The organism is Vibrio sp. 10N.261.46.A3 (assembly GCF_041472995.1).
GTDB classification, from domain to species: domain Bacteria; phylum Pseudomonadota; class Gammaproteobacteria; order Enterobacterales; family Vibrionaceae; genus Vibrio; species Vibrio coralliirubri.
On the sequence record NZ_JBFRRH010000130.1, the window covers coordinates 1 to 46,179 of the forward strand.

Sequence of the window (46,179 nt, forward strand, 5' to 3'; positions counted from 1 at the left end):
TTTTAACTTTTAACTTTTAAAGAGTATCTCTGTCTTCTTGATGAGCACGCCCTCAGGCGTGCTTCTCATAAATCTCTAACTCAACTTCATTCGGCGCATATGCCGTTTTGAGTTCAATACGGTCGGGGAACTCAATGAAAACTACCTTTAGCTTTCGCCCATAATCTGTTTCTGCAATGAACCATTGTGTCGCAGGGTTCGTTTTGTGCTGCTCGCGAGTATCTTCTAAAAAACCTTTTTCTCGGTTCGAAAAACACTCTTCAACCTCAGAGATACTAACACTGTGCTTTACTTTAAGCTTAGCCTTAATACTCTGAGGGACTGTATCTTCTAAAGACAAAGCTACCTCCTTTTTAGTTCTAGTTAAAAGCTTTGAATATATACATTGTATATACAACAAAACGAAGTATATACCTTGTATATACAGAAAATCAAGACTAACTTTTCAGATACGGTATCAGATACATAACGCCGCGTTAAGTAGTGAGCAACGCCACCACGAAACCTAACCATACCACCGTAAACACAAAACCCAACGATAGCACTAAAAATGCCATGCGTTGGGAATGATCTTCACCCGATAAAATGGACACCCTATTATCTTTAACCCGTCGCTCCTTCATATTCATGCGGGGTTCGATATCCAAGACTTGAGTGCAGTCTATAACGGTTATAAAAATGCTGGATATAACCGGCAAGTTTATCTCTAAGCTGCTTCTCACTTTTAAAACTATTTTTCCTAATTATGTCGCCTTTGAGCGTATGGAAGAACGACTCCACCTCCGCATTATCAGTGCAATGACCTGGACGATTCATACTTGGGACAATTCCATTTTTTGATAATAAAGCTTGAACTTCATGGGCTCGATATTCAGAGCCTCTGTCGGTATGAAACAATAAGCGCTCTTGTGGCTTTCGATTTCTAATTGCCATTCTCAACGAACTCATCGTTAGCTGTGTACTCTTCTTACTACCAAGCGACCAACCGACGATTTTACGCGAGTAAAGATCGATAACGACCGCTAGGTACATCCAACGTTTACCTTGCTTTATATACGTTAGATCTCCAGACCATTGTTGATTAACTGCCGTTGGTTTTGGTGTGTCTTTTTTAATATTCTTAATCGATTGATAGAACCGATGTAGCTTGGCCATTTTCATGTAAATGCGATAACTTCGCGCTCTTAGCCCTTGCTCTCTCATGATCCGAGCCACACGCTTGCGGCTAACCAAAACTCCTTGCCGCCTCAGCTCTGCATGAACTCGTGGGCTGCCGTAAGTCTCTCGACTCTGGGTAAACACTTTAGTTATCCGCTTCTTCAAAGCCTGCTCTTCTTGATCGTAGCGGCTTGGCTCTCTATCAAGCCATGCGTAATAACCCGACTTAGAAACAGATAAAAAACGACACATCAATACAATGGAATAACGCGTTTTGTGATGGACTATGAATCGGAATTTTGTCGATTTTCTTGGGCAACGAATCGTTGCCACTTTTTTAGCAAGTCATTCTCGAGCTTAAGTTGTTCGTTCTGACGTTCAAGCTCTGCAATCCGACTAGACTCAGTTTTCTGACTCGGGATCTTAGTCCTTTTCTTACGTTTATCTTCCAAAATAACCCCTTCTCTATAGTCCTTTCGCCATTTAGAAAGCATATAAGGATGGATATCCAATGATAGCGCCACGCTTTTAACTGTAGCTCCTTCTCGAAGCGAAAGTCGGACGGCAGTTACCTTAAATTCCGTGAGATATTGTTGAGTTTTTTTACCTGATTTATAAGCTGGCATAAACACCTCCAATTACAATTGAAGGTGTCCACTAGATCGGGTCAACTACAGAATCTGTCTTAAACGCTTTGTTAGCATTTGACTGCCTACTTGGCGTGCATACCTTTAAGCTGAGGAAACTCAAATACTGGTAGTTCTTCATAATGTACATATGCGTTATACAAACTAATAGCTAGATTTGGAATGAAATTCGAAAAGTCAAAATATGCCTGTTTTTTTGATGTCTCATCATGCCAATATCGAATTTCAATAAAAGAGTTTGACCAACGCTGAATTTCTTTTTCAAAGGTATCTGTAGAAATATCACCAACGAGGTAAATATACATACGCCGCACCCAATTTTTCCTATCTTCAGGAAGAAGTTGGTACAACCCCCATAAACCATGATTTCTGCCAGGGTTTATACCCTGCTCTACCAATATCCCTTTAAAGAACAGTTCTGACGCAAAAGCGAAATTGACCATTGTTGGTGCTACCAAACGATTATTCTCTGTGCCTTTTGACACGGCAACACCTGCTAGCACAAATTCTTCCGCAGTATGCGTAGCGCCACCATGCATTTTTTCTATCGACATCTGACTGTATATTATCCTTTAGAATGCTAACAGCTATATTAGACAGAATAATTCTGCATTTTGCCCTTGAAAAAATTCTGTCTAGTCTCCAAGACTCGCTGCACTTAGCCCAATAACTCATTTAATAACATCATCTTACCTACTTATCTTCGTATCAAACATGACGAAAAGCAGAAATTTTTCATATAGTTTCGGCAAAATGCAGAAAACTCCCCAATATGTGAGTGAACAGCCAATTCAGACTATGAGTTGCCATAACTTAAGAGTCTTATTCTCAAACAAAAGCTCCGACATGATTGTCGGCGTTTACGCTATAGGTATGGATAAGTGAGAGGTAGTAACTACTTCGCCATGGTACTCAAAAACTCGGCTTCGAACTCTTCATCGGCTTCTCGGGTTAGGCACTCCACCAGCCAGTCGATGCTTTGATGGTCTAGCTTGCTGTTCACCACGAAGGCTTGCTTTACACCAGATTGACCCAGCTTGGCAGACCCGTAGTTCTTAAATGATTTGTTACCGTGGTAATGGAGTGATTTGATCGCCTCCGTGTTAGGTTCTGGTAAGGCATCGAGGGTGTTAGCCAGCTGAATCACCAACTCCATTGGGTTCTTAGATGATGAGATGCGATAAAGAAAACCTGGCACTTACCTCCCCCAGAAACATCCCCAAAAAAATATAAAAAACAGCCCTTTTTTTCTCATTTATCATCCAAAAGGTTCATTAAGAATCATTTTCAGTCCTAACTGGTACTTTTGTTCCCGCACTCACATGTTCAAGGAGAATTACCATGTTAGACAGTATTGAAGTATCGATAGATCAACTTACAGATCACCACTATTAAGAAAAGATGGTGAAGTTCATCGAGAAGAGTAAGACCGAAGCGAACAGTCACATAATGTTCAAGGTGTTCGGTAAAGCTAACGGTATAGACAAGGAGCTGCCATGTTTTCTTCAGCCACAAGATCCAAACTTTGAGTTGCCATCAAAAGAAGTATTAAACGAAGTGGTGAATCTCATTCTCAAGCGTGGCTACACAAAAGCAGACATCGGTGCATTCCTTGGCATGAGTTCGGAACGAAACAGAACACTAAACTATTGGCTAAAAGAAACATCAGAAAAGCAGATCAGCAAGAGCCATTGGCTCTGCCTCTCCCAACTCGCGGGTCTGACCTTCATCACGATGCTTCATGCAGAGAACCGAAATGAAACACTACATCTACCACATAGTAATCAAATCAGAAGTAGACAACGTTGACGTTGGTTACATTGGCGTGACGAAGGACTTCAACCGCAGGAAGGTGCAGCACTTCACTTCACTTCACTAGCAATGAAGGGACACATCAACTACAAACTGCAGGACTACTTTGAAGAACACAAAGACAACATCACCATGTACGTGTTCAAGGAGTTCGACACTGAAGAGAAAGCTTACAGATTTGAAGCGACACTACGCCCACATGCCAACATTGGTCTTAACATCGCATCAGGTGGTAAGAAGGAGTATCAGGAACGTTTCGAGCCTAAGAACTTCAGAGACGAACACAAGAGCAAAGGTTTCTTTGGTCGGGTCAGGACCATGCTAAAAGCGGCGAACCACAGCCTAGAGTCTTGGGCTGCTGAGTCAGTGCGACAAATGGAATACAAGAAAGCTCAAGCAGAAGAGGAAGAACGCGAAGCTAAGCCAACGATGACCTTCAAGAAGACAAACAAGTCTGTTCTAAAGGAAGTAGATCAACCTGCTGAAATGTTCGGCATACCCTTACCAAGAAGAACAGCTGAACCGCAGAATCGCAAGCCACTATCTGAAGCAGACCAGAAGGTGGTGAACGAGTGGCTAGGCAAACCATTCCCCTCACCGAACGGAAACAACGTAGCCAAAGCCCTAACAGACGAAGAAGCAAAAGCACTAACCAATATTTGGGCAGAGACACCCAAAAGGAAAGGTCATGCAAAGTAATCCAGCAAGAGACGTATTAGACCTCATCGAGAACGAAAGAGATCGGGAAGCCATCAACTACATCAATAACCCAATGAACTACATCAACCGTGGATTTGTTGTTGAGCTAGTCAAAGCGTTGATAGCCGAGCGAGAAGAGACTAACAAAGCTTACAGCGACAAAGCAAAGTCCATAGCAACAGCAACCAACCGAGTTCGTTCAGAGTTGGAACAAGAGCTAACGTCCTTAAAAGGCGAGAACGACACTCTAAGAAGCTCGCTGATTAGGCACGGTGCTGACCATGGGCTTTTGTCTAAATCGAATGAGGCACCAGTTACCACTGCTGGCAAACTAAATGCTGCTTACGGTCACTACGAGGATTGATTTTGAGAAAGGTAAACAAGCGAGATGAGATACCAACTCAGTTCTTAGAGCCCAAGCAAGCGCAAAGAAGGATTGAGAACTTCAACAAAAGAACGATTAAGCGCAACGTTCAAAAAGACATGAAAAAACTCAACGACTGGGTTCACTCGCTAAATGGAAAGAATGTGGACACCGAGAAATTTCTTAGCCGAATCTATGCCGTTGCCGACCTCTACATGCAAGAAGAAGTTTACCCAAGATCAGTATGCGCAAAAGGGTGTGCTCATTGCTGTACTGGCATTCTTGTCGAGGCGACCGCTATCGAAATATCGTACATCGAGGCAAAAGCCGATATAGACCTTGATATTAATTGGAGCGCGAAAAGCAGCGTGGGCTCGAATAGACCAACAGAGACCGAACATTGCTCTTTGCTTGATGCTCGCACAGCTACGTGTAAGGCGTACAAGCCAAGACCGTTACAGTGCCGCTTGTTCTCATCGTTTGACCATTATGAGTTGTGTGAAGACCCGCTTGGCGAACACTACACTCATAGAGCATCGTCCAGTCCATTCTGGAATTTAATGCTTGGTAATGTAGCACTCGCATCACACCAAGCCGCAGCCGAACGAGATATTACTGCTGTCGCTGATATGCGTGATTGGATCGCGCAAAAATAACATCCGAACGAAGAAGATATTTATGAGCAAGTTATTATTAGGTGCATCGTTGGGTGTATTGTTTTCTAGTCAGGTCTTGGCTAAAAATCCGGTAGACCTGCCGGTGACAGAAGCCGTTAGCGGCTCAATCAGTTGGGAAGTCGGGGATGCTAGCGCTTCGCTGTGGAGCACTTGTCGAATTGACGACAAAGGCGTGATGCATAAGGTTCTAGGATGCACATCAACCTTGGCAATGCACTACACGGGCGAGCCTGCCGAGGGAGTGAGAAGAGGACTTATCCAGAATAGCGCCTCACTCTACTTTGGCGATTATTCGGTTAGCTCCAATTCCGAAACATATCCCTACGAAATGCGAAAAATTGTGGCGTCCATGGCGGCTTCAGGCGCTCACGCCCCAGTGAAAATCACAACCTCACACATAAAGGGCATCGATGTGCCAACTGATTTTAAATCACACGATGTTAGGCTTTTAGACTTTAATAAGTCCCTGAAGCTTTCAGAGAAGTTAGCCAGAGAAGCGAGTCAATCCAAGGTGAACCAATACAACATGATGATAGGCACATTTACCATTCTTGCAGTGTTCGCCTTCTTTCTCTCTATCTGGTTCGTAAAGAACCGTGCTGCCCCAGAGGCTGCTAGGGTTATCTCTGACCAAAAACAGGCTATAAAAGAAAAGTCTGAAGAGCGATTGGTGGCGAAAATTGCCAAAGAAGAAAGCATTAGGCAGACAGTTCGCGAGAGCGTGTCGGAAGCAAACGAAGAGCAAGTAGCCGTCCTTAAGAAGCAAATCAAAGAAGCTCTAGATAAGGATGACACCAAAACTGCGACTGTACTAATGGGACTGTTAGAGCAAGCCAAGGGGACAAAAAATGAAAAGTAATATCAGCGAAGAGCTAGGTCTAGACCTGCTATCACTAACCCTAGAGCAACAACAAGAAGTCGCGAAGCTTTGCGATGTCGGCATGTGCTTTAAGGAAGCGCTTAATAAGGTGAAGAGAATTTAAGGCGGGGTTATGTCAGATTTTGAAGACGTATTTGGTGCAGGTGCTGACGCTTCGATGGTTATTGATGGCTTGAGTAGGCAGTCCATGAAGGATGCTGGCAGAGGATACCAACCGCCAAAACCAGCTCCAAAGAAGCCAACGGTCATTATGGGGTATAAGGTGACACTGGCGTTCTGTTCGTATCGATGCGCCATGGAGTTCTTGAAGGTTACGCTAGTGAAAGGCTCGGTGAAGACGCATAACTTCTATGGTGAGAAGCTGACGCTTTTGAACATCGTTATTCCGAGCGATGAGGCAGGAGCAAGGATGACCGAGGCTCTTAAGCTGTTCGATTGGGTTATCCATCGTGACACGGATAATGAAGGTTATCCCGTTAGAATGGGGGCATTAAGGCGCTGTGCGTGAGTGATAGCCGGATAAGGACTCTAAGTGAACAGAATTAAAAAAATGAAGACATACAACATCGATGTTTCGAAGCTATGCGTTCGGAACATTGAACAAGACGGCACTTGCAGCAAGCCGGTGAAAAGTACCAAACGCAAACCAGTTACAGTGGGCGAAATGCTTAAGGAAGAGTTCCTAGAGCCTATGGGGATCTCTAACACCTCTTTCGCTGAGAGGATTGGTGCTCACAGAAATGTTATTAGCGACCTTGTTGTTGAGAAAGCGGAGCTCACTACCCCACTAGTAATCAAGCTAGCAGTAGCCTTTGGTAATGGTGCTGACTTTTGGCTCAACATCCAACATGCGGTTGATTTGTGGGAGACTCGGAACAACGCCAAGCAAACTGCTAAAGGAATTAAGCCTTTTGAAGAGGTGGTTGAACTATCGCTAGCTTAAGCCTCAGATTAGCGGAAAACTTAAAGACCGCCATCGGGTGGTCTTTATTTTGCTCATTTCTGACTTCTCTTCGCGCTTGGCTACCCAAAATCAAAAGAGGTAGTCTCCCCGCTATCTAATTCGGCTTTAACGATGCTTACCTGCAGCACGAAATCATGGCTCGAGTCAGGATTATCTACTAGGCTCTCATCAAGCCTAACGCCTGTAGTCGCCTTCGCTCTGACTTCTCAATGATCTCTTTCATCAATGGTGTAGCCTCTCCTGATGATTGCAGAGCGCCCAATAGTTCGTCCCACTGGGGTTCTTTGATCTTAATATAGTCTCTGCAAAATGTAGAAAGTGACTCAATGTGTGAGTTAGTTGTCATCTTCTTCGTTGATTTCTTCGCCGCAGCCTAGGCATTTGGGTTCAATATCTGTAGGTAGCATGATGATTAAGCCGCAGTGTGGGTACAGGTCGCCTTGGTTATACATGGTCACTCCTAAGCAGTGCTGAATTCGCCAGTGTATGAGATAAGGAAGGTTTTCTTGCGTTGGCTAACTTAGACATCAACTTACCTCTACCTGAAAATTACAGAACGACATACCTGCGTGTAAGCATAATATGTGGAACTTGTCGTTTAATCAGTCAGTATTCCATACTCAAAAACAAAAACGCCGACAATCATGTCGGCGTTTACACTATAGGTATGGATAAGTGAGAGGTAGTAACTACTTCGCCATAGTGCTCAAAAACTCGGCTTCGAACTCTTCATCGGCTTCTCTTGTTAGGCACTCCACCAGCCAGTCGATACTTTGATGATCGAGCTTACTGTTCACCACAAAGGCTTGCTTTACACCAGACTGACCCAGCTTGGCAGAGCCGTAATTCTTGAACGATTTATTGCCGTGGTAATGGAGTGATTTGATCGCTTCTGCGTTAGGTTCTGGCAAGGCATCGAGGGTATTAGCAAGCTGAATCACCAACTCCATTGGGTTCTTGGATGATGAGATGCGATACAGAAAACCGCCCTCCACTCTTTGGCGCACCCAGTAATCAAAGCCGCTGCAATCCATCACCTTGTCACTGACCAGTGCGGCTTCGCTGCGATAGCCACACGGTTCAACCACCACTGGGGTATGTTTGAACTCTGGTTGGCCTGATGCGGCATCGGTATGAGGCAAGATCAAGTCACACGGTTTGCTGTCTTTGGCGGTTGGTGCGTTCCAGTGGATAGGCATGAAGACTTGTTCGCGGCGCATCTCTTTGGTCACCACTAAGCGCGCTTGGCATTCCCCTTGTGCGCTTCGCACTTTCACCACTGGATTAATAGTGGCGTGGTTGAAAACATCTAGCCCGAACTCATCCAAGTTCAGTTCTGAAACCGTATCTGGGTGCATCGCAACAAAAGGCTCTGGGGTGTGTTCACCTAAGCCTGCGGCCAAGCCTGTGCGGCTCATGGTGTGCCATTGGTCTCGGATTCGCCCTGTGTTCATGATTAGCGGAAATTCGACACTAGTATCGGCAATCGGCTTGTCGTGCTCGACTGCAATAAACTGCGCTTTGCCAGATTCTGTGAAGAACTCGCCATTGGTGAACATGCGTTGCTCAATGATCTCTGGTTGATACTCTAATACTGGCCATTGCTGTGGAGTGAGTTCGCCATAACCTTGCTCATCCAGTTGCGTGAGTCCAATTAAGCACAAGTCACGCGCTTTACCTGTTTCATTGCCGAGCGCTGTCATCTCGCAATATTCTTTGAAGATCTCACCTTCGTGGCGGAACTCGAACTGCTCGTTGAATCCCATTTTTTGTGCCACTTCTTTTAATATCCACCAATCGGGTTTGGCTTCCCCTGGGCTTGGTAACACACGGCGCTGGCGTGAGATTCGGCGCTCAGAGTTGGTTACGGTGCCCGATTTCTCGCTCCACCCTTGTGCTGGCAGCACCACATCGGCCAAGCGAGTGGTTTCAGTATCGGCAATACAATCAGACACCACCACAAATGGGCACTTCTCTAATGCCGCTTTGATCTTTTCGCTATCAGGCAGGCTCACAACAGGGTTGGTTGCCATAATCCACACCGCTTTGATTTTACCGTCGTTCATGGAATCAAACAGGTCAATCGCTTTTAAACCCGCATGTGTGGCTAAGCTGTCGGTTTGCCAGAACTCGCTCACCGTTTTGTGTGATTGCGGATCACCAAATTCAAAGTGCGCCGCTAAGGTATTGGCTAAACCGCCCACCTCACGCCCGCCCATCGCGTTTGGCTGGCCCGTTACAGAGAATGGCCCCATGCCCGGTTTGCCAATTTTCCCGGTCGCTAGATGGCAGTTAATAATGGCATTCACCTTGTCACACCCTTGTGTGGATTGGTTCACGCCTTGAGAATAAATGGTCAGCACCTTCTCATTCGATGCAAACAAACTGTAGAACTGTTTTAGCTGCTGCTCTGTTAACCCTGTGAGCTCAGGGACGCTTTTGTCGCCCCAGCCTGATTCGGTATAGCGATATTGAGTTGCAGAACGAATCGATTCAGTAAAGCCTTGAGTGTGGTGTTCTATGTAGTCTGAATCTAGCTTGTCGTTATCATCGAGGTAACCTAATAGACCATTGAACAACGCGACGTCTGAGCCTGATTCCAATGCCAAGTGAATGTCTGCGATTTCACAGGTGTCGGTATAACGCGGGTCGATGACGATAACTTTCAATTCAGGGTTGGCTTGTTTCGCGGCTCTTAATCTTTGGAAAAGTACCGGGTGACACCATGCTAGGTTCGAGCCTGTAATCACGACCAGATCAGCTTGCTCCAGATCTTCATAGCAAACCGGTACTGTGTCTGCGCCAAATGCACGCTTATGCCCAACCACAGTTGAAGCCATACATAGCCTAGAATTACTGTCGATGTTGCCACTGCCGATGAAGCCTTTCATCAGTTTATTGGCAACATAGTAGTCTTCGGTGAGCAGCTGACCAGACACATAGAACGCAACCGAATCGGCCCCATATTCTTCGATGGTTTGATTAAATTTGTCTGCGACCAACTGAGTGGCACTGTTCCAATCTAGCTCTTGTTTTTGCTCATTCTGAATATGAGCAGGCTGTGTAAGACGACCTAAAGGCGTGACGGTGTCGCCAAGCGCGATCCCTTTAGTACAAAGCTTTCCATAGTTTGATGGATGATCTTTATCACCACGTACTTCTAGTTTCCCTAGCGATGTCGGTCTCGCTTCTATTCCACACCCTACACCACAATAAGCACAGGTCGATTTTATCCAGCCGCTGTTTGAATCGGTCATCCGTTTCTCGCTCAATTATCCATAATTGTAATAACTGAAACCAAGCAAATAACACGCCACTTAATAGCAGCTGATGAATGGCAAATAATTTCATTTAAAAACAAAAGCTTAATAAAAACACAAATATCAACAACGAACCAATTAGAACTTAACCAAGGTAGAAACTTAATTTTTGCACCATCTTGCGGAAAGTTGCACCACAAATGCTCATTTATATAAATCTAACAAAAATTTTACATACCACTTTAGGGGTAATTGCGTGCTACCCCTACTTTTTAAATTACTGAAAATTATAAGTTAATTTTTATTTAAATGAACGAACCGTAATCTGGCACCCTCCTTGCTCCACTAAAAACCAAGACTTAGAAAAAACATTTTTGTTTTTCTTGATGATTATGAATTGAGTGGAATCTCAACCCGGTATTCATCTGCTAACGACTAGAAATTAGATGCTAGTGATGGTGACGCCGAGAATAAGGAATGGATTATGAGCAAGAAGAAAATCGTCGTTGTTGGTAACGGCATGGTTGGACACAAATTTATCGACAACATCCTGCAATCAGACAGTGATGAATTTGATGTGATTACTTTCAGTGAAGAACCAAGGCTGGCCTACGACCGTGTTCAGCTAACGGCTTACTTTAATGGTAAAAGCGCTGATGACCTGTCATTGACCAGTGAAGAGTATTACCAAAGCAACGGTGTGAACTACTTGTTGAACCAGAAGGTTGCCAAGCTAGACACCGCCAATCAACAAGTCATCACAGAAAGTGGTCATGTTGAAAGTTACGACAAGCTAATCTTGGCGACAGGCTCTTTCCCTTTTGTTCCCCCTATTCCCGGTAACGACCAAGAACACTGTCACGTTTATCGCACCATCGAAGACTTAGACGCCATCGAGCTTTCAAGCAAAGGCAGCAAATCTGGCGTGGTGATTGGTGGTGGTCTGCTTGGCTTAGAAGCCGCAAACGCAGTCAAAAACCTTGGCTTAGAAACCCATGTGGTTGAATTCGCGCCTCGCCTAATGGCCGTTCAATTAGATGACGGTGGCGGTGCCCTACTGCGCAGAAAAATTGAAGACCTTGGTGTGCAGGTTCATACCGAGAAAGCGACCTCTGAAATAGTCGACGGTGAAAACGCTCGTTACCGTATGAACTTCGCCGATGGCACCCATTTAGAAACCGATATGATCGTATTCTCTGCCGGTATTCGCCCTCAAGATGAGCTAGCAAGAAGCTCTGATGTCGAGATTGGCGAGCGTGGCGGTATTGTGATCAACAATCACTGTCAAACCAATATCGACAACGTCTACGCGATTGGTGAATGTGCCCTTTGGGACAACAAGATCTTCGGTTTAGTGGCGCCCGGTTATTCGATGGCAAAAATCGCGGCTTCGCATATTGTCTCCGGCGGTACGGACGACGCAGCATTTACAGGCGCTGACATGAGCACCAAACTCAAATTGCTTGGCGTCGATGTGGCCAGTATTGGTGAAGTACACGGCAAGACAGAAGGTGCTCAATCGTATACCTACAACGATGAAATCGAACAAGTTTATAAGCGCCTGATCATTTCGGCTGACGGCACAAAGATTGTTGGTGCTGTGTTAGTGGGGGATGCAGAAGCGTATGGTTCGCTACTGCAAATCAAGCAAAACGATATGCCCCTTCCTGAAAACCCATCGGTGTTGATTTTACCTAACGTGGCCGATGATTCTGGTTCGGCAATGGGTGTTGAAGCTCTGCCTGATAGCGCTGTGATCTGTTCATGTTTTGATGTGACCAAAGGCGATATTAAAGAGGCCGTTTCAGCTGGGTGCACCACGATGGCTGCACTGAAAGAAATCACTAACGCCTCGACTGGTTGTGGAGGTTGTTCTGCCCTTGCGAAACAGGTTCTCGATAGTGAGCTGAGTAACTTGGGTGTGGAAGTCTCTAACGATATCTGTGAGCACTTTGCTTATTCTCGTCAAGAGCTTACCGACATCATCCGCGTCAACAAAATCAAGACCTTCGATGAGCTGTTAGATTCTCACGGCAACGGATTGGGTTGTACTGTGTGTAAACCGGCAGTCGGTTCGATTCTGGCTTCGTACTGGAACGATTACATCCTTGAAGATCAACACATCGAACTGCAAGACACCAACGACATCTACCTTGGCAACATGCAAAAAGACGGCACTTACTCGGTGGTTCCGCGTATTGCTGGCGGTGAAATTACTCCAGATAAATTGATCGTGCTCGGTGAAGTCGCTAAAGAGTTCGACCTCTACACCAAAATCACGGGTGGTCAGCGTGTCGACTTGTTTGGCGCACAGCTTAACGAACTGCCTATCATCTGGAAAAAGCTGATTGATGCAGGTTTTGAAACGGGCCACGCCTACGGTAAATCGGTTCGTACCGTGAAATCGTGTGTCGGTAGCACTTGGTGTCGATACGGTGTCGACGACAGTGTTGGCTTAGCGATTCGACTTGAGAACCGCTACAAAGGCCTACGTTCACCACACAAGATCAAGTTTGCGGTTTCAGGCTGTACTCGTGAATGTGCAGAAGCCCAATCGAAAGACATTGGTGTTATCGCCACCGACAAAGGTTGGAACCTTTACATCTGTGGTAACGGCGGTATGCGCCCTCGCCATGCAGACCTATTCGCCACTGATTTGGACGAAACCACACTCCTTAAATACATCGACCGCGTTTTGATGTTCTACACACGTACCGCAGACCGCCTACAGCGTACATCGGTATGGATGGAGAACCTCGAAGGCGGCATTGAATACCTCAAACAAGTCGTGATTGAAGACAAGCTCAACGTAGCTGAAGAACTCGAAGCGGACATCGCACTCAACATCGAGAAGTACCAGTGTGAATGGAAAACCACCATTGAAAACCCTGAGAAGATGAAGCGCTTCCAGCACTACATCAACAGTGAAGAAATGGACACTAGCCTCTCTTTCATCAAAGAGCGAGAGCAACGTTTTCCTAAACCAAGCTTGAGTGATGCTTCGAATTCAAAACGCGATGAAAAGCTCGCTAAAGCAGACCAAATCGAAGTGACTGAGGTTTCATAAATTTCATCAGGTTCATCAGGTTCATCAACAAAAAAATAAAAACTCAATTTTAGACTAGGAGAAAGTCATGGAAAATTGGACAACCGTATGCAGCACCAGCGATCTAACCCCAAACGGGGGAATTTGCGCCAAAGTAGACGATAACCAAGTGGCTATTTTTTACTGCAAGCGCAGCGACACGCTTTATGGGCTCTCTAATTACGACCCTATCGGCAAGGCGAATGTGATGTCACGTGGTATAATTGGTTCATTAAGCGGAGAACCTTATGTGGCCTCACCCTTATACAAGCAGCATTACCACTTAGAAACTGGCGAATGTCTTGAACAGCCTGAGCTCAAGCTCGTGAAATTTGAAGTTCGCAAGCAAGGAGAACAAGTTCAAGTTCTCGCACCACTTGCTATCGCCAGTTAACTAAAACGCCGACACCATGATGCAAACGCTTATTGGCGTGCGCAATTTCGGCACAGGGTTTATGCACATTAAAGCGTTCGAAGTTCGGAAGTAACGCAGATGCACAAACCGGGTAATTTTCCAGATTTAAAGGATTTAAACCATGGATAACACTAAATTTTCGCTGCTTTCATTTACGGGTAAGATGAAGGTCTTACACCTAAGCTGGATGGCCTTTTTCATTACCTTTGTTGTGTGGTTCAACTTTGCCCCACTACTGCAAATGGTAAAAACCACGCTTGGTCTTTCTACTGAAGAGATCAAAACCCTCCTGATCCTCAACGTTGCATTGACCATTCCGGCACGTGTCGCAATAGGCATGCTAACCGATAGATACGGCCCAAGGTTGGTCTACTCTTCGCTACTCGCGGTCTGTTCTATCCCTTGTTTCATGTTTGCTCTGGCAGACTCTTTCATTCAAGCAGCAATCGCTCGTTTCCTACTGGGCTTCATTGGTGCAGGTTTCGTTGTCGGTATTCGTCTTGTGTCTGAATGGTTCCCACACAATGAACTGGGTACTGCAGAAGGTATTTACGGCGGCTGGGGTAACTTCGGTTCAGCAGCAGCGGCGTTCACACTTCCAACTCTCGCTCTAGCGTTTGGTGGTGAAGACGGCTGGCGTTATGCGGTTGGTATTACTGGCGTAATGAGCTTAGCGTTCTCGTTTATCTTCTACAAAAACGTATCAGATACACCAAAAGGTTCAACTTACTTCAAGCCTGCTCAAGTAACAGCAATGGAAGTGACATCAAAGGGTGACTTTTTCTTCCTACTTATTATGAAGATCCCTATGTATGCCGCTTTAGCGCTACTGACTTGGAAGCTATCACCAAGCAACATCAACATGTTGTCTGACATGGCGGTTTACTCTGTGTATGCAGGTTTAGCAGCACTTTACGTGTACGAAGTGTCGCAAGTTTGGAAAGTAAACAAGAACGTATTTAAAGAAGAAGTACCAGAGATTCACCAGTACAAGTTCAAGCAAGTTGCGGTACTTAACGTATTGTACTTCGCAACATTTGGTTCTGAACTAGCTGTGGTTTCAATGCTGCCACTGTTCTTCTCTGAAACCTTTGAATTAACACCGGTTCTTGCAGGTATGGTTGCATCGGCTTATGCCTTTATGAACCTAATGTCTCGCCCAGGTGGTGGTTGGATTTCAGATAAATTCGGTCGTAAACCAACACTGCTTATTCTAACGATTGGTCTTGCTGTGGGTTACTTTGCAATGGGTCAAGTAGACAGCACATGGCCGGTATGGCTAGCGGTTGTCGCGGCGATGGCGTGTTCTTTCTTCGTGCAAGCGGGTGAAGGTGCGGTATTCGCAACGGTTCCTCTAATCAAGCGTCGTATGACAGGTCAGATTGCAGGTATGACGGGGGCTTACGGTAACGTGGGTGCGGTAGTTTACCTAACTGTGTTGTCATTCGTGAGCTACCAAACGTTCTTCTTAGTGATTGCTGCAACAGCGGTGCTTGGCTTTGTGACTCTACTGTTCATGGAAGAGCCTAACGGTCAAATCGCCGAAGTAAACGACGATGGCAGTGTCACGCTGATTAATGTTTCAAGCTAGTCTCAGTACTAGGAAGCATTGATATTATTGAATCGGGAGAAGCACCTTAGCGGATACATCAATGCTAGGTGCTTCGTTCAAAGGCTCTAAGTTCACTAGGGCTTTTGTTCTTCCTAGGATGTTCTGTCAAGGAAGCGGGAAGAAGAGCAGTTAAGAAGAAGACCAGTTATGACAATTTCATTCAGCCAAGGGCAAGTCATCACGCCAGAATCCAACAACCAGTTAACGCTTAAGTTTGGTGGTTATTCGAATCAAGGCGTACGAGATGAAAACCAAGATGCCATCATTGTAAAACACCCCAAAACTCGTGCAGAACAAGAGTTAAAAGGCAGTGTTGCCTGCGTAGCAGACGGCGCGAGTTGCAGTGAACACGGCCAGAAAGCCAGTCACACCAGCGTGATGCAGTTTATCGACGACTATTACGCCACGCCACAAAGCTGGAGTATTCAACGTTCGGCGCAAAAGGTCTTAACGTCCCTCAATTCTTGGCTCTTCAACACGTCTGTTTCTAATATTCATCCCGCACAACAAGTGAACCACAATGCCCTCGTTTCGACGTTCAGCAGCGTGATATTAAAATCAAACACCGCACATATCTTCCACGTTGGCGACAGTCGCATTTACTTACTAAGAGATGGTGAATTACGCCAACTGACCCGCGACCACACGCGTAAAATTATGGGACAAAAGCATTATTTAACACGCGCCTTAGGCATGGACAACCAACTCAACGTTGACTATCAAACCTTGCCTATCAAGAAAAACGACTGCTTTATCCTGACATCTGATGGCGTGCATGAGTTTGTCTCTCCCAACACCTTCAAAGAACACATCGATAAACCCGGAGCGGATTTCGAATACGCAGCGCAAACCATCTGTAACACCGCTTTAAGCCACAATAGCTCAGACAACGTGAGCTGCTTGATTGTGCAAGTCAGCCATCTGCCTAAACCTTCGCTGATTGAATTCCATGAGAAGCTGGCTAAACGGGCAATCCCACCCGCTTTAAAGCTCGGGCAAAGTATCGACAACTTCATGGTGCTTGAGGTGTTGTATGCAGGATCTAGAAGCCATGTGTATCGTGTGATGCAAAAAGAGACACAGACCGAGTTCGTGCTGAAAGTGCCTTCGGTTCAATACCACGATAGTCCTGCCCAACTAAGAACTTTCTTCAACGAACAATGGGCTGGCATCTTGCTCAACAATAAGAAGGTAATGAAGGTCTACCCTACGCCAGAGAACTCGCAATTCTTATATCAAATCTGTGAGTGGGTAGAAGGCATCACGCTAAGACAATGGATGTACGACAATCCAAAACCGCCACTCAATGAAGTACGCGACATACTAGAAAAAATCACACAAGGCATTCGGGTATTACAACGTGCAGACATGGTGCACCGAGACTTAAAGCCCGAGAACATCATGATTCAACGTGATGGTGAGGTAAAAATCATCGACCTTGGTGCGGTATTAGTGAGAGGCCTTGAAGAGGGAGAGCTCACCGACAAAGACGACACTCCATTAGGCGCGGTCAATTACATTGCACCCGAGACCATCAAGCACAACAGCGCGACCACCAGCTCGGATCTGTTCTCTATCGCCGTGATCGGCTATGAGATGCTAACCGGTGGATTGCCCTACTCTGAAATGACAGCACAATCGCTTAAACAATCTCGTCACCATCAATGGGAATACCAACCCATCACACAGAAACGAGCGGACTTACCCAGTTGGGTGGATTTGGTGTTACAAAAAGCCTGCGCGGAATCACCAAGCGAACGTCATCAAGTGTTGGGGGATTTTGTAGCAGATCTTTACACACCAAACCAAAGCTTGGTGAAAAGCAAAGCCAAGCAACCTTTAATAAACCGAAACCCGATCCAGTTTTGGAAAGTGTTGGCCTTGTTGCTCGGCATTGTTGCCATTGTAGAAATGGGCTTATTGCTGAGTTCTAGTTAATTACAGGTTCGAATTAAAACCAAGTGCGGGTTAAATCTAAGCTCGAGTTAAACCCAAGTTCGAGCTAAACGCGAGGGTTCTAGATAATTGTAACGCTCGAGCTAGCCTCGTTTTACTAAACTTCTTGGCACTAGCTCAATACCAGCTTGGTAACGTTTAGCTGACGCGTTCAAAGCAAGTGCAAAGGCGCTGTCTGCAATCACTTCGAATTGCTGTGGCAGTGAATGGACTTTAAAAGGTAAGAAATCCAATAAACGATTATCACCAAAGGTTGCCAGCTTTACTTGGCTGATCAGTTCTGGCTTTTCGACCATCACATCCAGTACACCTTCTAATAAGGTGTAAGACATAGTGACAATCGCATCGGGCACTGTGCCTTTGGCAATCCAACCCTCAAAAATCTCACGCCCTGATTCTCGGTCAAAGTGCTCACCATAACCCACAACCATCGGCTTGTTGTCTGTTAGTCTTGTTTGTTGAGTATGTGCTTTATTCGCCGCTTCAAAACCCAACTGGCGTTCACGTGAAATGTTCAGATCAGGCAGTGCACCAATCAAACCAACACTATGAATACTGTCATCAAGAATCGAATGCGTCAGTTCAAATGCAGCTTCGAAATCTTCACTGATCACACAGGCAAAATGTTCATCGTCTAACGGACGGTCAATCGCGATGACTGGCGTGCCTGAGTTTTGCAACTTCAAGTAGAACTCATTGGCGTCTGGCATTGAGCTCGCCACCAGCAAGGCATCAATACGACGGCTTACCAAGGCTTCAGCGACCTTTCGCTCGGTTTCAGCGTCATCATCTGAGCAACCAATCAAAATTTGATAGCCCACTTTACGTGAGTTCTGCTCTATCAATTTTGCTAAACGCGCGTAACTGCTGTTTTCCAGATCAGGAATAATCAAACCAAATGAACGGCTATTACCAGCGCGCAACGACGAAGCAGCATGGTCTGGTCGGTAGTTATACTCTTCCACCACTGCCATTACTTTCTGCTGTGTCTTTTCACTGATTCTGTATTTCTGCGCCTTGCCGTTGATGACATAACTGGCCGTGGTTTTCGATACTCCAGCCAATTTAGCAATTTCATCAAGTGTCATATGGGTGACCTGTATTTTGTGCGTAGGATCATATAACCAATCTTCTGATCCTTGGATTAGTTGAATTATATGCTGAATCGATTCAGTATAAAAGCTGAAAGGATTCAGCAAAATCTGAAAAGTGACTTCAATCATCCTTTTGAATGGATTGAGCGTCATTTGTCGTGATTCAGCTTCTTGTTGTTAACGAAACTGGAGTTACGACACGCAGCAAAACTATTTTGAAAACCAAAATCGGCTTTGCTGAATTTTTTTACACTGAATGCTGAACCGATTCAGCAAGCATAAAGCAAAGGGCAAATATTGCTCTAGACTGAATCGTAGCGATACACAAATTCTCAAGCGATACGCTAAAGAGGCACCATGCTTAAATTATCAAAATCTGACATCACTCTAGGCCAAGCTGCCGAAGACAAATTCAAAGCAATCCAAAACATTGCTGGCGACCTAACCGCGAAAGGTTTAGTTGACTCTGGTTACGTTGAAGGAATGCTGAACCGTGAAAACCAGAACTCTACGTTCCTAGGTAACGGCATCGCGATTCCTCACGGAACGACGGATACTCGTGGCCTAGTGAAAGAGACAGGCGTTGCAGTACACCACTTCCCTGAAGGTATTGATTGGGCAGACGGCAACCGTGTTTACGTTGCGATTGGTATTGCAGCTAAATCTGACGAGCACTTAGGCATTCTTAAGCAACTGACCAAAGTTCTAGCGGCTGACGGTGTTGAAGAGAAATTAAAGCAAGCGAAATCAGAAGACGAAATCATCGCCCTACTTAACGGCGAAGTTCAGCTAGAAGCCGACCTAGACGCTTCTTTAGTTCAGCTACTGTTCCCTGCAAGCGACATGATTCAAATGTCTGCAGTTGCGGGCGGCCTACTTAAAAACACAGGTTGCACAGACAACGCATTCGTTGCCGATCTAGTAACGAAAACACCGACTCACCTAGGCCAAGGCCTGTGGTTGTTGGGCAGCGATAAAGGCGTAACTCGCACTGGCGTATCTTTCGTTTCAACAGCGAATCATTGTGAATTCGAAGGCACACCAGTGAAAGCATTGGTGGCATTTGCAGCTTGCAACAGCGCACACCAATCGATTCTAGCAAACCTAAGCAAGATGGTTTTCGAAGGTAAACAGCAACAACTGTTAACCGCTGACGCAGAGCAAGTAATCGGCCTTCTAAAAGGTGAAGCGGTTTCTACAGCTTCTCAAGACGATGACAACTGCGCAGTATTCAAAATCAAAAACGCACACGGCCTACACGCTCGTCCGGGTGCAATGCTAGTCGCTGAAGCGAAGAAGTTTGAATCAACAATCCGCGTGTCAAACCTAGATGGCGACGGAAAAGAAGTGAACGCGAAGAGCTTGATGAAAGTGATCGCGCTTGGCGTTAAACACGGCCACCAACTTCAGTTTGTTGCTGAAGGTGATGACGCAACACAAGCACTTGAATCGATTGGCAAAGCTATCGCTTCAGGCCTTGGCGAAGGTTAAGGAGTCGATATGTCTGATAAACAAATCAAAGCCGTTACCGTAACGCTTAACCCTGCTCTAGACCTGACAGGCGCTATCGACGCACTTAACGTGGGTTCAGTGAGCCTAGTAAACAAAGGCTCTTTGCACGCAGCAGGCAAAGGCGTAAACGTAGCAAAAGTACTTTCAGAGCTTGGCGCGAAAATGACCGTAACAGGTTTCCTTGGTCGCAATAACGAAGAAGCGTTCTGCCAACTGTTTGAACAGATGGGCGCAACGGACCGCTTCATCCGTGTTGATGGCGCAACTCGCATTAACGTGAAATTGGTAGAGAATTCAGGCCAAGTAAGCGACATCAACTTCCCAGGTGTTCCTGTTGACGCTGAAGCGATTAAAGCGTTCGAAGAAACCCTATTAGAACTTGCTGAAACGCACGATTACTTCGTCATTGCAGGCAGCTTGCCACAAGGCGTATCGCCAGAGCTTTGCGCTTCTTGGGTGCAACGCTTACACGATTTAGGTAAGAAGGTGCTATTTGATAGCAGCCGTGACGCACTTAAAGCGGGTATCAATGCACAACCATGGTTGATCAAACCAAACGATGAAGAGCTTTCTCAGCTGTTCAACGCAGAACTCACCACACGTGACCAATGCCAACACGCAGGCCAAGCCCTAAGTGAAAAAGGCATCGATAACATCGTGGTATCACTTGGCGCAGAAGGCGTGATGTGGCTAAACCAAGGTGAATGGCTACATGCTCAACCGCCGCGTATGCAAGTGGTGAGCACAGTAGGTGCAGGTGACACATTAGTCGCAGGCCTATGTTGGGGTCACATGCAACAGATGCCAAAACCAGAACTTATTAAATTCGCAACCGCCCTATCTGCTCTAGCAGTTTCACAGGTAGGCGTGGGCATCACCAGCCAACAAGAGCTGTATTCAGTACTACAAAATATCCAATTACAGTCGCTTAGTGCTCCAACTAGCCAGTTAGACACAAGAAAATAGGACAAAAGGTTTATTATGAATATTACCATTATCACAGCTTGCCCTAGTGGCGTAGCAAACAGCATCATCGCAGCAGGCTTGTTAGAGCAAGCGACAAAAGCACTGGGTTGGAACGCCGCTATTGAATGTCAATCAAGCGTGCTACCTGACTCAACCGTATCGCAAGACGCTATCGACAGCAGCGACGTTGTGGTTATCGCAGCCAACACCAACGTTGATAAAGCGCGCTTTGTCGGTAAAAAAGTGTACCAAGCGGCTATCTCTGAATGCACTGCTGATGCAAAAGCATTCCTAGAGAAAGCGGTAGCAGAAGCAACGGTATTAGACGCTTCTCAAGTTGAGACTACAGTGGAAGTTACTGGTACTTCTCCAGCGACAGGCAGCAAGAAGATCGTCGCGATTACTGCTTGCCCAACTGGTGTTGCACACACCTTTATGGCAGCTGAAGCGCTTGAAGCAGAAGGCAAACGCCTAGGTCACCAAATCAAAGTGGAAACTCGCGGCTCTGTAGGTGCGAAAAACCAACTGACAGACCAAGAAATCGCAGACGCTGATCTAGTTATCATCGCAGCCGACATCGACGTTCCACTGGATCGTTTTAACGGCAAAGCGCTTTACAAAACAACGACAAGCCCTGCCTTGAAGAAAACAAAGCAAGAGATGGAAAAAGCATTCGCAGAAGCTAAACCATACCAACACACAGCTTCTGCAAATTCAGCACCTGCTGACGAGAAGAAAGGCGTGTACAAGCACCTAATGACAGGTGTATCGCACATGCTTCCAGTAGTTGTTGCGGGTGGTTTGATCATTGCACTCTCTTTCGTATTCGGTATCGAAGCGTTTAAAGAAGAAGGCACACTGGCTGCAGCACTGATGACTATCGGTGGTGGTTCTGCATTCGCACTGATGATTCCTGTTCTTGCTGGTTTCATTGCATTCTCAATTGCTGACCGTCCGGGTCTAGCTCCTGGTCTAATCGGCGGTATGCTGGCTAGCTCAACAGGTGCAGGTTTCCTAGGTGGTATCGCAGCGGGCTTCATTGCAGGTTACGCAGCAAAATTCATTGCCGACAAGGTTCAACTTCCACAATCCATGGAAGCCCTCAAGCCGATTCTGATCATTCCGTTTATTGCGAGTTTGTTCACTGGTCTTGTGATGGTTTACATCGTGGGTGGCCCTGTATCTGGCGTGATGAGCGCAATGACGACTTTCCTAAACAACATGGGAACGTCTAATGCGATTCTTCTGGGTGTGATTCTAGGCGCAATGATGTGTTTCGACCTTGGTGGTCCAGTAAACAAAGCAGCTTACACATTCGGTGTTGGTCTATTGGCTTCGCAAACTTACGCACCAATGGCAGCAATCATGGCAGCAGGTATGGTTCCAGCTCTAGGTATGGGCCTTGCGACTTTCCTAGTGAAAGACAAGTTTGAAGCAGGCGAGCGTGAAGCGGGTAAAGCATCATTCGTTCTTGGCCTATGTTTCATCTCTGAAGGCGCGATTCCATTCGCAGCGAAAGACCCAATGCGTGTTATCCCAGCTTGTATGGCAGGTGGCGCACTAACTGGCGCTCTATCAATGATGTTTGGTGCACAGCTAATGGCTCCACACGGCGGTCTATTCGTACTACTGATTCCTGGCGCTATCTCTCCAGTACTTATGTACCTAGTGGCGATTGCAGCAGGTACAGCAGTAACAGGCTTTGGTTACGCAGCTCTTAAAAAGATGAGCGATTCTAAGGCAACAGCAGAGGCTTAATCCCCCTACTCTGGTTAACGGCTCAGCCCGATAACCAGAGGCTCTTGATAACCGGTTTCTTGGTAAAACGGCTTCTTAAAACAAAGACTCCTCATTTGAGGAGCCTTTTTATTGTTCATATATTTTCCGGTCGGAATGAGTTAAGTGCAATATTGGTATATTTGATTAGCTACTTAGCGTTTCTACAAAAACACCCAGTTCACGACCAAGCCATGTCGCACGTACTGTGTGATCTAAAGTTTCTTCACCACCAGTTACCGGGTGAATAAGCACCGACATATCACCGCGCTCTTGCTCAAGCCATTCAACAATACCCGACTCTTTGTTAGCAAAGTGAATCTCAAACATTGGCATCTTATGTGGGCCAACCAAGCGCTGTATTAATGGGAAAGTCTCTAATACATCTTTACGTTCCGATAGAATTTTCTGACGAAGTGTTTCTGCTTGCTCTGCAAAGCGCAGAGGGAAATAGATATGACCGTGGTACATGGCACCATCCTTTAGAATTATGATGCGAACAGTTTAACCTGCTTTCTCTAGCAAGGACAGCCAACCAATGGCAGCCGAAGTATTAAACATCATGTAGAAGACTGATCTAGCTGAAATTTCTAGAGCATTGCAACAAAAACGCCACACGTAGTTTAAGTGTGGCGTTTGTTTTTAAGCTATAAAATGCTTTAGCAATAATTAGCGTTAGTAAATTGAATCAACATTCAAAGGACTGTTCTTTGGTTTCTCTAGTTTTAATTGCTCAACCGCACTAAGACCTTTAGAGCTAATTCCTCCACTATAAGACTTCGTGCCATCAGCATTAGTCATTGAGGTTTCGCCCACGTTCCAAGCAACAAAGAAATCACTTAAGTCATAGTTGGAAACGTAAGAGCTACATACCATCATTAAGTCGCCACCAGTTAACCCAGTCTCTTTGGCACTACAATAGTTTTCAACCTCATCACCCTCTGTATCACCTCGAGCTTTACGGTGCATAAGTTTGAACATATTCCAGCCTTCATCTTCACCATACACATCAGATTGGCTTACGCCGCGTGTATACCAATCATCAATTGCAAAGTTCGATTTTGCCCAGATTTTTAGCTGACCAAACATAACTAATCGTAAGCCTGCATCACCATGTGACCACGCATGTTGATTATTAAGCTCCAGCCATTTAGGCGCTTTCTTAATATCCGATTTAATACGATCCATTTCAGGGTTTGCATTGCGCCCCTCTAACTCTTGCATATACAACGCAAGAAGGTTATTGGTCACTTCTGTACTACCAGCCGCAAGGAAAGGAGCTGATGCTAAGTTATGACCCACTTCATGCCACAACAGCCAGTCGTTCACAGGGTTAGTTGGAATGTATGTTCGATTTGCATTAAAGCTTGAGTTCATCACTGGGTAGCCAGAGTGAGCCGCACCAATCGAAATCTGCACATCATTCACAAAACGATGGCGGAACGCCTTCAGTTCTGGATAAGTAAACCTAGGGTGTAAACCATCGCTTTGTTTCTCATCACGCCCGTAGAAGTCACTTGCCGCTTCAGCGAATCGATTCATATCAGTTGCGAATTGGTTCAAATCAGCGGATTCTAGATTCCTGATTGGGGTCGTATAAATAAATGAACCCGTATCGATTTCTGCAATTGGAGCCTCTGCCGATTGAATAGAGTTAATCCACTCCCCCTCTTTCCACCAAGCCGCTTTTAACGCGCCATTAATGCTAAACGAAACTTCACCAAGCTCTTTTACTTTCGGTTTAATGTAAATCAGGCCGCCATAAGGCGCTTTGAAAGTTAATCTCGAGCCATTGTAGTCAAAGCTGGTTTGCATACGTGGAGGGCGTTTCAAACTCGTTTCGTGATTCGGCTTACCTGTAAGATCATCCGCCATCATCACGGTAATCGTAGCTACCACACCGTCTTCAATAGATACTTCTTGTAATTGAGGTGCCCACAGACCTGTAGATTGATTATTCCCTGCGGAATATGTCACTGCTTTACCGTTGGTTTGAATCATTACCGTACTTGACGAGGATGCCCCCGAAGTTCGACCCGGATACATTGTGGTATCGACAACGATTTCATGATCCCAGAATGAGCGCCCCAACATGATACGAGTCAGAGGTTTCTCCATGTAATTTAATGGGTAGCTCGGATTCAACTGTCCCGATAACTCACCTTCACCATGAATCATTCCATTAGCGACTAACGACGCTTTTAGGTCAACAGGACACTGTGCATCAATTGTGTCTGTTTGATGTAAGCCTTCGGTATAACAGTTAAGGAACTGAACAGCTTGCTTGAACCCCAACTCATCTTGTATGCCTGTTTCAAAACGGTATGCGTTGTCGTTCCACATCCAAACAGACAGGTTATCAAACGCTTGATTCAATTCGCTGTTAGACAGACGCTTACCTTGAATACCTTTTGTTCGATAGTAAATCTCGTGCTCGTAAAGCGCTGTAAAGTTAGTGCCCAAGTTTGCTGCTTTCACCATACTGTCGACAACGGTTTTGCTTACTTCATAGCGGTCGAAATCGGCTCTATGATAAGCACCACGAACAGTAATTCCGTCTCCAGAACGAGTCTCTATACAGTTAAATTCGTATTCATAATCGTTTGTACAAAGATCAGTTGCAGCAAATGCCGATTGCAGTTCTTTGATCGCTGCTTCACGCTCTTCTGCGGATTCAACAAAGATACGTGCATATTTTGTCTCCATGACTGTTACACCAGACGTATCAAGCACTGGCTTCCCTTCAGCGTCTAACTTAGCAACCTCATAAGTCGGGATTTCAAATTTGATTTTGGATTCATCTTTAATCCACTCAACCGTACCATCTTGATTTACCGTGAATGGAGGCTCTCCTTGGTTATCTTGAAAACGCTCAAGAACTACCATTTCCTTTTGGCTCTTCACGTGAAGATTTGGATACGGTGCTTGGCAGTAATAAGAGCTACCGCAGAAAGCTTGGTTTGTCGGCGTAACGTTTTCACCACCAAGAGAGACACCTGCGGCATCCGCCAATCGCCCAATAGGTTCTGGGTTAGTCGTTTGAATCGCATCCATAAACAAGATATTGCCACCGTCATTAACATAGTTAATAAGAGCCGTAATATCGTCTTGGCTTAAGTTCGGGTTATCCAAGTCAGCAACAAACTGGTTAGTCATGCCATCTTGAACCAACTTAGGAGGGTATGCCTGAAGGATCAAAATCGGCGTAGTGCTCGTATTCAACCCATCAAAGTCACCTGAACCACCCTTTTCTACTGATGCAAAACCATACTGAGGACTAACAAAAAACGTGTACTGCTTACCCATTGTGGAGTGGTGATAAGCCGAATAGGCTTGGTCAATATTGGTGACTGCATTCATCCCAGCAATAGGCAAACCATTATTGAACCACTCAAACAAGTTCGAGAAAAACAGCCTCATGCTGCCTTGGTCATCATGCTGGAGGTTTTCAAACGTCGAAACAGTGCACTGCTGTTTGTTGCTATCGATGTGTAATGTGCGATTCGCCCAATAATTTTCTGGGCATGACAGAATACTTGGATATAAGCCATTGCCCATGAACACGACTTTACCCTTGCCTATCTCGCCTGCTGTAACGAATGGAAATCCATAAGTCGCGTTGTCTTCAGAGACTAAAGGGATCGGAGGCATCGAGATGCTTGGGTGTTGTGCGATGTAAGGCTTACCTTCACGAGTCCAAGCCTGTTGCTCGCCAAAATAAAGCTCACGGTTTTTATCAGTTCTTGGCATTATCACAGGGAAGGCTCTGTTCGATATGTTCAGAGCTCGCATACCACGGGTATACCCTGTCGCACCGTAAAAACTACCATTGTCATTGAAAACATGGAATGTGGTGACATTGTGGAAGATTTGCTGCAGAGACTCCGTAACATACTGACCAGAATCCATAGATAAAACGTCAGGTTGACGAACATAATCCATAAACTGAGGCGTTTGGCGCAGCTGCTCATCGATTACTGCCGTTAATCTTTGGCTAAACTGACCAACAAACTCATTAGGAAGTTCGAAGTCTGTACCCTCTATCAGCCCACCATTTGGTAGGTTTAGGTTGATCAGTTCATTTATAACGTTAGGGTACTTTGAAAAGGTATCTTGGACTTCTTCAGATATCTCATAATAACTTACATGATCAACCGCGTAGCACTCTAGTAATGACTGGATATTCGCTTTCTCAACCACATTATTGGTCACATCAGACAATTTATAAGCAATCTGATTACCCGTAATGGAGCCAAACTCAAACGTATCAATACCAAAAACGATTCTGTCGCCCCACAGGTACTCAAAGATTCCCTCTTCATCCGTCACGCCCGTCGCGTTAGCCGAAAAGAAACTGAGCCCAGAAATCGGCGTACCATTAGCATCTGTAAGCTTACTGCGAGTTAACACCTTGCCTTCAACACTTGGCTTATAAGCATAGGTAGACTCCGCGTCTGCAGAAACAAAACCAGCGTTAAGGTTATTGTCTGCATTAGGGTCAACCGCAGGAACAACAGTTATGTCTACGTGTGAACTAGGAGCCTTACCTACTTCATCTGTAGACTCTTCTTTTTTCGATGAAAAGTACGCATCGACAGCATCTTGATCATCAAGTTGCGAGAACACATCCTCAATATCAAAAGCATCCAGCTCTTTTAAACAGATAGCACTTTCAGTCTCACAAACATCAATTGATTCGAGTACCTTGGTAACGTTGTCTCCATGTAATTCTGTCAACTCAAATGCCGCATGAAGCGCATCATTTGAAATCGTGCTTTCTGTGACTTCAGGGAAAGGAGCCGTGAAGTCACCTAAAGTAAGGTGACCCAAGGTACAACTAAAACTCACGCCTTGTTTTACACTGAACGTTCCGTTTTCGAGATGAATGCCATCACAGTACACATCTCCAGAAACAAACGCCCCGCTCGACAACAGTGAACCGATGTAAGTTGTTGGGGGAATAATATCTGTTGGTGGAATAATGTCGGTCGGCGGAAGGATATCCGTTGGTGGAACAATATCTGTCGGCGGAAGAATATCCGTTGGTGGAATAATGTCTGTTGGAGGAACCGTATCAGGGCCATCATTATAGCTTAGTGAGTCGTGATTACACCCCGAAAGAGCCGCAGATATGATAGCCAACGCAATTAAGTTTTTTTTCATTGAGCGAAGTTAGTCGTAATTTTAAATGGACCGTTATCTTATAGATTTACTCCATCTCGATGACTATTGTTTTTTGTCTTAACCACAAAGACCATTACTCATAAGCGATTGAATAAGATAAATAAAAAGATAATTGAGACTCTCATTCCAATTGCAAAATCTCTCCTTACCTTAAAACGAAAAAACACCATATCTCGATTGAGATATGGTGTTTCTACTCATTAGCTCTTAGCTAATTCGGTATCACGTAAGTAGCGGCGCAACTGCATCACAATATTAAACATCACCCCCATCAAAAACAGCGTGATGACAATGCTGGCGCCACTTGGCAAATCGTAATAAGCCGACACCGCTAAGCCCGATAAAATACCGACAGTGCCAATCCCAATACTCGCGATAAAGAAGCGAACGCCTTTATACGCAGCTGCACATAACGCAGGTATCACCAGTAACGCAAACTCCAAATATATCCCAGTCAGCTTTACGGTGATCGGCATCAATATAGCGAAGATAAGATAAAAACCACTACCCTGCATAAATTCAGGCTTTACGCTAATCAACACCAACATCGCGGTTGTGATTATTGCCAATGGCCAAACGTCATCCCAGGTAGACCACAACAGCTGCCCGTTGAGAATGCCTTGAATAAAATAGGCGCCATGAGGATCTTTGCTGACCAATAGAATCGCTAGTGAAGCCGATACCACAAACAGACTTCCTATCATTGGTTCTAAGTGTTGTTTGTAACGCTTTTCCATTAACGCAATTAATCCGCACAGCAACAATGACATGACCCATGGGCCAATCATCTCTGCAAACCAAGAACCGCTAAACAGCGCATATCGGCTCAACCAATAGTGACTCAAAGCGGCGCCAAGGGCAGCCACTTGCGCGACAGCGAGATCAATAAAGATGATCTGGCGCTTGAGGACTTGCTCCCCAAGCACGATGTTGCCCACTAATGCAATTAATCCACACAATACCGCAGGTGCTAGCCAACCATATTCATTCAACATTACGATCTCGTTGATGTTTCTGGGTTAACGAGCGTTCTCAGCAACTCATCAATGACTTGATCGTACATTTGGTCAAGGCTCTGACCTTCTGCAACCGTCAATGGTAGCTGTATCGTAGGCTTGTTGATTTGCTGGTTAAGCCAATTAGCAGGACGCTGGTCTTGGTGTGATGAATACACAATCGCATCAAACGACGCAGGATCCAATTTGGTCAATGACTGTAAATGCGACGTAGTCGGTGATATCCCAGGCTTAGGTTCTAAATCAGCAATTTGCGCCATATCTAACCAGTCAAAGAGGTAACGATATGTGGCATGATAACCGACCACTTTTTTACCTTGTAACGGCTCTGCTTTCGTTTCCCACTCTGCCAATTTATTACGCCAGTTGGCACGAAACTTCATGCCATTTCGCATGTAGATATGTGCATTGTCAGGATCAAGCAGTTGTAAACGCTTGGTGACCTCTCTCGATATAGGAATCATATATTCAGCAGCAAACTGAACATGTGGGTTTCCGTGAGCATGGATGTCTCCCATGCTTCGATCGACATGATCATGGGTATCAAGCATACCTACCATATCGCTCGCGTATAACATGGTGGGCGCGCTATCTTGAACCGCAGGATTACCACTGCGTACCTGCAGCATTGGTAACCAGCCTACTTCTAATTCAGACCCTGAACACATTGCCATATCTGCTTGACGCATTTTGGCAATAAGTGATGGTCTTGCTTGAACATAGTGCGGGTCTTGCTTAGCCGTAGTCGCCGAATAGATGTTGGCATCAGGAGCGTGACTATGAACAAGAGCTTGCCATTCAGGCTCACAAACGAAAATATTCAACGCCATTGCAGGCGAAGATGCCATTATAGATGAAGATACAATGGCAACACCTGTTGCCATTGTAAGTTGGAGTTTCCTAGAATGCATGAGCACCGTGCGCCCCAAAGGTCATCACATACTGAAGGGTAAATACGTTATCTGTCTCTTTACTTTGGTTTTCAACGCGAGAGTATTGTGCTCTAACTGTACCAAAATGAGATGAATCCCAAGCGATCATTGCATCTGCTTCTTTGTCGTTCATTGCAGTAAAGTGCATGTGGTCACCATGTGCGTGTCCATCATAGCTTTCCGCTTCACCGTAGCGCAGGCCAGCAGACCAGCTTGGGCTAAATCGGTATACACCCGATACATAATAACCTGCTAGCGTATCTGGTGACTCTGCGTCATTTTTGTACTTGTCATCAACGATGCCATCTAACAGCATGTACTCAGCTGCAAGTGTGAAGTTTTGGTATTTGTAGTTACCGTTCGGAGCCCACTTCCATACAAAATCAGCACCGTATAAGTTTGAGCCCGTAACCGCCGCACCGTGGCTATGATCGTGGTCATGGTCATGCCCGTGATCATGGTCTCCAAACTCACGAACTTTACCGTTTTCATTTCGTAAGTAGCTCAAACCAAACTGCCAGCTTGATGACTCTGAAAAGTCATCACCCAGCTTAAGAGTTGTAGTGTAAACACCAACGTCAGAGCCATCATCAACAGACGACATCTTGCTACCACTTAACGCTTCAACGCCGAACTTCACATACAGATCTGTAGGAAGAACGATGTTTGCACGAACACCATCATCGTAATAATGAGAGCCTAAGAATGTGCGGTAAGCGGCAGGACGCTCAACAAAGCTATCAGTATGCATGTGTTGGTTATTCAAGTAACCAAAGTCTGATAAGAAACGACCACCTCGAATGCTTAAACCGTAAGGCATCGTCAGTGTTTCAATGAAAGCTTCTTCGAGCAGTAATTCAGTCTCATCATCGTGAGTTTCAATAACCGTAGTCAAAGAGCCATAAAACTTGTCATCAATATTCGCAGACATGTTCAGCTCTGTATGACCAAGACCAAAGCCTTCATCGCGCTCCGAGTTATTACGTTGACCGTCTTGATAATAACCATCAAGAACAACGCCAATTTGAGGGTTTGACAACGTGTCGGCAAAAACAGGGGAAACGAGAATGCTACCAACCGCTAGAGAAACCAATTTTTTATTCACAACTTTTTCCTTTCTAAGATACATCACCAATTAACTTATTGTTATGTTATAACATTTCAATAAATAGTTAATATTTGAGATGTAACAAAATATGAAATCACTTTAGTAGCAAGGCAGAAAGAAGAATAAAAATCTTTAATAATCAAAGGTATAAAAAATATAATAATTAGCAATGCGAATGATAGTGTGAAGGAGAGTCGTAACGGTATTTATCGAAGGGCTGATATAGAAAGGAAAGAATAGATTGATTAGATGAAACTGAAAATAGAGTTTGAGTTAACGTTGACCGTTAAAACAAACTCTATGAATGTGGTGTCGACTATTGTTTTAAAGAACTACGGGCGCAGCTTTAAAACTCGGTCAATGTCCTCTGCAGAATGGCGCTCTGGTACTTGCTCCCACTCTTCGCCAAATGAACGGTTAACCACTCGGCCGCGTTGGAAGCCTTCGCGCGCTTCTAGCAGCTTCGCCCAGCGCACAACGTTGGTGTAAGACTCAACTTGTAGGAACTCGGCTGCATCGTAGATTTTGCCTAGCACAAGGTTGCCATACCAAGGCCAAATCGCGATATCAGCGATGCTTAGCTCGTCACCCGCCACAAATTCGTTATTTGCTAACTGTTTGTCTAACACGTCTAGCTGACGTTTAGCTTCCATCGCAAAGCGGTTAATTGGGTACTCTTGCTTTTCATCCGCATAAGCGTAGAAGTGGCCGAAACCACCGCCTAGGAATGGTGCCGAGCCTTGTGCCCAGAATAACCAGTTAATGGTTTGCGTTCTTGCTGCCCCTTCTTTTGGTAAGAAGTGACCAAATTTTTCTGCTAGATGCATCAAGATAGATGCCGATTCGAATACATTCACGTCTTCGTCACCAGACTTGTCGACAAGTGCTGGTATTTTGGAGTTTGGATTCACTCCAACAAAGCCAGAAGAGAACTGATCAGCCTCACCAATGTTGATCAAGTACGCATCATATTCAGCTTCTTTAACACCCGCCGCTAACAACTCTTCCAGCAAGATAGTGACTTTTTGACCGTTAGGTGTGCCAAGAGAATACAATTGAAAAGCATGGTCACCAACAGGAAGATCTTTATCAAAGCGAGCTCCAGATTCAGGACTATTGATGTTTGCCCACTTGTTACCACCAGCAGTATCGTTAACCCAAACTTTTGGCGGAGTGTATTGTTCTGACATGATATTTCCTTATTAATATAGGGTCTCACAAACTGATATTAGGTCACATGCCTGCGGTTAAAACCCCTGAATACGATTTATTTTCAAACTGTTAAGCATGGCTTATTCCAGAAAGACATAACCCGCTTAAGCGTTGGTGTGTAGAAGGTAAGCCTGTATTCAAACTTCAATCTAATATCGATAAGTCCACTGCATCATTTAGCAATGATTTTACGAACGACATACCGACAGCTTCAAGAAAGCTGTGATAAAATCGGGATATTACAATTGATAAGGATTTGGCAATGTCTTCTGATTTCACAGGTTCGAGTGCAGCGTATGCTCGCCAAGAGAAAGGCTACCGCGAAAAAGCACTAAAACTGTACCCTTGGGTTTGTGGTAAATGTGCGCGTGAATTTGTTTACTCAAACCTCCGAGAGCTTACCGTTCACCACGTGGATCACGACCATACAAACAACCCTGAAGATGGCAGCAACTGGGAGCTACTGTGCCTGTACTGTCACGATCATGAGCATTCAAAATACACTGACCATGAGCGTTATGGTGTGGATGCAAAAGCGAGTTTAGATGATCATCAGTCAGCGACACACAACCCGTTCGCCGATCTCGCTAAGATGATGAAGAAGTAACACGCCTTCAGAGTAGTCTTTGGTAGATGGTAACTGCTAGATAATAGATAAATAACAAGAAACCCCAGTATGTCACCATACTGGGGTTTCTTTTATCTGCCGTCATAACCAAAGAATAGAATTCAGGTAGGCAGGATCAAAAAAGCCTTCCGAAGAAGGCTTTTTAAGAATCAAATCGAATTACGCTGCCGCTTGTTTGCGAGACTCTTCTACCTTCTTAGCGCGTTGTTTTAGCGTCAATTTATCGCGGTATGCAAACCAAACGTAAGACACAACCACTAAGAAGAACAGGTATGACAATGAAAAAATGAACGGCGATTGAATGATATCGTTCGAGATACCCCAAGAAACACCGATAACAGTCACTGCAATTTTCGCAAAAAAGCCACACATCAATAGCACTAATGCCAACTGTGGGAAACGCGTACTGCGGAATGCAAGCCAGTAGCAACTACCAACTGCTAGAGCCGCAACATAGAAGCCGAATAGGAAAGAGTGAATATGGTCAGCTGCCGCTACACCACCAGAAATTGACATCAATAAAATTAAAAACAGTTTCATAATACTCGCCTCACCATAAGTTGGAAACGCATCCTTTCAAATTTGGAATCTCAGTTTGCATACTATTTTCCCACTTTTTACGGACAACACAACCCCTCCAATCGAACAAAATGTAAGCAAAAGTACTAACAAAAAACACCCTTAACAATTGATTAACATTTTGTTTTTAATAAAACTCCGTTACTCCTTGTCTCATATGAACAAAGCGCTGTTTCGATTTATTTTGTTACACAAATTTAACCTTGGAAATTAATTAAAATTATTTGTAACTCTGTGATATCCGCACGGAATACGTGTCTATTCAAAAACCATCACCTCAAAATCCCTGAAATAATAAGAAAACAGAGCGAAAAAGAACAAAACAGAAAGGTGTTGAATACATTTTAAAAACCAATGAAAAACAACTTATTAACAAAATGAATTTAATTTACCGAAAATGGAAAAAGAGATTCCAATCACATTTTTATTGGTTATAATCCGCGCTCTTTTGCGCTATCTGTTGATAAACGCAAACTAATTTTGAAGAAACAATCACAATAACCCGTCTTTAGTTAAGTGGCTCTCCACTAACCGATGACAAAACTGAGAATAAAAATGAGCAAGATTGATAAAGCAACACGTATCCTGCTAGCAGGCTTCTGTATCAACCTTTGTCTTGGCATCCTGTATGCTTGGAGTGTATTTAACAAAGCGCTAGTAACTGAAGCTGGTTGGAGTGCTGCTGAAGCATCTTCACCTTACGCTATTGCAACTATCACATTCTCTGTTTGTCTTCTTGTTGCGGGCATCCTACAAGACCGTATGGGTCCACGTAAGATCCTTATCCTAGGTACAGCGCTTACAGGTCTAGGCATGATTGCTTCTGGTTTCGCTACAACACCTATGATGCTGAACATCACGTTCGGTGTGATGACAGGTGCTGGTATCGGCTTCGGTTACGCATGTCTTTCTCCATCAGCAATGAAGTGGTTCCACTCTTCTAAGAAAGGTATGGTTAACGGTCTTATCGCAGCAGGCTTCGGTCTTGCAGCTATCTACCTAGCACCAGTAACTTCTGCGCTAATCGACAGCATGGGTATCCAAACTAGCTTTATGATTCTTGGTGTTGGTGTACTTGCAATCGCAGTACCTCTAGCAGCAACTATCAACAACCCACCAGCGGATTACACGCCAGCTGAGCCTAAAGTAAAAGCAGGCCAAGCTCCTAAAGCGGTTAAGAAGACTGAAGACCTAACTTGGAAAGTAATGCTGAAGACTCCTCAGTTCTACTCTCTATGGATCATGTACGCATTCGCTGCATCTGTTGGTCTAATGATCATCGGTAACATCACTACGATTGCTAGCGTTCAAGCTAACCTGCCAAACGCAGTTTACCTAGCGTCTATCCTTGCAGTATTCAACTCAGGCGGCCGTGTTGCTGCGGGTATGCTTGCAGATAAAATCGGTGGCGTACGTACTCTACTTCTAGCGTTCATCCTTCAAGGCGCGAACATGGCTCTATTCGCTACGTTCAACTCTGAATTCACGCTAATCATTGGTACAGCTATCGCAGCTGTTGGTTACGGTACGCTTCTAGCAGTATTCCCAACACTGACTGCTGAGTTCTACGGCCTGAAAAACTACGGTACTAACTACGGCGTGCTTTACACGGCATGGGGTATCGGCGGCGCTATCGGTGCAGCAGTTGTTGGCTTCTCAATGTCAAACGGCGAAGGTTACGGCCTAGCTTACACAATCTCTGCAGTTATGATGGCAGTGTGTATTGTTCTAGCAATCATCACTAAGCCAATCTCTGAAGCTAAAGTTGCTGAACTAAAAGCATCACAAGCTTAATCAACAGAAAAGATTGAATTTGTTACTGAAGAGCTTAACCTTAGGGTTAGGCTCTTTTTGTATCAAGCGACTTCTCCATTGACGACCGAAACCACTCTTCAGCTCTCCCCTACTTATTATCTCGACAACTTCAATCGACTGGTTGAACACGCTCAAACGCTCTACCCCGATCTTCTGAGTGATGATGAATGTCGTTGGTTGTCCGCATACAAACGTCTTTCTGTTTCAAGCCAATGCTTAATGGTTCGTTTGCTTTCTCGTAAAGGCCGTTGGTTTCGCAACGATAAACTCAACTATGTTGAGATCCCAGATCTAAAGACCGCGCTACAAGAGCTAAGCAGCTCAGGCTTCATTGCGTTGAGTCACCCCGAAGAACAGCATGACCTCGCCATTAGTGAGGTCGAGCTAGGGTTGCACTTGCTCACCAAGCCAGAATTGTTGAATGTATTCCCCGCCCTAAAGAGCCGCAGAACTGCCAAGAAAGACGACCTGTTGCTACTGCTTGATCAGCAACCTTTTGATCAATTTCAGAGCCTAACCTTCGACTGTATTTACGTCGTCGAAGCTCAAGTTATCGATGTTTTGCTGATGCTGTTCTTTGCCAACACCTATCAAGACTTAAGCCAATTCGTCTTGAGCGATCTTGGGCTCAATACCTTTGAGAACTACCCATTAAGCAAGCAGCGCCGCTTCTTCACCTCTAGAGAACAACTCAATCAATTAATCCAGATGCGCGATATTCAACGCTTATATTCAGAAGGTGACCGCAAAGACGGTGAGTTTCTGGAACTACTTTTAAACTCGATTCCTGAAGAATCAGAACACAGAAGCATTGCCAGAAAACGATCGCGTTTGATCAATGGTATTGCTCGCGATCTTGAAAGGCTTAACCTAAACGACCAAGCTATCTTTTGGTTCAGACAATCGACACTTCCTCCCAGCAGAGAGCGACTTGCGCGCATCTGTGATAAGCAAGGTACGCTAGACTTAATGTGTGACATTGTCACGCAAATGAAAGCTGCTCCATCGGATGTGTCAGAGTTGGAAGTCGCTATTAAGCTTGAAGACCGGCTGCTACGGAAACAGGGGCACAAAGTTTCACGAACCATAAAGCCGAGCTGCAAAGAGTTAAAACTGGAATTAGACCTCAGCCAAACTCGAGTAGAGCTTGCGGTAAAGCAGCATTTTGAGAACCAAGGTTGGGACGTCTACTTTTCTGAAAACAGTTTTCTGTGTGGCTTGTTTGGTTTGGCTTTCTGGGATGTCATTTTCGCAGACGTTGAAGGCGCCTTTATCAATCGATACCAACATCGACCATTGGATCTGTACCATTCAGATTTCGTAGACAAGCGAGCCGAACAGGTTGAAGCCGTGTTTCAGACGATATCCAAACATGGGCTGAACCATTTGTTCAATACTTACGATGAAAAGCAAGGTATCGCGAACCCCTTTGTTCATTGGAATTATTTTCCTAAGGCACTCATCGAACACAGCTTGGCTTCGATTCCAAATGCTTTAGTTATCGATCTCTTCAAAGTGATATTGAGTGATTTAAATCTATTTAGAACTGGGATGCCGGATTTGATTGCATTCAAGGGCGATGATTTTCACTGGATTGAAGTCAAAGGCCCTGGCGATAAACTGCAAGACAACCAGTGGCGCTGGATTAAAGAGTTTGAGCGATTGTCTGTCCCCTTCTCTGTTTGTTACGTCAATCAGTGAGTCTTAGTTCTTAACTCTTAGCTGTTGGCTTTTAGCTTTTAGCTCTTGGGGCTTGGGGCTTAAATCTAGCTATCTTGAAACTCCAATTTCTGAGCACAAGCGAGTGACGCGCATCGACAAGTCACTCGTCCCATCAAGATCTTGTCTACAAAATTGTTAGAACATGAGCATTTTCAATCATTTTCGATATAATTATAGAAAATGCCTAATATTTAAATACGTATGAATTTGAAAAAACTCTTCATTTTAGCTTTTGTTAGCGTCTTCTCAGGTTGTGCCGTCTACGCGGGTTTAAACTTCGACGAACTGTTTGGTGAACAACAAGTACGCGATCGCCAAGCACCTATTCTTTCGGCTCAAGCACAGCACTTCATTGACGAAGTAAAGCCCATCATTGATAACCGATGTGTGGTTTGTCACGCTTGTTATGATGCCCCTTGCCAACTCAAAATGTCTTCAGTGGAAGGCATAGACCGAGGCGCGAGCAAGGCACTCGTTTACCAAGGCACCCGCTTAACGGCATCAGCCCCTACTCGTTTGTTTGAAGATGCGTTAACCACACAAGAGTGGCGCGATGCGGATTTTCATCCTGTACTCAATGAGCGCATGCAGAACTCAACGGCTAACCTCGATGCTGGTCTTGTTTCTCGTATGTTGATTCAGAAAGAGAATCACCCTCTACCCGATCAAACCCAGCTCGAAGGTTTCGACTTTTCAACCGATCGCGACCAACAGTGCCCAACGATTGAAGAGTACGCCCAATACGAGAGAGATTACCCAACTTGGGGGATGCCTTATGGGATGCCGAACTTAGATAAAACCGAATACGCGACTTTAATGAGTTGGTTAGAAAATGGCGCGTTAATGAACGACCATATTCCGCTGAATGATGCAGAGCAAGAGCTCGTTAATGTCTACGAAAGCTTTTTAAATAAGAGTGACAATAAGAGTCAACTTTCAGCACGTTACATCTACGAGCACCTGTTTTTATCGCACGTCTATTTTTCTGATTTAGCTCAACCAACACGTTTCTTTACTGTTGTTCGCTCTGCAACACCACCAGGTGAAGCGGTGCAGCGCATCACGACTCGCCGCCCTTATGACGATCCAAAAGTAGACCGTGTTTACTACCGTCTGATTCCAGAGCAAGGCACCATCGTCGACAAAACGCACATGCCTTTCGCACTTAATAAAGAGCGTCTACAAAAGTGGTATAGCTGGTTTGTCGACGTTAATTACACCGTAAAACAACTTCCTAGTTACGATATTGATGTTTCAGCTAACCCAATGACTTCGTTTGAAGCACTGCCAGTGAACTCGCGCTTCAACTTCATGTTAGATAACGCGCAAAACACCATCATGGCCTATATCAAAGGACCTGTGTGTCGTGGTCAACTTGCCTTGAACGTAATTAACGACCGTTTTTGGGTTTTCTTCATCGACCCAGAGAAAGCCGATGTTCCGGAAATCAACGCCTTCTATGCAAGCCAAAAGAAAAACTTAAAGCTGCCTAGCGAGCTAAAAAGTAACACCGTGCCTGTGACCAACTGGGTAAGATACGCGAAGCAACAAGCGCGATACCTAAACGCGAAATCAGACTTCACCAACCAATGGTTCGAAAGTGGCGTAAACCTAGACACTGGCATCATTTGGGATGGCGATGGCATCAACCCGAATGCTGCTCTCACCGTCTTTAGGCACTTCGATAGCGCCTCTGTTGTACAAGGGTTAGTTGGCACGCAACCTAAGACCGCGTGGATTCTTGATTATGCTCTTCTAGAGCGTATTCATTATCTTCTCGTTGCAGGCTTCGATGTTTACGGCAACTTTGGCCACCAGCTGATTACACGCATGTTCATGGACTTCTTGCGTCTTGAAGGTGAGAGTAACTTCTTAACCCTTCTTCCTAAAGACGTTCGCCACATTGAACACTCTAGCTGGTACCAGAACCAAAGCGCACAACTGAGTGACTACTTGCAGCGAAACATTGCGCCTTTTGATCAGCCGACCAGCGTGGTTTACAAAACGGCCGATCCTAAGCGTGAACTGCTTAATATGATCAAAGATAAGCTCGCACCTGTTCTCGATAATCGCTTTGAGATTGTTGAAACAGGTTTTGGTAGAAAGAATGAAGCACTGCTTAATCAAGTGAATTTGATTAAGGGAGAAGGCCTGCGTCATGTACCTCAATTAGTGATGATCATGATTGAAGGCGAAAACGGCGAAGAGCAGCTGTTCACCATGATTCACAATAACGCGCACAGCAACATTTCTAGCTTGTTTAATGAAGAAGGTAACCGAGATTACGCCAATGATGACCTAACCCTCGTAAGAGGCGTTGTCGGTAGCTACCCTGCGGCTTACCTATCATTAACCGAGAGCGAGATTCCTGCGCTAGTGAAAACGCTGCAAAGCTTAAACACAGAAGAGGACTACGTGGCGCTGCTAGACAAGTTTGCAATACGACGCAGTTCTAGCGAATTCTGGCCATTCAGTGATCGCGTGCATCGTTGGTATCAACAAGACCAACCGATCGAGTTTGGCTTGTTGGATTACAACCGCTTCGAGAACCGTTAGTTTTCACTCATAAAGCATAAAAGCAAAAATCCTCTGTCTTGGCAGAGGATTTTTTGTATATGAGAAAGTATCTTAAGTGCTATTGAGAAGCGACGAGTTCTCTAGATGAATCCGATGTTTCCGGTTGGTGTAGCTCATCAAAAAACGCACGCGCGGCAGGAGAAAGGGAATCCACAGGTTGCTTCAACACCACATAAAACTGACTCTTAAGGCTCCACTTCTCGGGCTGAAGCGGAATCAAAGCTTGGTCATAATGGCCACGGTCGATTAAGTGAGACGGTAAAAAACTCAGGTGTGTACCCGCCAAGGTTAAAATTACACCCGACTCGACATGCCAGCCATCAAAAGGCTTTACGGAATCGTACTGCTCAATATTCAGTAATCGGAACATCTCGTCTTTGGCATAGCCGCCCATATTGATACGACAACCATCTAATGAGAAATCCTTGTCCATGATCTTCTCAGCCAGATCCTTACGCGCATACAGATAACTGTGCTCTTCAAACAGTGGGTATTTATGTTGAAACGCTGATTTTTGATGTGACCCTAGAACCACTATCATCATATCAATCTGGTTCTTTGCTAACTTCTCATTCAACTGGGTGAAATCGCCGACATCAACACTCACCTCAACACTGTTACTACGTTGGTAAAACGTCTCGATCGCTTTGGGAAGGGGGTTATAGGGCAAAGTGACGGTGTTATCCAAGCATCCAATTCGCACATGCCCAGAGAGTTCTGTCTGTACACCTCGTAACTTATAAGCGAAGTCGGTTAAGGTCGATTTCAATTGGTTCGCATATTTATACACTTGCTCACCTTCATGAGTCAGCTTAAAACCACGTCGACCACGTTGGCATAATGTTAATTCTAAGCTTTTTTCCAAGGCAATAAGCTGATTACTGAGCACAGGTTGGCTAATCCCGGTGCTTGCGACCGCCTGATTGATGCCTCCTTGCTCAACAATTTCACAAAAAGGCTCTAATCTACGTAGGTCTCTTTTATCTAACTTATTGTTTGAATTCACTTTGCCACTCACATTTGTTTTTTGTTATGTTTACATCTGATTATATTCATTTATTAACAATAAATACATCAGTATGCTTTATTCACACTTATGGAATAACAATGCATGGATGGCACTATGGCGGCAGAAGCTTACGTGAATAAACCCGAAGCAACACACAGCCACAAAAAGATAGATGACTTCGAATTGGAACCCGTTCCCGAGAAGGCCAAACGCTCTTGGTGGGTTATCAGCCTTATTTGGTTGGCTATCGGCATCGATATTTCGGGATTGTTTCTCGGCTCGATTCTAAGCAGCGGTATTGGTTTTGAAGATGCTCTGCTTGCCACGTTTATTGGTTCAGGCTTATTGGCGATCATCGCGATGCTGTGTGCCAACATTGGCTTTCAAGCCGGCGTCTCTACTCCGCTGGTGAGCAGCGCGGTATTTGGTCGTAACGGCGGTAAAATCCTTGGCTTCATCAACGGCATCTCATTAGTTGGCTGGTTCGCATTCCAGGCTGATTTCTTCGCTTTCATCATGGTCGATGCACTGGCGAAATACGACATCATAATTTCACACCTCACCGCTCTCATTGGCGGCAGTGTATTAATGATGATGACGGCTATCTATGGCGTCCGTGCTTTAGGCAAACTCAGTACCTATTCTGTTCCATTGATGGTGACGCTGATTACCATCGGTTTGTTTATGGCCGCTGATTATCAAGGTGGCGCAGCACCATCGATTGAAGACCCTTTGACGCTTGGCCAAGCCATCTCTTTTGTTATGTCTATCTGGATTCTAGCCGCGGTTGCCGCACCTGATATTGCTCGCTACGCCAAAACACGTCGTGATGCGATTTTAGGAGCGGGTATCGGTTTCCTCGTCGGCAACAGTGCCATCATTCTTATCGCGTTGATCCTAACCAAAATGACAGGCACCGACGACCTAGTAGAAGTCTTCTTCACCCTAGGTTTAGGCATGGCAGCCATTATCGTACTGGTGTTCGCACAGTGGACCACCAACAGTAGCAACCTGACCTCTGGCGGCTTATGCATGTCGATGGTTCTCCCGAAGATTCCGCGCCCTGTTCTGGTTGTGATCATGACCATCGTTGGTATTGGCATTGCTCAGCTCGGCATGGTGAACAAGTTTACCGATTTCTTAATGCTCCTCAGCGTAACCATTGCACCTGCGGCAGGTGTCTACATCGTTCAATATTATGTTTTAGATTCAACAAAAATGAGCTTTGAGAACATCCAGCAAGTTCCAGCTTGGATGTTTAAAGGCTTGGCTTCTTGGGCATTTGGTACTGCATTCAGCGCTTGTACCGCGCCAGAGTTTTTCAACCTATTTTCGTTCACCAGCATCTCGGCGTTAGACGGCATTCTTGCCGCTGGTGTGATTTACCTCGCCCTAATGAAGCTTTCTCCTTCAAGTGATAAGGAATAGTAGTTGTGATTATTACTGAACAAATGATTGATGATATCGCGCTTGGTGCGACGGTATTAGGTACTGGCGGCGGTGGTGACCCATACAGCGGTGCCTTGATGGCGAAAGTAGCCATTGCAACGGCAAAGCACCCTGTACGCATGATTCCCCTAGAAGACGTTCAAGACGATTGGATGACTGTGCCCTCTTCTATGATTGGCGCGCCAACCGTCGCAGTCGAGAAACTCAATTCGAAAGATCAAATGTTGATTGCTTTCGAAGCGATGGAAAAAGCGCTCGGCACTGACGTAGCGGCAACGTTTCCTATCGAAGTAGGCGGCTTTAATTCATTAATTCCAATTCTCGTTGCAGCGCAAAAGAACATCCCTGTGATCGATTGTGATGCGATGGGACGTGCATTCCCAGAAGCTCAGATGGTGACCTTCTTCCTTGATGGTCTCCCTTCCGCACCGAACACATTGGCCGATGAGCGTGGCAATGTCGTCACGCTTTACCCAATTGACGGTATTTGGTCTGAAAAGTTTGCGAGGCCAATTACCGAGCAGATGGGCGGCTCTGCAGCAATGTGCGATTACCCAATGAACGGTAAGAACCTAAAACGCAGCGCACTGCCTGCAACACTGACCCAAGCAATGAAGATTGGTGCAACGATTAGACTGGCGAACGACAACAATCAGAGTGGCACACAGGCCGTGTTAGACATTGTCGGCGGCCATACCATCATCAGTGGCAAGATTGTTGATATTCAACGTGAAACCGATGGTGGCTTTGCCACAGGCGGTGTCGTGATTGAAAAGCTGGCTCAGTTTGAAGATACCGGCGTCGATAATGTGTTTGTGCAGTTCCAAAACGAATTGCTTCTCGCCCACAAAGGCACAAGTCGCGCAGACATGAACCAAGATAACCTGCTGGCATCAACACCGGATCTTATTTCGATCTTGGATCATGAAACGGGTAAGCCAATCACAACCGAACAACTTCGTTACGGGCAGCGCATCGACCTTATCGCCTACCCTTGCGACCCTAAATGGCGCACTAACAAAGGCATCCAAGTCGCGGGCCCGGGTTACTTTGGCTACACAGTCGAGTATCAAACCATTGAACAACTAAAGTCTGCATTGAAGAGGTAGTCGCATGACAAACATTACGCTTGATTACTGCCGCCTTGGCATTGACGTAGGTGGTACCAATACCGACGGTGTGCTGCTCGACGCAGACTTGAATGTGATCGCTAAGGTGAAAACCGCAACCACACATGACATTTCAACCGGCATTGATAACGCGATTTCTGCGCTATTAAACCAAGCAAACATTGATGGCAAACAGGTGAAACATGCGATGCTTGGTACCACTCAATGCACCAACGCAATTGTTGAACGAAAAGGCTTAGACAGAGTCGGCATGATTCGCTTAGCGCTTCCCAGTGGTGATAGCGTCCCGCCCCTTTGTGGTTGGAGTGAAGCGTGGCAAAATCTGCTTGGTGAACACTTCTACCAAGCGCACGGCGGCTATGAATACGACGGCCAGTTGATTGCCGATATTCAAGAGTCTGAGATCCGCGAGCTTTGTCAGAAAATGAAAGGCCATGTGGATTCCATTGCTATCTGCGGTGTGTTCTCTCCCGTCAACAGCGACCAAGAGCTTCAAGCAGCAGAGTGGATTCAACAAGAACTTCCGGGCGTGAACCTATCGTTATCCCATAAAGTGGGCAGCTTAGGGCTTTTAGAACGCGAGAACGCCACTATCCTCAATGCGGCTCTGCAAGGTACAGCAAAACGATTCGTAGACGGCTTTTGTAATGCACTCATCAATCATAAAATCCACACCACGCCCTATTTCGGTCAGAACGACGGCACACTGATGTCGCAGCAATTCGCATTGATGTACCCGATTCTCACCGTGGCTTGTGGGCCAACAAACTCGATTCGTGGAGCGAGTCATCTCACCAAGCTAAAAGACGCGATTGTGGTCGATGTAGGCGGCACTACGTCTGATATTGGTGTGCTGACTCACGGTTATCCGAGAGAATCGAGCCTCGCGGTAGAAATCGGCGAAGTGAGAACCAACTTCCGTATGCCTGATATTTTGGCGTTAGCCATTGGTGGTGGTACCAAGGTTCGCTTTGAACAGCAGCGTATAGAGCTAGGCCCAGAAAGTGTTGGCCATACCTTGACGCAAACGGCGCGTAGCTTTGGTGGTGATGAACTTACGCTCACCGATATTGCACTCAAAACAGGACAAATGCAGTGGCAGGCAGAACATCAACTGAGTGATGAGATTGGTGTTTCAGCCGAACAAGCAAGCAAGATTTATCAACAAATGGTCACGGATGTTGAAGAAGGCATCGATAAGATGAAGACCTCTGCAGCGAGTGTACCCGTAATCATGGTTGGTGGTGGTAGTGCCCTATTCCCAGATCATTTTGAAGGTGTGAGCCAAGTGGTTCGTCCTGAGCACTTTGAAGTGGCTAATGCGATTGGTGTTGCGTTGGGTGAAATATCAGGTCAATTCGATAAGATCGTACCGATTGACCCAGCATCACGTGAAGAGACCTTAAAGGGCTTGGAAGCGCAATCAAAGCAACTGGCGATTGAAGCTGGCGCATGCAGCGATAATGTCGCGATCATTGAACGCAGCGAGATTCCATTAAGCTACCTACAAGGCAATATGGTTCACGTTAAGATCAAAGCTGCAGGGCATATCAAGATGATTTAAAGTGAATCAACAAAAATTGTATTTAACCAAGTCCTATAACTAAAAAGCAGCCAATTCTTTCATACAAAATGAAGAAATTGGCTGCTTTTTATGTTGTTACTTTTGGTTTCTAGCTCACGATACGTTTCTGTCGCAACCTAAGGTTTGTTTTTATAACTGCTCTTGCAACGCCTCAAGTGACTCTTGAACCAACTTCGACAACTCGCTATCTTTGCCTCGGTATTCACCTAATGGATCGCTGCTCGCCTCTATCACTTGGCAAGCATTGAAAAGTTGCAACAAACCTAAACTGCCCGCGGAACCTTTCAGTTTATGAGCGAGAGATTTTACCTCACGTCCATTGTTCGAATCACTCGCTTCGACCATTTCGCTTAAAGTGACGCGGCTACTCTCTTCAAATAGTCCCACAATCTGCTTCATCTTTTCTAAGCCAAGAATGGACAAGTCACCTTTGATGACATTGGAATCAATCAATTTCACAGGAGTCTCTCCTTCGTCTTCAGTTTGCGAAGCCTTGATGGCTAGATCAGAGACGACGCTCGCCATCTGAGATGAGTACAACTCGTTGCCTTTATTACGTTGAGGCTTGCTGTTTTGACTGCATATAGAATCATTAGGATCAGGTTGTGGCAGTAGCAAAGTCTTGCCATCAAGCTGTGTCACAATGAGTTGAGCAAGAGCCTCTTTCTCTAACGGCTTAGGTAAGAAGCCATCAAAGCCAGACGACAAGTAGCTTTCCACTTCTTCGTTAAACACATGAGCCGATACTGCGATCATTGGAGGTACTTTTCGAATTACGTCTTCTTCACTTTCATACTGAAGCGCATCGTCTTTGAGTTGTTGAATTAACTCGACGCCATCGCAGTCCGGTAAGTTAATGTCCACCAGCGCAATATCAAACTCTTGCTCACTGAATATGGCTCTCGCTTCTTGTCCGGTTGTCGCGATCACAACCTCGTGTCCTAGGTTATGCAAAAAGCCTTCAGCAACGATGCAGTTTACGGGGTTATCTTCAATCAGAAGTACTTTAGCTCGAATACACGCTTCAATGACCGGTACTTTCGTTTCTATCTTCTCACCGGCTTCAAGTGGCAGTGAGAACCAGAACTGACTACCCTCGCCTTCTTCAGAATGAACGCCAATGTCCCCGTTCATTGCCAACATAATGCTTTTACTAATCGCTAATCCAAGCCCTGTGCCGCCGGTTTTGTTGCGACCGCTATCGGTTTGGGTAAAGGCATCAAACAGACAAGCTTGTTCGCTAGCATCAATTCCGACACCGGTATCTGACACTTCAAACATCACTCTATTTTCATCTTCGATATCTAAGCTGATAAAGATATCGACCGAGCCACTTTCCGTAAACTTAATCGCGTT

At 45.2% G+C, this 46,179-nt stretch carries 36 protein-coding genes and 1 pseudogene; 22 read left to right on the forward strand and 15 right to left on the reverse strand.

Annotated features, from left to right (window positions below):
* Positions 1–52 precede the first annotated feature (52 nt).
* The 4 genes and pseudogenes from AB4484_RS24275 to AB4484_RS24290 all read right to left on the reverse strand — a co-directional run.
* The gene (locus tag AB4484_RS24275; protein ID WP_372080777.1) at positions 53–340 is read right to left on the reverse strand and encodes a hypothetical protein; all 288 of its coding nucleotides are present in this window, start codon (positions 338–340) and stop codon (positions 53–55) included.
* A gap of 263 nt (positions 341–603) precedes the next feature.
* A protein-coding gene (locus AB4484_RS24280; protein WP_372080779.1) for an IS3 family transposase occupies positions 604–1,784 on the reverse strand; the annotation gives its coding sequence in 2 pieces (ribosomal slippage) (positions 604–1,499 and positions 1,499–1,784; 1,182 coding nt in all).
* An 86-nt stretch (positions 1,785–1,870) separates the two neighbouring features.
* Positions 1,871–2,359 carry a hypothetical protein gene (locus AB4484_RS24285; protein WP_048612027.1) on the reverse strand — a complete coding sequence of 163 codons (489 nt, stop codon included), beginning with the start codon at positions 2,357–2,359 and terminating at the stop codon, positions 1,871–1,873.
* 341 nt (positions 2,360–2,700) lie between these two features.
* Positions 2,701–2,997, reverse strand: a pseudogene (locus AB4484_RS24290) (nitrate reductase); the annotation flags it as partial.
* Positions 2,998–3,206: 209 nt separating this feature from the next.
* On the opposite strand from AB4484_RS24290, the gene AB4484_RS24295 reads away from it, so the two are divergent.
* From AB4484_RS24295 to AB4484_RS24330, 8 genes are all read left to right on the forward strand, one after another.
* A complete protein-coding gene (locus AB4484_RS24295) occupies positions 3,207–3,614 on the forward strand; it encodes a hypothetical protein (protein WP_372080781.1) in 408 nt (135 codons plus the stop codon).
* A 72-nt stretch (positions 3,615–3,686) separates the two neighbouring features.
* Positions 3,687–4,316: a hypothetical protein gene (locus AB4484_RS24300; RefSeq protein ID WP_372080783.1), complete on the forward strand. Its 630-nt coding sequence runs from the start codon at positions 3,687–3,689 to the stop codon at positions 4,314–4,316.
* Positions 4,306–4,680, forward strand: a complete 375-nt coding sequence (locus AB4484_RS24305) for a hypothetical protein (RefSeq protein WP_372080785.1) — start codon at positions 4,306–4,308, stop codon at positions 4,678–4,680. Before AB4484_RS24300 ends, AB4484_RS24305 begins: the two co-directional genes overlap by 11 nt.
* A 2-nt stretch (positions 4,681–4,682) precedes the next feature.
* Positions 4,683–5,336, forward strand: a complete 654-nt coding sequence (locus AB4484_RS24310) for a YkgJ family cysteine cluster protein (RefSeq protein WP_372080787.1) — start codon at positions 4,683–4,685, stop codon at positions 5,334–5,336.
* Positions 5,337–5,358: 22 nt separating this feature from the next.
* Entirely contained in the window at positions 5,359–6,216 is an 858-nt protein-coding gene (locus AB4484_RS24315) for a hypothetical protein (RefSeq protein ID WP_372080789.1), read from the forward strand.
* Positions 6,206–6,340, forward strand: a complete 135-nt coding sequence (locus tag AB4484_RS24320; RefSeq protein WP_372080790.1) for a hypothetical protein — start codon at positions 6,206–6,208, stop codon at positions 6,338–6,340. The genes AB4484_RS24315 and AB4484_RS24320 overlap by 11 nt, the downstream gene beginning before the upstream one ends.
* 9 nt (positions 6,341–6,349) lie before the next feature.
* Positions 6,350–6,745, forward strand: a complete 396-nt coding sequence (locus AB4484_RS24325; protein WP_372080791.1) for a hypothetical protein — start codon at positions 6,350–6,352, stop codon at positions 6,743–6,745.
* Between the two features lie 117 nt (positions 6,746–6,862).
* Complete coding sequence (locus AB4484_RS24330; protein WP_372080808.1) at positions 6,863–7,180, forward strand: HigA family addiction module antitoxin; 318 nt, start codon at positions 6,863–6,865, stop codon at positions 7,178–7,180.
* Positions 7,181–7,890: 710 nt separating this feature from the next.
* Here the strand turns inward: AB4484_RS24330 and AB4484_RS24335 are convergent.
* The gene (locus tag AB4484_RS24335) at positions 7,891–10,473 is read right to left on the reverse strand and encodes a molybdopterin oxidoreductase family protein (protein WP_372080792.1); all 2,583 of its coding nucleotides are present in this window, start codon (positions 10,471–10,473) and stop codon (positions 7,891–7,893) included.
* Between the two features lie 472 nt (positions 10,474–10,945).
* Here AB4484_RS24335 and nirB point away from each other — a divergent pair, with 472 nt between their 5' ends.
* The 4 genes from nirB to AB4484_RS24355 all read left to right on the forward strand — a co-directional run bounded on the left by nirB (position 10,946) and on the right by AB4484_RS24355 (position 17,511).
* Complete coding sequence (gene nirB, locus AB4484_RS24340; RefSeq protein WP_372080793.1) at positions 10,946–13,528, forward strand: nitrite reductase large subunit NirB; 2,583 nt, start codon at positions 10,946–10,948, stop codon at positions 13,526–13,528.
* Between the two features lie 67 nt (positions 13,529–13,595).
* Positions 13,596–13,940, forward strand: a complete 345-nt coding sequence (gene nirD / locus AB4484_RS24345; protein ID WP_012600889.1) for a nitrite reductase small subunit NirD — start codon at positions 13,596–13,598, stop codon at positions 13,938–13,940.
* A 142-nt stretch (positions 13,941–14,082) separates the two neighbouring features.
* Positions 14,083–15,552, forward strand: a complete 1,470-nt coding sequence (locus tag AB4484_RS24350) for a NarK family nitrate/nitrite MFS transporter (protein WP_017060867.1) — start codon at positions 14,083–14,085, stop codon at positions 15,550–15,552.
* A 168-nt stretch (positions 15,553–15,720) separates the two neighbouring features.
* On the forward strand, positions 15,721–17,511 hold the full coding sequence (locus AB4484_RS24355) for a protein kinase domain-containing protein (protein WP_372080794.1): 1,791 nt from the start codon (positions 15,721–15,723) through the stop codon (positions 17,509–17,511).
* A gap of 101 nt (positions 17,512–17,612) precedes the next feature.
* Here the strand turns inward: AB4484_RS24355 and cra are convergent, their stop codons facing one another.
* Positions 17,613–18,617, reverse strand: a complete 1,005-nt coding sequence (gene cra, locus AB4484_RS24360; RefSeq protein ID WP_102428344.1) for a catabolite repressor/activator — start codon at positions 18,615–18,617, stop codon at positions 17,613–17,615.
* Positions 18,618–18,980: 363 nt separating this feature from the next.
* On the opposite strand from cra, the gene fruB reads away from it, so the two are divergent.
* Genes fruB through fruA form a run of 3 tightly spaced genes read left to right on the forward strand, consistent with a single transcriptional unit; the run spans position 18,981 to position 22,859 of the window.
* Entirely contained in the window at positions 18,981–20,114 is a 1,134-nt protein-coding gene (gene fruB / locus AB4484_RS24365; protein ID WP_372080795.1) for a fused PTS fructose transporter subunit IIA/HPr protein, read from the forward strand.
* 9 nt (positions 20,115–20,123) lie between these two features.
* Positions 20,124–21,101 (forward strand): 1-phosphofructokinase, encoded by a 978-nt coding sequence (gene pfkB / locus AB4484_RS24370; RefSeq protein ID WP_372080796.1) that lies wholly within the window; start codon positions 20,124–20,126, stop codon positions 21,099–21,101.
* 15 nt (positions 21,102–21,116) lie between these two features.
* Positions 21,117–22,859 carry a PTS fructose transporter subunit IIBC gene (gene fruA / locus AB4484_RS24375; RefSeq protein WP_050712437.1) on the forward strand — a complete coding sequence of 581 codons (1,743 nt, stop codon included), beginning with the start codon at positions 21,117–21,119 and terminating at the stop codon, positions 22,857–22,859.
* A 165-nt stretch (positions 22,860–23,024) separates the two neighbouring features.
* On the opposite strand, the gene AB4484_RS24380 is transcribed toward fruA, so the two are convergent.
* The 6 genes from AB4484_RS24380 to yghU form a co-directional block, all read right to left on the reverse strand.
* A complete protein-coding gene (locus tag AB4484_RS24380; RefSeq protein WP_372080797.1) occupies positions 23,025–23,348 on the reverse strand; it encodes a DOPA 4,5-dioxygenase family protein in 324 nt (107 codons plus the stop codon).
* Positions 23,349–23,552: 204 nt separating this feature from the next.
* Positions 23,553–28,040, reverse strand: a complete 4,488-nt coding sequence (locus tag AB4484_RS24385; protein WP_372080798.1) for an SslE/AcfD family lipoprotein zinc metalloprotease — start codon at positions 28,038–28,040, stop codon at positions 23,553–23,555.
* A 221-nt stretch (positions 28,041–28,261) separates the two neighbouring features.
* A complete protein-coding gene (locus tag AB4484_RS24390) occupies positions 28,262–29,056 on the reverse strand; it encodes a metal ABC transporter permease (RefSeq protein WP_372080799.1) in 795 nt (264 codons plus the stop codon).
* Positions 29,056–29,961 carry a metal ABC transporter solute-binding protein, Zn/Mn family gene (locus AB4484_RS24395; protein WP_086967775.1) on the reverse strand — a complete coding sequence of 302 codons (906 nt, stop codon included), beginning with the start codon at positions 29,959–29,961 and terminating at the stop codon, positions 29,056–29,058. The genes AB4484_RS24390 and AB4484_RS24395 overlap by 1 nt, the downstream gene beginning before the upstream one ends.
* Positions 29,962–29,977: 16 nt before the next feature.
* The gene (locus tag AB4484_RS24400; RefSeq protein WP_060981514.1) at positions 29,978–31,114 is read right to left on the reverse strand and encodes a hypothetical protein; all 1,137 of its coding nucleotides are present in this window, start codon (positions 31,112–31,114) and stop codon (positions 29,978–29,980) included.
* Positions 31,115–31,449: 335 nt separating this feature from the next.
* Positions 31,450–32,307, reverse strand: coding sequence for a glutathione-dependent disulfide-bond oxidoreductase (yghU, locus tag AB4484_RS24405; protein ID WP_372080800.1), 858 nt, complete (start codon positions 32,305–32,307; stop codon positions 31,450–31,452).
* 284 nt (positions 32,308–32,591) lie between these two features.
* Between yghU and AB4484_RS24410 the strand changes: the two genes are divergently transcribed.
* Positions 32,592–32,936: a YajD family HNH nuclease gene (locus AB4484_RS24410; RefSeq protein ID WP_017060876.1), complete on the forward strand. Its 345-nt coding sequence runs from the start codon at positions 32,592–32,594 to the stop codon at positions 32,934–32,936.
* Between the two features lie 180 nt (positions 32,937–33,116).
* Here AB4484_RS24410 and AB4484_RS24415 read toward each other — a convergent pair whose 3' ends face one another.
* Complete coding sequence (locus tag AB4484_RS24415; protein WP_017064770.1) at positions 33,117–33,497, reverse strand: hypothetical protein; 381 nt, start codon at positions 33,495–33,497, stop codon at positions 33,117–33,119.
* A gap of 594 nt (positions 33,498–34,091) precedes the next feature.
* Between AB4484_RS24415 and AB4484_RS24420 the strand changes: the two genes are divergently transcribed.
* From AB4484_RS24420 to AB4484_RS24430, 3 genes are all read left to right on the forward strand, one after another.
* Positions 34,092–35,330, forward strand: a complete 1,239-nt coding sequence (locus tag AB4484_RS24420) for an OFA family MFS transporter (protein ID WP_048608721.1) — start codon at positions 34,092–34,094, stop codon at positions 35,328–35,330.
* A gap of 57 nt (positions 35,331–35,387) precedes the next feature.
* The gene (locus AB4484_RS24425) at positions 35,388–37,052 is read left to right on the forward strand and encodes a VRR-NUC domain-containing protein (protein WP_372080801.1); all 1,665 of its coding nucleotides are present in this window, start codon (positions 35,388–35,390) and stop codon (positions 37,050–37,052) included.
* 222 nt (positions 37,053–37,274) lie between these two features.
* The gene (locus tag AB4484_RS24430) at positions 37,275–39,629 is read left to right on the forward strand and encodes a fatty acid cis/trans isomerase (protein WP_372080802.1); all 2,355 of its coding nucleotides are present in this window, start codon (positions 37,275–37,277) and stop codon (positions 39,627–39,629) included.
* A gap of 79 nt (positions 39,630–39,708) precedes the next feature.
* On the opposite strand, the gene AB4484_RS24435 is transcribed toward AB4484_RS24430, so the two are convergent.
* Positions 39,709–40,668 (reverse strand): LysR family transcriptional regulator, encoded by a 960-nt coding sequence (locus AB4484_RS24435; protein WP_372080803.1) that lies wholly within the window; start codon positions 40,666–40,668, stop codon positions 39,709–39,711.
* A 93-nt stretch (positions 40,669–40,761) separates the two neighbouring features.
* On the opposite strand from AB4484_RS24435, the gene AB4484_RS24440 reads away from it, so the two are divergent.
* From AB4484_RS24440 to AB4484_RS24450, 3 genes are read left to right on the forward strand one after another with little or no spacing between them, the layout of a single operon-like run.
* A complete protein-coding gene (locus tag AB4484_RS24440) occupies positions 40,762–42,087 on the forward strand; it encodes a cytosine permease (protein ID WP_017064775.1) in 1,326 nt (441 codons plus the stop codon).
* A gap of 5 nt (positions 42,088–42,092) precedes the next feature.
* Positions 42,093–43,217: a DUF917 domain-containing protein gene (locus AB4484_RS24445; protein WP_372080804.1), complete on the forward strand. Its 1,125-nt coding sequence runs from the start codon at positions 42,093–42,095 to the stop codon at positions 43,215–43,217.
* 4 nt (positions 43,218–43,221) lie between these two features.
* Positions 43,222–44,802, forward strand: a complete 1,581-nt coding sequence (locus AB4484_RS24450) for a hydantoinase/oxoprolinase N-terminal domain-containing protein (RefSeq protein WP_372080805.1) — start codon at positions 43,222–43,224, stop codon at positions 44,800–44,802.
* A gap of 150 nt (positions 44,803–44,952) precedes the next feature.
* Here the strand turns inward: AB4484_RS24450 and AB4484_RS24455 are convergent.
* Positions 44,953–46,179, reverse strand: a 1,227-nt coding sequence (locus tag AB4484_RS24455; protein WP_372080806.1) for an ATP-binding protein, incomplete at its 5' end; no start/stop codon positions are given.

Coding starts and splice junctions, on each gene's coding strand:
- AB4484_RS24295 (WP_372080781.1), top strand. CDS start 3,207: ATGGTGAAGTTCATCGAGAAGAGTAAGACCGAAGCGAACAGTCACATA.
- AB4484_RS24350 (WP_017060867.1), top strand. CDS start 14,083: ATGGATAACACTAAATTTTCGCTGCTTTCATTTACGGGTAAGATGAAG.
- yghU (WP_372080800.1), bottom strand. CDS start 32,307: ATGTCAGAACAATACACTCCGCCAAAAGTTTGGGTTAACGATACTGCT.
- AB4484_RS24315 (WP_372080789.1), top strand. CDS start 5,359: ATGAGCAAGTTATTATTAGGTGCATCGTTGGGTGTATTGTTTTCTAGT.
- AB4484_RS24395 (WP_086967775.1), bottom strand. CDS start 29,961: ATGGCAACAGGTGTTGCCATTGTATCTTCATCTATAATGGCATCTTCG.
- AB4484_RS24385 (WP_372080798.1), bottom strand. CDS start 28,040: ATGAAAAAAAACTTAATTGCGTTGGCTATCATATCTGCGGCTCTTTCG.
- AB4484_RS24285 (WP_048612027.1), bottom strand. CDS start 2,359: ATGTCGATAGAAAAAATGCATGGTGGCGCTACGCATACTGCGGAAGAA.
- fruA (WP_050712437.1), top strand. CDS start 21,117: ATGAATATTACCATTATCACAGCTTGCCCTAGTGGCGTAGCAAACAGC.
- AB4484_RS24305 (WP_372080785.1), top strand. CDS start 4,306: ATGCAAAGTAATCCAGCAAGAGACGTATTAGACCTCATCGAGAACGAA.
- AB4484_RS24415 (WP_017064770.1), bottom strand. CDS start 33,497: ATGAAACTGTTTTTAATTTTATTGATGTCAATTTCTGGTGGTGTAGCG.
- AB4484_RS24450 (WP_372080805.1), top strand. CDS start 43,222: ATGACAAACATTACGCTTGATTACTGCCGCCTTGGCATTGACGTAGGT.
- AB4484_RS24380 (WP_372080797.1), bottom strand. CDS start 23,348: ATGTACCACGGTCATATCTATTTCCCTCTGCGCTTTGCAGAGCAAGCA.
- AB4484_RS24420 (WP_048608721.1), top strand. CDS start 34,092: ATGAGCAAGATTGATAAAGCAACACGTATCCTGCTAGCAGGCTTCTGT.
- AB4484_RS24440 (WP_017064775.1), top strand. CDS start 40,762: ATGGATGGCACTATGGCGGCAGAAGCTTACGTGAATAAACCCGAAGCA.
- AB4484_RS24410 (WP_017060876.1), top strand. CDS start 32,592: ATGTCTTCTGATTTCACAGGTTCGAGTGCAGCGTATGCTCGCCAAGAG.
- cra (WP_102428344.1), bottom strand. CDS start 18,617: ATGACACTTGATGAAATTGCTAAATTGGCTGGAGTATCGAAAACCACG.
- AB4484_RS24325 (WP_372080791.1), top strand. CDS start 6,350: ATGTCAGATTTTGAAGACGTATTTGGTGCAGGTGCTGACGCTTCGATG.
- fruB (WP_372080795.1), top strand. CDS start 18,981: ATGCTTAAATTATCAAAATCTGACATCACTCTAGGCCAAGCTGCCGAA.
- AB4484_RS24320 (WP_372080790.1), top strand. CDS start 6,206: ATGAAAAGTAATATCAGCGAAGAGCTAGGTCTAGACCTGCTATCACTA.
- AB4484_RS24355 (WP_372080794.1), top strand. CDS start 15,721: ATGACAATTTCATTCAGCCAAGGGCAAGTCATCACGCCAGAATCCAAC.
- nirB (WP_372080793.1), top strand. CDS start 10,946: ATGAGCAAGAAGAAAATCGTCGTTGTTGGTAACGGCATGGTTGGACAC.
- AB4484_RS24300 (WP_372080783.1), top strand. CDS start 3,687: ATGAAGGGACACATCAACTACAAACTGCAGGACTACTTTGAAGAACAC.
- AB4484_RS24390 (WP_372080799.1), bottom strand. CDS start 29,056: ATGTTGAATGAATATGGTTGGCTAGCACCTGCGGTATTGTGTGGATTA.
- AB4484_RS24430 (WP_372080802.1), top strand. CDS start 37,275: ATGAATTTGAAAAAACTCTTCATTTTAGCTTTTGTTAGCGTCTTCTCA.
- pfkB (WP_372080796.1), top strand. CDS start 20,124: ATGTCTGATAAACAAATCAAAGCCGTTACCGTAACGCTTAACCCTGCT.
- nirD (WP_012600889.1), top strand. CDS start 13,596: ATGGAAAATTGGACAACCGTATGCAGCACCAGCGATCTAACCCCAAAC.